Below are 56,202 nucleotides of genomic sequence, written 5' to 3' on the forward strand. Positions count from 1 at the left end.
GTGTTCAGGGAGCTGGTGAACGGCCCCTGGCAAAAGATTTCGCCAGAGGCCGCACGCTTCCTGCGGGGGGCGAATCCGGATATCTTTGCAGATCCGGAGACGCCCTCGCCGCCCAGATAGGATCAGGCGGCCACGGTTGTCTTGCTGGCGACGTATTCGATCCAGTTGATCAACTCGCGGGTCCGGTTGGGAAGCTCGAAATCGGCAAGTGAACAGCCCAGCCGTTGCGCGGTTTCAAGATCGGTTTCAACTTTCAGAAGGTCTTCGATGTCGATGCCGGTGTTCGAGAACAGGCTGCCATGCTCGCGGATCGCATTGGCAACGATCGAGGGCGAGATTTCGGGATGATACTGCAGGCCCCAGAAATCCACACCGCTCTGCTGCACGGACATCGCCTGCACGTCGCTATGCGCGTTATAGGCCAGGCGCTGGCCGCCGTCGGGCATGCGGATGACCTCGTCGCGATGGGCGCAGGCGACGCTGAATCCCTGCCGGCGGCCCTGCATCATCGGGTGGCGGGCGCCCTGCTCTGTCAGCTCGACTTTCAGTGCGAGACCGGTTTCCTTGCCCTTCGGGGAGGCGGCGATCTTCCCACCCAGGCAGACCGTGGCGATCTGTAGCCCGTAGCAGACTCCCAGCACGGGGCGGCCGGTCTCCAGCGCGAGGTCGCAGGCGGCCCGAATCGGGGTCGCCAGATCGTCATCGGCGGCCCAGTCGTCGCCCGCGCCCGTCATGACAACGCCATCAACACCATCAAAATCCGCACATGTCAGTTCTTTCAGATAGGGCTCCACCACACGGATCTTGATATCGGGGATGGCTGCGGCGAACACGCGCGAGAAATTTTGCGGCGCTGCACGCCCAAGTTCGCGACGGGCGCTGGCAATGCCAGGCGAACTGGATTCGACAATCAGGATTTCAGGCATTCTACTTCCTTTGCAATTCGTAGGGATATCAGGATATGTGTCCGCTCACTCTGCGGCGATTTTGATGACGGGGCCCATTCTGGCCAGCACCTCGTCGCTCAGGTGGCATTTCACCTGATGGCCGTCGCCCAGCTGGCGCACCGGTGGCACGTCCTTGTCGCACAGGCCGCCGGGCACTTCGGATTTCCAGCGGCAGCGGGTCTGGAACGGGCAGCCCGGCGGCGGGTTCATCGCCGAGGGGATGTCGCCTTCGAGCACGATATGTTCCTTGATCACCGAGGTGTCGGCGATCGGCACCGCGCTCAGCAGCGCCTCGGTATAGGGGTGGTAGGGCGGGCTGAACACCTGGTCGGTGGTGCCCAACTCGACCACATGGCCCAGGTACATCACCATCACCCGGTCGCTGAGATAGCGCACGATCGACAGGTCATGGCTGATGAACAGCAGCGTCGTCTTCTGCTCGCGCTGGATCTCCATCAGCAGGTCGGTCACCGCCGCCTGCACCGACACGTCCAGCGCCGAGACCGGCTCGTCCGCCACCACGATGCGGGCGCCGCCGGCAAAGGCGCGGGCGATGCCGACGCGCTGTTTCTGGCCGCCCGACAGCTGTCGCGGCATCCGCTCGGCAAAGGCGCGCGGCAGTTTCACCAGGTCGAGCAGTTCCAGCATCCGCTGCTGGCGCTCGCCATCGGTCTTGCCGATGCCGAAGATTTCCAGCGCGCGGATGATCTGGCGGCCCACGGTCATCGACGGGTTGAGCGTGTCGAACGGGTTCTGGAACACCATCTGCACATCCGAGACGGTCTTGGTGTCGCGCTCCTCGATCGGGATCTGCTCGATGCTGCGGTTGTCCAGCAGGATATGGCCGTCGGTGGCGGTTTCCAGCCCCATCAGCACCTTGGCGAATGTGGACTTGCCGCAGCCCGACTCGCCGACGATGGCCAGCGTCTCGGATTCGCGCGCCTCGAATGACAGGGTCTCGTTGGCCTTGACCACCTTCTTCTCGCCGCCGCCGAACAGGGCGTTGGCCGAGACCTCGTAGTATTTCTTGAGGTTGTCCATCTTCAGGACCACCTCGCCGATCTCGCCCTTTTCCTTTTGCGCCGCGAGCATGATCGGCGCGTTCCAGTCGATCTCGCGGAACTTCAGGCAGCGGGTGTGGTGGCGGTCATTGCCCGGCACCGCCTCCATCAGGATGTCCTGCGCATCGCAGCGCCCGGCCTCGAAATAGTCGCAGCGCGGCCCGAAGTTGCAGCCGGGCGGGCGCTCGTGCGGCAGGGGAAAGTTGCCGGGAATGGCCACCAGCGGGCGGCTGTTCTTGTCGGCGCCCGGCAGCGGGATCGAGCGGAACAGCGCCTGGGTATAGGGGTGCTGCATCTCGTCGAACACATCCTTGATCGAGCCGCGCTCGACCGCCTCGCCGGAATACATCACGCAAAGCCGGTCGCAGGTCTCCAGCACCAGGCCCAGGTTGTGGCTGATGAACAGCATCGAGGTGCCGTATTTCTTGCCCAGGTCCTTGACCAGCTCGACCACGGCGGCCTCGACCGTCACATCGAGCGCGGTGGTGGGCTCGTCCAGGATCAGCAGCGCCGGTTTCGACATCAGCGCCATGGCGATGACGATGCGCTGCTGCTGGCCGCCCGACAGCTGGTGGGGATAGCTGTTGAGCATCCGCTCGGGGTCGGGCAGGCGCACGTCGCTCACCACTTCCAGCGCGCGTTTGCGCGCCTCGTCGGCAGACACGCCTTCGTGGATCATCGGCACTTCCATCAGCTGCCTGCCGATCTTCATCGCCGGGTTGAGGCTGGCCATCGGCTCCTGATAGATCATCGCGATCTCGTTGCCGCGAATGTCGCGCAGCTCCTCGGCGCTCATCTGCGCCAGGTCGCGACCCTTGAACTTGATGGTGCCGCCCACGATGCGGCCGTTCTTGCCCAGGTCCTGCATCACCCCCAGCGCCACGGTGGACTTGCCGCAGCCGGATTCCCCGACCAGCCCCACCGCCTCGCCGGGCTGAACGGTGACCGAGAAATCCATCACCGCGGGGATCTCCCGCAGCCGGGTGAAAAAGGAAATCGACAGCTTGTCGATCTCCAGGATCGGCCCGTCATATTCCGCCAGTTTGGTCATATCCCGCTCCTTCAGTCTTTCAGGGATTCTTCACGCAGGGTGTCCCCCAGCAGGTTCAGGCCCAGAACGAGGCTCATGAGCGCCAGTGCAGGGGCCAGGGCGGGATGGGCATAAAGCGCCAGGAACTTGCGGCCTTCGTTGATGGTGGTGCCCCAATCCGGGCTTTCCGGGGTCAGGCCGAGACCGAAGAAACCCAAGGCGCCCAAAAGGATCGCGGTATAGCCGATGCGCAGGCAGAAATCGACGATCAGCGGTCCGCGCGCATTGGGCAGGATCTCCCACAGCATGATGTACCAGGAACGCTCGCCGCGGGTCTGGGCAGCCGCAACAAAATCACGCGTCTTGATGTCCAGAACCTGACCGCGCACGATGCGGAACTTGGCAGGCGCGCCAACCATCGCGATGATGGCGAAGATATTCTTCAGGCCAGGTTCAATCAGAAATATTCCGGTCGGGTCATAGTCGAAGGCCGTCCCGAGATAGGCCCAGACACCAACGCCCAGCGTGATGGCAATCAGCACATTGCGCAGCATCGGGCGGACATAGAAGCGCGATTGCCAGAACAGGCAGAAGAAGATCATCGGGAAGACAAAGATGATCGCCGCCAGAACATTGGGGACAGAAGCCTGCCAGACATGACCTGCGCCAAAGCTGATCGTGGGACCCCCGGCCCGGATTTCCGGGGTCACCAGCAAGTAGAACAGCAGGATGACCGGGAAGGCGATGATCAGGTTGGCGGTAAAGGTCAGGGCGGTGTCCATACGGCCGCCGTAGTATCCTGCGGGCAGTCCCAGAGTGATCCCCACCAGGAACGCAAAAACCGTCGCGACAGGAGAAACGGTCAGAACAATCCGGCTGCCGGACACCAGCCGCGAGAACACGTCGCGCGCCAGGTTGTCGCCGCCCAGAAGATACCAGGGAAAGGTATCTTCCTCCGCACCGGGGATGGCGCTGCCAGGGAAGGCGTTCTTCATGCCGGAGAACTGGCCATAGGGATCATGTGTGATGATCTGATTGGCAAATATCGCGGTCAAAACCCAGAACAGCACCAGGGAAAACCCTGCAATCCCGACCGGGCTGTCGAAGATCTGGCCGTAGAGGCCGGTTTTGCGGCGGGTTGTGATGGAGCCGGCCAGGATGACCGCCATACAAGCCCAGACGGGCAGAAAACGCAGCAGTAATTGCTGGATCAGTTCAAAGGTCGTGAGATCAGTCATGGTCCCGGATCCTTAGTTGACGCGGATGCGCGGGTTGAGGAAGACATAGCCGATGTCGGAGATGAGCTGGGTCAGCAACACGACGATCACGGCAACAACCGAGATTCCCATGAGCAGCTCTATGTCATTGTTGCCCGCGGCCTGAACCAGGGCCCAGCCGAAGCCCTTGTAGTTGAAGATCGTCTCGACAATCACAACACCGGTCAGCAGCCAGGGAATTTGCAGCATGATCACGGTGAACGGGGTGATCATCGCGTTCCGCAGCGCGTGTTTCAGAACGATGGCACGGAAGCTCGCGCCCTTGAGCCGGGCGGTGCGGATGTACTGCGCCGTCATCACCTCGGTCATCGAGGCGCGGGTCATCCGGGCGATGTAACCCATGCCGTAGAACGTCAGCGCCAGAACAGGCAGGGTGAAGTTGGCAAAGGTAATCCCCTTCATTGCCGTGGCGGCAGAGGCTTTGAACAGTGTGGGGCCCTCAATCATCCCCCATTCCACCAGCACCGGCGAGATCCCTGCATTCTTGGAAGCGAAGAAGGAGATCAGGAGAACGGCCGAGACGTATTCGGGGGTCGATGTCGTGATAATCGCGAAAGTGGACAACAGCCTGTCAGCAAGTGACCCTTCCCGCATCCCAGCCAGAACGCCGATAAGCAGAGACAAGGGCACCATGACGCAGAGCACCGCAAGCATCAGATATCCCGTGGTTCCCAGCCGTTTGGCGATAACGGTGCTCACTTCTTCCTTGAAGACCGTCGAAAAGCCGAACTCTCCCTGCAGCACACCGCAATAGTGCGGCGCGACCTCTGCCGTGCGCTCTGGCCGGGCGCAGCGTGTATACAACTCCCCGTCGCCGCCATTCACGCGGGACGAGGGCACCACCCCCAGCCATTCGCCGTATTTTGTAAAGATATCCTGCGTGTAGCCGCGCTCGGTCAGCCAGGACAGCACCTCCGCATCGCTCATTCTGGCGTTCGCCTCGGTCTTGGCGAGTTTTTCCAGGTTTGGCATCAGGTTGGTCAGGAAGAAGACCACAAAGGTCAGGCAGGCCGCAGTCAGAAGCATGACTGCGAGCCTTCGAAGGATGAAGTGTCGCATCGCAACTCCGAAAATGAGTGCAGGCCGCGGGGGAGACGGAGCCACGGCCTGCATAGCCTAAACGCTAGGGTTTAGGCCCAGCCCCACTTGTAAAGCTGGGGCAGGAACGAGATGTGCGGTTCGGCATTCAGGACGCCTTCGCGCGACTGCCGGAACAGCGAGCGCCAGTAGGGCTGAATGATCACGGCTTCGTCGATCATGATCTGTTCCATCTTTGCGGTGATCTCGCTGCGTTTTGCCGGATCGGCAACGGCAACCGCCTGATCGAGGAGCGCATCGAACTCGGCATTGGCGAAACCGGCTTCATTCCATTTCTGGCCGCTTCGGTAACAGATGCCGTAAAGCTGCACCCCCAACGGGCGGTGGTTCCAGTCGGTGATGCTGAACGGATACTTCGTCCAGTCGTTCCAGAAGGTGGAGCCGGGCATGATCGTCCGCTTCACCTTGATCCCGGCGTCGCGCAGTTGAATGGCAACGACATCAGCCGTGTCCTTGCGGAAGCCGCCGTCGATCGAGATCAGTTCGTGTTCGAAATCGGCCATGCCGGCCTCTTCGATCAGCGCCCTGGCTCCGGCGGGATCGTGCACCGGGTCGCCGATATCCGCGTATTCCGGATGCACCGGGGCAACATGATGGTTTTGCGCAACCTTGCCGTTGTTGTTGAAGGCCAGCTCCAGAACGACGTTGTTGTCGACGGCCATCTGCAGCGCCTTGCGGACACGGACGTCAGCATAAGGCTTCTGCCCGTTCACCTCGGCCTGCTGGTTGGCGCGGATCACCACAGTCGAACCGGTGGCGATTTCCGATGTGTGCCAGCCCAGGGCTTCGATCAGTTCCAGATACTCACCCGACGTGTTGTAGGTCACGTCAATCTCATCTGCCTCAACAGCGGACAGAACCGCGGAAGCATCCGTGCCGTAGTCGAGGAACTCGATCCGGTCGAGCCAGGCACCGGTACCTTCGCCCCACCAGGCATGTTCGGTGTTGCGTTCCACCGCTGCACGGACGCCCACCTCAAATTCCACCGGCTTGTAAGGGCCGGTCCCGACCGGGTTGGTCAGCATGGTTTCCGGCGTGTAGCTCTCATGCACGACCAGAGCAGGATAATCCGCCAGACCGGGAATGATGGTGATGTCCGATGAGCGGCATGTAAGCTTGACGGTTTCGTCGTCCACGACGGTGATTGCTCCGGCGGCCGCCTTCTTGGTTTCCGGATCGACCAGCGAGTTCATCCGCGACGCCATCGAGTTGCCCTCGACCTCGGCATCACACCAGCGCTCGATGTTGCGGGCGACGTCTTGTGCCGTGAACGCGTCGCCATTGTTCCAGGTCACGCCCTTGCGAACTTTCAGCGTGTATTCGGTGGCGTCAGCATTGACCTCCCAGCTGTCCAGCAACCGCGGCTTGAATGTCCCGTCGTTGTTGTATTCAACCAGATATTCCAGCCAGTTGGAGGCCACCATAGACATCGCCGCGAAGTCCATTGTGCGGGTGTCCTTCAGCGCATGCACCCCGACCTCAAGCCGCAAGGTTCCGCCGCGTCTGGGGGTCGCCGCCTGTGCCGGTGCCGCCATGCCCAGCATGCCGTAGGCGGTCGCCGCGGTTGCGCCGAACACACTGGCAAGCGCCAGAAACTCCCGCCGATCCATGGCGCTGCCACTGCGGGCGTGATCCGCTGCCGCCAAAACATGCCCCGGCAACGACCCGCCAGCCAGTTCATCAGTTCGCTTGTTGAAACTCATCTCATCCTCCCGTTGAGCAATCGCTGAAGAAAAGGAAAGTGCCCCAGTTGCCAGCCCTCTCAGCCCGGCTTCTCAACACCTGAGCCTCTGACATTTCTTCAGAACTGCCTAACTGTGGCGAGGTTGCGAATTCCAAGCCAGAGGCCAAAAATCTATTCAGAACTCAGATGAAAAGCATTGGCCGCATGAATACTGATGAATCCGTTTGGGCCCCTGTACGGGTCGAGGGGCGTCAAGGATTGAGAGTTTTGGTCAAAGGGTGGTTACCGATAGCCAGACAGCCGGCGCGCCTTTACACCAGCCTGATACGAGGCGATCACGATCACCTGGTCAGTGTTCCGCCTCACCGACATCACAGCCCTGATTCAACAGGTCCACCTTGTCTGGATTTCACGTTTGAGAGGCTGGCCTTGGAAAGCGGCGAGAGCGCGCCGGCACCAACCAGCGTGGCGGTCCATAGGCTCAATAGGCGTGCGCGCGCCCGTCCCAGGTTTCGAAACATCCCGTTGTCTGGGGCGACAGCGCGGCAAAGCGGTCGATCAGACCGGTCGCGGCCTCGGCCACGTCGATATCGCCGCCCTGCCCGCCCATGTCGGTGCGCACCCAGCCCGGATGATAGATCCCGACAGCGATCCCTTCGGGCGCCAGATCGGTGGCCAGGTTGCGGCCCAGGTTCAGCGCCGCCGCCTTGGATGCGCGATAGGCATAGCTGCCCCCCGGCGCACGGGTATGCGAGGCCATCTGCGACGAGATGATCGCGATCTTGCCGCTGGCCGCCCTGAGATTGGGCAGCAGCGCCTGCACGGTCAGGAAAACGCCGGTGACATTGGCGGCAAAGCTGTCGGCCCAGATCTGCGCCGTATAGGTGTCAAGCGTCAGGCCCTTGTCCAGATACACACCTGCATTGCAGATCAACAGATCGACTGGGCGCCCGGCGAGCTGCTCGGCCATGGCGCGATGCTGGGCCGGATCGGTCACATCGAGCGCGACATCGCAGCTGTCATCGCGCGCGGTGGCGGTAACGCCATGGCCCGCCGCGCGATAGCGCGCGGCCAGCTCCCGCCCGATCCCGCGGTTGCCGCCGGTGATCAGCACATGCATGTCAGTTCGCCTTTCGGTTGGGCAGGAAGGGCAGCGGCGCGACGGGGATACCGTCTTCGACGAGGGCCTTGGCCTCTTCCACCCTCGCCTCGCCATAGATCGCTCGCTCGGGCGTCTCACCCAGATGCATCCGGCGCGCCTCGGCCACGAAGTCGCGGCCCACGTAGTCCGAGTTCGCCTCGATCTTGCGCCGGATCTCGGCCAGCGCCTGTTCGGCAGGCGAGGCGGGCGCGGTCAGCGGGCGGTCATCCTTGTTGGACCGTGCCGAGGTGACACGGGGGCTCATGATCGCCTTCTCCACCTGGGTCACGCCACAGACCGAACAGGCGACCATGCCAGCCACCGCCAGCTTTTCATAGGCGGCAGCGGACTGGAACCAGCTGTCAAAGCTGTGTCCGGCGCTACATTTCAGGGAATACTGAATCATCTGGCCATTCCGTTGCGGTCCGCCCAGTAGATATCCACATATGCCGCAAGATCAAGTAGAGCGCGCCATCCCGGGCGGTTCGCACATGCCACGCAAAGCAACCGGATCAAGGCCGATCAGCAGCTGTTGCAGGCCCGGTTCGTCGACCAGCGCGGCGGCCTCAGCAGGCGTTACCCATTGGCGTCGCCGCTGGCCTGCCTCGGGATAGTCCTCGGCCAACGCCGTGACGCAAAGCGCAAACACCTCGACCTTGCAGGGGACTTCCCGCCGTTTGTCGAGCAGCTTGACGTAGCAATAGGTGCCCAGACTGTCGGGCGCGACCTGGCCTGTGGCCCCGGCCTCTTCCCAGGCCTCGCGCGCGGCGGTGGCGGCACCATCCAGCGCCGGAATTGGCCAGCCCTTTGGCAGAATCCATCGCCCGGTTCCGCGCGAGGTGATCAGCAGCACCTGTGGCAGATCCCCGTCAAAGCGACAGCAGAGCGCGCCATATTGCAGCCGGGGCAGTGCCTCGGCCGTTTGCAATATCGCTTTCCTGTCCAGTTTCGCGTTCATGGTCCCCTGCCGGTCTCGCGCCCGCCACCTGACGCCAGTTGACGGCAGGATTGTAAAACTGCGGTTACACCCGGGCGCTCAACGCCATCTTTTCCGTCAGGCGCGCAACCAGATCGGCATGGGGAATGTCGGCATCCACCGCCAGCCGCCTGAGACCGAAATGCACATGCGCGATCTGCTGGTAATAGCGGGTATAGACATAGTTCACCGACGCTCCGGCAACCGCGCCCAGCACCGGCACCGATTGTGCCGCCAGCTTCTGCCCCAGCGCGGTGGCCAGCCGGGGCGCCACGGCGGAGATCATCTTGTACAGCGCGCCGCCAGTCAGCGTGAGACGCAGCGAGACAAAGCCCAGATCGGCGCCGTCATCCGTGGCCAGCGGCCCGGCCGCGGCAAAGACCCGGATACAATCGAACTGGACATTCTCGGCCGCGGGGTCAAAACCATGTTCGGCGGCCACATCCTGGATCGCGCGCAGCAGCACCGTGGTGGTGGCCGGCAGCTCGACCAGCGCGGTGGGCAGGCCGCCCATGCCACCGGCAGCCCCCATCGCGGTGGTCCAGATCATGTTGTTGCGCGCGCTTTGCGCCGGAACCGCCACGCGCGAGCCCTGCGCCGCCCGCATCGCCAGCACCAGCGCCCTCTCGGTCGCATCGCTCAGCCCGGCACGCACCTGGTGCGGCAACCGGTCAAGCAGCCCTTCGGCCTGCCCGCCCAGCGCGTTGAGCAACCGGATCCCGGTGCCGCCCGCCGCGCGGTACCGCGCCGCCAGCGCCTCCAGCTCGGCCTCTGCATCGACCGGGGCAACGATCATGATATCCTGCATGGCGCACGCCTCCTCTGACTTTCAAAGATCGGCATCGCGCGGTGCGATTTCAACGGGTCCAGCGGGTGACCCGGCCCGAAACACCCGTCCAGGCGCCCGGAATCAGTTCCAGCCCCAGCACCCGGTCGGGGTTGGTCGGTGGCGGCATCTCGACCCCTTCCAGCCGGGCAAAGCCGAAGCGGCTGTAGTAGGGCGCATCGCCTACCAGCATCACCCGCGCCCAGCCTCCCTCGCGGCCCGCCTCCAGCCCCTCCTGGATCAGGAACCCACCCAGCCCTTCGCCCTGGTGGGTGGGGTGCACGGCAACGGGCCCCAGAAGCAGCGCGTCGAGATCGCCCACATGCACCGGCCAGAACCGGATCGCACCGGCCAGCGTGCCATCGCTGTCGCGCGCCACCAGCGACAGACCCGCAACCGGCGGCACATCGTCGCGCAGCCGGTACGAGGACAGCGCCGTGCGCCCCGGTGCAAAACACAGGTCGTAAAGCGCCTCGACCTCCCACCAATCGTCCGGTGTTTCCGGCTTGACCTCGATCACCTGTCTGCCTGCCTCTCCCTTCGGGTGGAAATCGCCCTATCACTTCGTTACCCCTAGGGCAAACGCTTGGAGATATCAGACACATGTTCTATCGACCCGAGGACGGGCACGGCCTGCCGCACAACCCGTTCAACGCCATCATCACGCCGCGCCCCATCGGCTGGATATCCACCCGCGCCGCCGATGGCACCAACAACCTCGCCCCCTACAGCTTCTTCAATGGAGCCGCCTATTTCCCGCCGCAGGTGATGTTTTCGACCACGGGCAGCAAGCCCGACCAGGACAACACCAAGGACACGGTCGCCAATATCGAGGCAACAGGTGTCTTCTGCGTCAACATCGTCGAATACGCGATGAGAGACGCGATGAACGCGACCTCTCAGACACTCCCGCGCGAGGTGGACGAATTCGCCCATGCCGGGCTGACACCGGTCGAATGCGAAACGATCGCCTGCGCCCGCATCGCCGGGGCGCCCGCCGCGCTGGAATGCAAGCTGACGCAGATCGTGACGCTGCCCGGCGAGTCCAATCGGGTGGTATTCGGCGAGGTGACCGGCATCCACATGCGCGATGAATGCCTAAAGGATGGGATATTCGACGTCACCACCTATCAGCCGCTGGCCCGGCTTGGCTATCGCGACTACTCGGTGGTGCGCGACCTCTTCACCCTTGCGCGCCCGGACGACTGATGCCCCTGCCCGACGCCAGCCGCCGCTACCCGATCACGTTACCCGACGGGACGGACCATGCCGGCACCGTGTTCCTGAACCGGGTGATAGACCATCCCCGGTTCCGCGCCGGGGATTACAGCTATGCCTCGGATTTCGACCCGCCGGCGGATTGGGCGGCGCGGCTGGCCCCCTATCTGTTTGCAACCTCTGCCGAGATGCTGACACTTGGCCGCTTCTGCCAGATCGCCCACGGGGTGCGCTTCATCACCGCCTCGGCCAATCACGCGATGGACGGGATCAGCTGCTTTCCCTTCCCGGTGTTCGACCCGGTGCAAATGGCCTCCTATCAGCCGGACCGCCGCGATACGGTGATCGGCCACGATGTCTGGATCGGCTATGGCGCGATGATCCTGCCCGGCGCCCGGATCGGCAACGGCGCCATCATCGGCGCGGGCGCTGTGGTGCGCGGCACGGTGCCCGCTTACGCGGTGGTCACCGGAAACCCGGGCCAAGTTATCCGCTTCCGCTTCGACCCCGACACCGTTGCCACGCTGCAAACTCTCGCCTGGTGGGACTGGCCAACGGACCGCATCGCCCGTGCCGAACCGGCACTGCTCTCGGGCGATATCGACCATCTTGCCCGCCTCAGCCCCTGACCTCGGCCTCTGGGGCTTCTTTCTGGTTCCAAATACTCCGGAGCGCGAGGCAGCGCCTCGCCCCCGCGCCGCAAGGCGCGGCAAGAAAGAGAGCGCGCGCCCTCAGGCGCGCACCGCTTCGTAACGGTTCAGTGGCCGCCCAGGATGCCGGTCCGCACCGAGTAATCCACCGCCAGCCCGTAATCGGGGTCGTCGTCGCTGTCGACCATAAGATGCCCGGCCTTGTTCAAGAGCTGGTGGCAATCGCGGCTCAGATGCCGCAGCATCACCTGCTTGCCTGCATCTTCGTATTTCAGCGCAACCGCCTCGATCGCCTGCAAAGCCGACTGGTCGACAACCCGGCTCTCCTTGAAATCGACGATCACGGTGTCCGGGTCCTTCTCAACCTCGAACAGCTCCACGAACCCGTCGGTCGAGCCAAAGAACAGCGGCCCCTGAATCTCATAGACCTTGGCGCCCTTGGCGGTATGGGACTCACGCGTGACCGCATGGATGCGCTTGGCGTTGTTCCAGGCATAGGCCAGGGCCGAGACGATGACGCCCACGACCACGGCAACCGCAAGGTCCTCCATCACCGTGACCACGGTGACCAGAACGGTGACGAATGCATCGGTCAGCGGCACCTTGCGCAGGATCATCAGCGAGTTCCAGGCAAAGGTTCCGATCACCACCATGAACATCACACCAACCAGCGCGGCCAGCGGGATCTGCTCGATCAGCGGCGCGCCGACCAGGATGAACACCAGCAGGAACAGCGCCGCCGCGATACCGGCCACCCGGGTCCGGCCGCCGGACTTCACGTTGATCATGGACTGGCCGATCATCGCGCAGCCGCCCATGCCACCAAAAAAGCCGGTCACCACATTGGCCGCGCCCTGGGCGATGCATTCCTGGCTGGCCCCGCCACGCTTGCCGGTAATGTCACCCACCAGGTTCAGGGTCAGCAGCGACTCGATCAACCCGATGGCGGCGAGGATGACGGAATAGGGCAGGATGATCTCCAGCGTCTCCCAGTTGAGCGGCACCATCGGGATATGGAATTGCGGCAACCCGCCCTCGATCGAGGCCATGTCACCCACCCGCGGCACCTCCAGCCCGGCGCCGATCACCAGCGCCGCGACCACGGCGATGCCCGCCAGCGGCGCAGGGATCGCCCGCGTCACCCGCGGCATGATCCAGATCACGACCATGGTCAGCGCCACCAGCGCCAGCATCAGCATCAGCGGACCGCCAGACAGCCATTGACCGCCACCCAGCCCGTGACCGGTGTTTTCCATGCTGCCGGGCACCTTGAACTGGCCCATCTGCGCCAGAAAGATCACGATGGCCAGACCGTTGACAAAGCCCAGCATGACCGGATGCGGCACCAGCCGGATGAACTTGCCCCATTGCATGACCCCGGCGACCAGTTGCAACAGGCCCATCAGCACCACGGTCGCAAACAGGTATTCCACCCCGTGCTGCGCCACCAGCGCCACCATCACCACCGCGAGCGCCCCGGTCGCGCCCGAGATCATGCCCGGCCGCCCACCGATCAGCGCGGTGATCAGCCCGACCAGAAAGGCCGCGTAAAGCCCCACCAGCGGGTGCACCCCGGCGACAAAGGCAAAGGCCACCGCCTCGGGCACCAGCGCCAGCGCCACGGTCAGCCCCGACAACAGCTCGATCCTGAGTCGCGAGGCGGTCAGCGGCTCGTCCGGCATCCAGCGCAGGTCGGGAATGGCGAGACGATTGGCAACACTTGCCAGGAAGGCACGGGGCATGGGTCAGGTCCTGATGGGGAGTTCGCGTTCCGGGCCTTGTAACGAATCGCCACCCCTACGGCCATGGCGCAGCACGGGTAGCGGCTATGCGTCGCATGCATGACTTTCGCTCGCGGCAACGTGACTTGCACCCGGCCCGCCCGCTGCTCACCTGTCTGGCATGCGTTCCCTGATCCCCTTGCTGCTCTCCGCCCTGATCGCCCTGCCCGCCCATGCCCAGGACATGCAGGGCAACGATACCGCCGGCAACTGGCGGGTCACCCATCACCGGCTGATCGGCATCTGGGATTCGATGTGCGACGAGCGGGTCGAGCAGGGGCAATTGGTGCAACGATGCTATCTGCGGCACGTGGACGTGTTCTCGCCACATCCCGAATTTGCCGCGCAATATCTCTTTGTCACCCCCGAGGATACGGGCTTTGCAGTCGAAATCGGCATCGAGCCGGGCACGCTGTTTGCGCCCGGCGGCATCCGGATCGAAAGGGCTGGGGAACGGCTTTGGCACAGCAACTGGCCCGGTTGCCTGACCGGGCTCGGCTGCGCCTTCTCCGAGGGCAGCGCCGAGACCCTGATCGAGGCGATGCGACAGGGCGAAAGCTTTCGCTTCACCTTTCGCGACCGCCATGGAAAGGCGCAGGATCGCACCTGGCCGCTGGGCCAGTTCGAAGCGGCCTGGCAGGATTTTCTCGATCAGTCCCGCCAGCGCGGCCTGACCGGCGCAGACGCCCGTCAGGGCGGATAAGCAGCGCTCTTGAAATGCGCGCCGGAATCCGCACAACTCGGACGCGAAACGCCCGCAACAGGAAAAGGCCAGAGACATGCGCAACACCAAGATCGCCGTGATCGGCGGCTCCGGCATCTATGACATCGACGGGCTGGACGCGGCGGAATGGGTCACCGTTGAAACCCCATGGGGCGCGCCCTCGGACCAGATCCTGACCGGGCGGCTCGGCGGCGTCGACATGGCCTTTCTGCCCCGCCACGGGCGCGGCCACGTGCATTCCCCGACCGAGGTCCCCTATCGCGCCAATATCGACGCGCTGAAACGGCTGGGCGTCACCGACGTGATCTCGGTCTCGGCCTGCGGGTCCTTCCGCGAGGCGATGGCGCCGGGGCATTTCGTAATCGTCGACCAGTTCATCGACCGCACCTTTGCGCGCGAAAAGAGCTTCTTTGGCACCGGCTGCGTCGCCCATGTCAGCGTTGCCCATCCCACCTGCCCGCGCCTGTCGGATGCCTGCGAGACCTCTGCCCGCGCCGCCGGCGTCACCGTGCATCGCGGTGGCACCTATCTGGCGATGGAGGGGCCGCAATTCTCGACGCTCGCGGAATCGAAGATGTACCGCGAGCACTGGGGCTCCGATGTGATCGGCATGACCAACATGCCCGAGGCGAAACTCGCCCGCGAGGCCGAGCTTTGTTATGCCTCCGTCGCGATGGTCACCGATTACGACAGCTGGCACCCCGATCATGGCGAGGTGGACGTGACCCGGATCATCGCCACCCTGATGGGCAATGCCGACAAGGGCCGCGCCATGGTCAAGGGCCTGCCCGCCCTCCTGGGCGCCGAGCGCGCACCCTGCCCGCACGGCTGCGACCGGGCGCTGGAGCATGCCATCCTGACCGCGCCCGAGGCGCGCGACCCGGCGCTGCTTTCCCGGCTTGATGCGGTTGCTGGCCGGGTGTTGTGAGCGAAGCGCCCACAGTTCTGCTTCTCGGGGCGGATGGGTTCATCGGCCGCCATATCGCCTTTTTTCTGCGCGCCGAGGGCTGGGCTGTTCTGGCATCGGCCCGACGTGTGCGGGCGCTGGATCAGATGGGGTTTCAAACCGTTGCCGCCGATCTGGCCCGGCCCGAAACCCATGACCCCGCCTTTTGGGCCCCGCATCTGAAGGGCTGCCAATATGTGGTGAACGCCGCCGGGCTGCTGACCGGCAGCGAACAGGCGTTTCAGGGGGTGCACCTGCTGGCGCCCGAGGCCGTCTATCAGGCGATGCCCGCAGGCTGCCGGGCGCTCCTGATCTCTGCCGTGGGACTTGAGGCCGATACCCCCTTCGCCCGCTATCGGCGGCAGGGAGAGGCCCTGGCCGAGCGGTACCAGGTCACCATCCTGCGGCCCGGTCTGGTGCTGGCCGATAGCGCCTATGGCGGGTCCGCTTTGGCGCGGGGGCTGGCGGCGCTGCCGCTGGTCACGCCGGTGGTGGGCTAAGGCGATCAGGTATTCAACCCGATCCACGCCAGCGATCTGGCACGCGTCATACAGACCTGCCTTGCCGTCAGCCCGGGCCCTAGCGCGCATGAAATCGGCGGGCCGGAGCGGGTGACGCAGGCCCAGATGCTGCAAGCCATGCGCCGCTGGCTGGGGTTGCGCCCGGTGCCTTTGCTGCACATGCCCCGATTTCTGGCGCGCGGATTGGCGCGGATGGGGGATGCGCTCAAGTTCGGACCGATCTCGACCACCGCTCTGGACCAGTTGGCGACAGGTGTCGAGGCGCGGGAGGCGCTGCTGCTGACCCATCTGCCAGAGGGCGCGCAGCCGCGCGGGTTTTCCAGGTTCATGGCCGCACGACCCGCAGGCACCGCCGATCTGTGGCACGCACGCCTTTACCTGATGAAACCGGCCCTGCGGCTTGTTCTGATCTTGCTCTGGCTCGTCTCCGGGTTTCTGGGCCTTTTCCTGCCGTCGCAAAGCTTTCTCCCGATGATCCCCGAAGGGGCGCTGTCGGACCCTGTCCTGATCGCGCTGGCCCGCGTGGGCGGGGTGGCGGATCTGGCCCTGGCCGCGCTGCTGGCGGCAGCATGGCGGTTGAGGTTGCTGGGCTGGCTGCAGCTGGGGCTGGTCACCGCCTATACGGCGACCTTCACGGTGATAGCCCCGGACCTGTGGCTGCTGCCGCTTGGCGGATTGTTGAAGAACCTGCCGATCCTGCTGCTGATCTGGCTGTTCCTGGTGCTGGAGGAAGAGCGCTGATGGACCCCTATCTGCTGGCCCGCTGGCTGCATATCCTGTCCTCGACCGTCCTGTTCGGCACCGGGATCGGCACCGCCTTTCAGATGGTCTGGGCGATGCGCACGGGCAAGGCGGAGACGGTGCATTCCGTCGCGTCCGGAGTGGCCTGGGCCGATTGGCTGTTCACCACGCCCGCCGGCATAGCGCAGCCGCTGACCGGGCTGTGGCTGATCCATCTGGCGGGCTATTCGCTGCTGGAATCCTGGTTGCTGCTGACCTATGGGCTGTACCTTCTGGCCTTTGCCTGCTGGGCCCCCGTGGTGCATCTGCAGATCCGCATCCGCGATCTGGCGGGCGCGGCCCAGGTCACGGGGGCAGCCTTGCCTGCCGAGGCCCATCGCCTTTACCGTATCTGGTTCGCGCTTGGCTGGCCTGCCTTTGTCGCGCTGATTGGAATATTCTGGCTCATGGTCTGGCGACCGGCGCTCTGGTAAACGCCCTTGACCTGACGACAAAGCCGGGGCTTGCTGCGGCGGTTAGGACAGGAGACCCCAATGCCCCTCGATCTCTGGCTTGCCTTTGTTGCCGCCTCGACCGCCCTTCTGCTGATCCCCGGCCCCACAGTGCTGCTCGTCTTGAGCTATGCCCTGTCCAAGGGACGCGGCGTGGCGGTCGCCTCGGCCACGGGGGTGGCTCTGGGAGATCTCATAGCCATGAGCGCCTCTCTCGCCGGGCTTGGCGCATTGGTGCTGGCCTCGGCCACGCTGTTTGCGGTCCTGAAATGGGTCGGTGCCGCCTATCTGCTGTGGCTGGGTTATCGCCTGTTTCGCAGTGCGGGCGGCGCCGGGCTGGCGCAGATGCGTGTCTCTCAGGATGTCAGCGCACGCTCCGTCTTGGCCCATACCGCCGCTGTCACCGCGCTGAACCCGAAATCGATCGCCTTCTTCATTGCATTTGTGCCGCAGTTCCTGCGGCCCGAAGCGCCGCTGCTGCCGCAATTCGCCATCCTGATCGCAACCTTTGTCGGGCTGGCCGCATTGAACGCACTTGCCTATGCGCTGCTGGCCGACCGGCTGCGCCGCTGGGTTGACCGGCCATCGGTGATTGCCGGACTGACGCGAACCGGCGGAGTGACCCTGATGGGCATGGGGCTTGCCACCGCCTTGCTGCGGCGCCCCGCCTAACTGTCCTGATGCGCCTTCATGAACTCGCGGATGAACCGGCGTATCTCGCGCGCGGCGCTGGTATCGAGCGCCTTGCAGGTCTCGACAAAGGCGTCCCGCTCTTTCTTGTCCAGCCGCAAAACAAGCTGCGCATCCTTGGTAGCGGCGTTTTTTCCGTCTTTCTTGCCCACGAATCCATCCGCGCGGTTGAAAATTTCGCATATGCATTGTATATACAAAGCATAGAACATGTCGGTGCATCCGCACCGTAACAACAAGACGGAGGCAATTGCAATGAACCTGCATACTGCACAATCGCTGCTGATCCAGGACCGCCGGGACTGGGTGAAACCGCATCTCTCCTGGTTGCCCGCGACGCTCTACCGCTCTTTCGCCAGCCTCAAGACCCGGCGCTGACCTCATCAGGCCCACCTCAGTTGGCGCGTCTGTTGGCACGGGGCCGTCCTCCCTCTTGCACCAGCGCGTTTCATGCGCCAAACCGCAGGAAACGCAGATCTTGCAGGGGGACCTCATGTCCAGAACGAAATCGGTTCAGGATTACATCCGCACCATCGTCGATTTCCCGCATGAGGGAATCCTGTTTCGGGACGTCACCACGCTGTTTGCCGATCCACGCGGCTTTCGCATCGCGATCGACCAGATGCTGCACCCCTATGCCGGAGAGCGCATCGACAAGGTGGTGGGGCTCGAGGCGCGCGGTTTCATTCTGGGCGGCGCCATCGCCCATCAGCTGAGCGTTGGTTTCGTGCCGATCCGCAAGAAGGGCAAGCTGCCCGGCACCACGATCAGCCAGGATTACAAGCTGGAATATGGCGAGGCGATTGTCGAAATCCATGATGACGCAATTCAGCCTGGAGAGAAGATCCTGCTGGTCGACGACCTATTGGCGACCGGCGGAACTGCGGCGGCCGGTATCAAGCTGGTCGAACGGCTGGGCGGCGAGATCGTCTCTTGTGCCTTCATCATCGACCTGCCCGACCTTGGCGGCCGCAAGGTGCTGGAATCCATGGGCATGGATGTGCACGCGCTTTGTGCCTTTGACGGTCTCTGATCGGCGCGCGACAAAATTCTGCGAATTTTGTTTACCAGAAAATTCGTAGAATTTTCTGGGCCCTGCCGTTTATGCGAGCACAGCACCCGGGTTCATGATGCCGGCCGGGTCGAGTGCGGTCTTGATCGCGCGCATAGCCGCCAGTTTCGCCGGATCGCCATAGCGCTGCAAGTCTCCGGTCTTGAACCGTCCGATCCCATGTTCGGCGCTGACAGAACCGCCGAAGTCATGCACCAAGTCATGCACCAGCCGTTTCAACTCGGTCGCCTGAACTGCATAGTCGGACCTGTCCCGCCCTTTTGGCGGGAACAGATTGTAGTGCAGATTGCCATCCCCCAGATGACCAAAGCAGTTGATCCGGAACGGTCCCATCGCCGAAACCGCCTCCTGCCCACGCTGGATGAACGCGGGTAGCTCCGACAGTGGCAGCGACACGTCATGGCTGGAAATCGAGCCGATCCGGCGATTGGCCTCGGGGATATGTTCGCGCAGGCTCCAGAGCGCGCCGCGCTGCGCCTCGCTTTGCGCCACGACGCCATCAATGACCAGTTCCGCCTCGACCGCCGCTTCGAACAGCGCCTCAAGCGCCGTGACCGCGTCCAGACCGCCCGACAGGCCCAGCTCCACCAGAACGCTCCATTCCGGTACCGGGTCCAGCGGCTGGCGCAGATGCGGCAGGGTTTCCGCCAGAAAATCGAAACTCTGGCGGTGGATCAGTTCAAAGGCGCTGACACCCTCGCCAACCTGCCCGCGCGCCAGCGCCAGCAGATCGAGCGCGGCCTGCGGATCGCGGACGGTCAGCAGGGCGGTCCCCTGCGAGCCGGGCTGTGGGAACAGCTTCAGCGCGGCGGCGGTGATGATGCCCAACGTGCCCTCGGATCCGATCAGCAGGTTACGCAGATCATAGCCGGTATTGTCCTTTCGCAGACGCGTCAGCCCGCTCCAGATCTCGCCATTGGGCAGCACCGCCTCCAGCCCCAGACACAGGTCGCGGGCATTGCCATAGCGCAGCACCCCGACCCCACCGGCATTGGTGGCCAGGTTGCCACCGATCCGGCAGGACCCTTCCGAGGCCAGCGAGAGCGGGAACAGGCGACCCGCATCACCAGCCGCAGACTGGACATCGGCCAGGATGCAGCCCGCTTCGGCCACAACCACATTCTCTTGCGGATAGATCCCGCGAATCCGGTTCATCCGTTCCAGAGAGATCAGCAGCGGGGCCGGCCCCTCGGGCATCACCTGCCCGCCCACCAGGCCGGTCCCGCCGCCGTAGGGCAGAACCGGAACGCGTTTGGTTCCCGCCGCACGGATCAGTCTCGCCACCTCCTCGGTCGAGCGTGGCAAGGCCAGCACCCCGGCCTGCCCGGTCCAGCGCCCGCGCGGCTCGCTCAGATAGCGCGGCTCGACCGGGCGCAACACTTCGGCGGGCAGCAGGCTGCGCAGATGATTGGCAAAGCTCTCGTCGGCGGGGTGCAGGGTCATGCCCTTTTCATGCCCACGGCGGGCGCATGCGGCAAGCCCTAATCGAGATCGACGAGGTAGCGCTGTTCAAGCACCACCACCGTGGGCCGGTCGGGCAGCGTGCGCAGCGATATGTCGATCTCGGACACGCCATCGCGACGAATGTCGAAATCGTTTCGAACGCCTGCAAGAAACCGGTCCAGCGAATGTCCCGAGAACCAATGCATCGGGATGATGACCGAGCTTTTCAGCCGCCGCAGCACCGCGATCATCTCGGGCAGCGGCATGGTGGTGCCGCCATCGACGGCAGCCATCACCACATCGAGCCGGCCAAGGGCGGCGAACTGGGCGTCGTCGGGAACGTGGTGCAGGTGCCCCAGATGCCCGATGCACATCCCCTCGACCTCGAACACGAAGATCGAATTGCCGCGTTCCTCGACCCCTCCATAGACCGACCGGATATCGGTCGAGACATTCCGGATCAGCATTTCGCCCAGATCGAGATGGTGTTCGATCCCTTTGCCAAACGGGCCCCAGCCTTGCAGAACATGCGGGATCGCCGGGTCCGGGAACTGCGTCCAGTGGGTCTCGTGCGCGTGGTTCATGGTCACGACATCGGGGATCAGATCGGCGCTGCCGATGAAGCCGGTGAAATCGGTCACCGCGTTCAGCCCGCCGGGCGTCTGGATCAGGAACGAGGCATGCGCGATATAGCTGATCCGTACCGAATAGTCCGGCACCGGATCCTGCCAGCCCGCCTTGTGCAGATACGCGATCCCCGGCGCGGCATCGGCAATGGCAATGCAATGGCTTGGCCGACGCTCTTGCGCCGACGCGCTCCCCGCAAGGACAGTCAATGCCAAAAGAAGCCGCCACATGACACCAATTGTAGCGCAAGCTGGCCGCAAGTCACGTATCGGTTCCTGAACCGCGCGACGTTCAGTTCGGGGTCCGGGTGACCCCCGATGACACCGCCAAGCGGCTGTCTAGCCTACATCCGTCTTGCCGCGCCGGTCCGAGCGCAGGCAGGCATAGAGCACATGGGTACGCCAGCGCCCGTTGATCTGAAGATAGGATTGCGCCACGCCTTCGTATTTGAAGCCCGAGCTTTCCAGCAACCCGCGCGAGGCCATGTTCTCGGGCAGGCAGGCGGCTTCGAGCCGACTGAGATCAAGCTGGGCAAAGGCATGATGCACCACCGCGCCAATCGCCTCGCGCATGTATCCCTGCCGGGCATGGTTTTGGCCGGTCCAATATCCCAGCGTTCCCGCCTGGGCGGGGCCGCGACGGATATTGTCGAGCGTGATCGCCCCCACCAGCACATCGTCGCTGCGCCGGAACAGGAACAGCGGCACCGCCGAGCCGCTGGCGACCGAACGCTGCGCCCAATAGACACGGTTGGTGAAACTCTTGCGGCTAAGATGATCGTGCGCCCAGCTGGGCTCCCACGGGACCAGATAGTCGCGCGAGGCCCGCCGCAGCGCCGCCCAGTCGGCATAGTCGGAATGCGCAGGCAGGCGCAGGCTGAGCCGTTCGGTTTCGAGTTTCAGCTTGCGGCGGCCCAGCAGCATCAGGCAGCGCGCCTCTCTTGCAGCTCCGCCAGGTTGGGTGCGGCCGAGACCGGGCCATAAAGCGCCAGCGCCGCCGGGGCCTCGACCGCCATCTGTTCGGCAAAGGCGCGCACATCGGCGGTGGTGACCGCGTCGATCCGGGCCACGGTATCCTCGAGCGAGGGCACCTTGCCCCAGATCTGCACCAGCCGCGCCAACCGCTCGGCCCGGTTCGACGGGCTTTCCAGCCCCATCAGCATCCCGGCCTTCATCTGGGCACGGGCGCGGGCCACCTCGGCCTCGCTCATGTCTTCGGCGGCGCGCTTCATCTCGTCGATGGTGATGCCCGCCAGTTCAGCCACCTGGCCCGCACTGGTCCCGGCATAGATGGTGGTGGTGCCGGTATCGGCATAGGCACCGGTTTGGGCGAAGATCGTGTAGCACAGGCCGCGCACTTCGCGCACTTCCTGGAACAGGCGCGAGGACATGCCGCCCCCCAGCGCCGAGGAATAGATCTGAGCGGTATAGATGGCATCGTCGCGATAGCCCGGCCCCTCGAGCGCCAGCGCGAAATGGGCCTGCTCCAAGGCCTTCTCACGCCGCGCCTCGCCGCCGGTAAACAGCGCGGGCACCGCCAGCGCGCCCTTGCGCGGGGTGAGATGGCCGAACATCTCTTCGGCCAGCCGGACCAGCAGATCGTGATCGACGGCGCCGGTGGCCGACAGAATCATCTGCTCGGGCCCGTAATTGTCGGCCACAAATGCGGAAAGATCGGCGCGGGAAAAGGCGCTGACCCGCTCGACCGGCCCCAGGATGGTGCGGCCCAAAGGCTGGTCGCGATAGCTTTCTTCCTGCAACCAGTCAAAGATCACGTCGTCGGGCGTGTCATGCGCCTGGCCGATTTCTTGCAGGATCACGCCGCGCTCGACCTCGATCTCGCGCGGGTCGAAGACCGGGTTGAGGACGATATCGCCGATCACGTCGAGCGCCAGCGCCACATCCTCTTTCAGAACGCGGGCATAATAGGCGGTCACCTCGCGCGAGGTGTAGGCGTTGATATATCCGCCCACATCCTCGATCGCCTCGGCGATCTGCAGGGCCGAGCGGCGCTCGGTCCCCTTGAACGCCATATGCTCCAGGAAATGGGCGATACCGTTCTGGTCGATCCGTTCGTGCCGCCCGCCTGCGGTCACCCAGATGCCGATTGCGGCCGATTGCAGGCCCGGCATGTTCTCGCTGACGATGCGAAAGCCGTTGGCCAGTTGGTCCTGTCTTACTGTCACGCAGGGATATGCCTTCTGATATGATCCTGGAGGGCGGCCAGATCGTTGGCGATCCGGGTCACCCGTTCCGGACGTTCATATAGATCCGACATGCGCGGGGGAAGGGGCGGAAACACGCCGCTGGCCTGTTCCACCGCGGCGGGGAATTTCGCCGGATGCGCGGTGGCCAGGGTGATCATCGGCGCCTCATCGGCCCTGCGGGCCTCTTCGGCGACCTTCACCCCCACCGCCGAATGCGGGCACAACAGCTCGCCGCTGGCGGCCAGCGTCGCCTTGATGGTGGCCAGCGTCTCCTCTTCCGAGGCGCGGCCCGAGGTGAAACTGTCGCGCAGGGCCTGCATCGCCCCCTGGCTGACATGGAACCCGCCCTGTTGCAGCTCGTCCATCAGCTGCGACACCGCCGCGCCGTCCTGGCCATAGGCGTAATAAAGCGCGCGTTCGAAGTTGGAGCTGACCTGGATATCCATCGACGGGCTGATCGAGGGGATGGTTTCCCCTTTGAAATAGCCCTCGCCCGACAGGCAGCGGTGCAGGATGTCGTTCTGGTTGGTGGCCACCACCAGCTGCTCGATCGGCAGCCCCATACGCTTGGCGATATAGCCCGCAAAGATGTCGCCGAAATTGCCCGTGGGCACGGTGAAGCTGACCTTGCGATGCGGCGCGCCCAGGCTGGTGGCCGCCGAGAAATAATAGACCACCTGCGCCAGCACGCGCGCAAAATTGATCGAGTTGACGCCAGCCAGCCGCACCCCGTCACGGAAGGCGAAGTCGTTGAACATGTCCTTGACCCGCGCCTGGCAGTCGTCGAAATCGCCATCCACCGCCAGCGCGTGCACGTTGCTGTCGGCGGGCGTGGTCATCTGGCGTCGCTGCACTTCGCTGACCCGGCCATGCGGGAACAGGATGAAGACATTGACCGCATCCAGCCCGCGGAACGCCTCGATCGCGGCCGAGCCGGTATCGCCCGAGGTGGCGCCGACGATGGTCACCGTCTCGCCGCGCCGCGCAAGCGCCGCCTGAAACAGCTGGCCGATCAGCTGCATCGCGAAATCCTTGAAGGCCAGCGTCGGCCCGTGGAACAGCTCCAGCAGGAAGTGGTTCTCGTTGAGCTGTTTCAGCGGCGCCCGGGCGGCATGGCCAAAGCCTTGGTAAGCGCGGGCGATGATGCCCCTGAACTCGTCCTCGCCAAAGGAGCCGCTTACATAGGGCCACATCACGCGAAAGGCGATCTCTTCATAGGGCAGGCCCGCCAGCGCGGCGATCTCGTCCTGGCCCATCACCGGGATCTCGGCGGGCAGGTAAAGGCCACCGTCGCGGGCCAGACCGGTCAGCATCGCCTCTTCGAAGGTAAGCTCGGGCGCCTGCCCGCGGGTCGAGATGTATTTCATCGCTGTCAGCCTTTCTTGCGGGCGCGGCCGCGCCACAAAAACAGGGAGGTCATCGCGGCCCAGACCAGGGCCAGACCAAACCAGGTGATTGCATATTGCAGGTGGGTATTGGGAATACCGGCGCTGTCGACAGGCAGCGGCGTGATACCGGGGCCGGTCGGCGCGCGGGCGATCAGCAGCACCGGTTCGGTGCCCAGTCGAGCCGCCATCGCAGGCACGTCACGGGCGAACCAGATATTGCCGTTGAGATCGGGCGACGGGGTATAGCCGTCAATCTCGTCGGGCCAGTGCAGGTTGCCCTCGACCCGCATCGGCCCGGTCTCGCGGCTGTCCTGTTTGGCGGTCGTAGGGATGAAGCCACGATCGACCAGGATACGCCGTCCCTCGTCGGTGACGAAAGGGGCGATGACGCGGTAGCCCGGCCCCACCATCTTGACCGAGACCAGAACGTGCAGTTCCTCGCCCTCTATCTCGCCACTGACCGCAACCGGCAGATAGCGGTCACGCTCGGGATCGGGGTGTTCGGGCAGCGCCTGCGGCGCGTCGGCAATGCGGCTGTCGATATCTGCCAGCAGCGCCTCTTTCCAGCTGAGCCGGCGCAACTGCCAGCTGCCCAGCGCGATCAGCACGGCAAGGCCCGCGAGGCCGATGAAGAGGAGGAATAGAACGCGGCGCATGGCGGCTCCGAACGGGGATCACAAGGCCCGGCGCGGGCCGGTGCCTTGGTATGGCGAGACGGGCGGGCTTTGCAACCGGACAATTGTATCGGGTGCAATTCTGGCCACGGGCCCCCGGCACCGGAATGAAAAAGCCGCCCCTTGGGGCGGCTTTGTCTGTCTTTCAGGCAGAAGGCCCGGGCCGATCAGAGCAGCGGCCACTGGCCCCAGATGTAGACGGCAAAGAAGAGGAACAGCCAGACCACATCGACGAAGTGCCAGTACCAGGCGGCGGCCTCGAAACCGATATGCTTCTCCGGGGTGAAGTCGCCCTTGAGCGCGCGCAGCAGGCACACCGCCAGGAAGATGGTGCCGATGATCACGTGCATGCCGTGGAAACCGGTTGCCATGAAGAAGTTCGAGTAGAATTGATCGCCGCCAAAGGTCCAGTCTTCGTGCAGCAGCAGCTCGGCATATTCATAGGCTTGCAGCAAGGTAAAGATCATGCCCAGGAAGATGCCGATCGACAGGCCCTGGATCAGCGCCTTGCGGTCGTTGTTATGCACCAGCGCATGGTGCGCCCAGGTCACGGCGCAGCCCGACAGCAGCAGAACCAGCGTGTTGATCAGCGGCAGGTGGAACGGATCGACCGCATGAATGCTCGGCGCCACATACTCGGTGCCCACATATTCCTGCATCGGGTACATGCGATGTTTGAAGAAGGACCAGAACCAAGCAAAGAAGAACATCACCTCGGAGGTGATGAACAGGATCATGCCATAGCGCAGGCCGATGCGGACAACGGGTGTGTGATCGCCGACGCGGCTCTCGGCCACGACCTCGGCCCACCAGGCGTACATGACATAGAGCACGGCGATGAAGCCGGCCCAGAACATGTAGGGGGTGATCCCGTGCATCCAGAGAACGGCGCCGAACAACATGACAAAGCCACCGATCGAGCCGATCAGCGGCCAGATCGACGGGGCCAGAATGTGATAATCGTGGTTCTTAGCGTGTGCCATAAGTGTCCCTCACCTTGCGGCGTTAGTTCGTGTTCGTTTTTTCACCTGCGTCGAGGGCGGCATAGCCCTCGGGCAGGTCGATTTCGTAGAATGTATACGACAGCGTGATCGTATGCACATATTTCGCGTCCCGGTCGTTAACGATCTCGGGGTCGACGAAGAAGGTAACCGGCATCTGCACCCGCTCGCCGGGTTGCAGGACCTGCTCTTCAAAGCAGAAACAGGCGATCTTGTCGAAGTAGCCGCCCGCCGAATAGGGCGCCACGTTATACGAGGCCTGCCCCGCCACCGGACGGTCGGTGGGGTTATAGGCCTCATAAAAGGCCAGCCCGGTCTCGCCGATGCGCAGTTCCATCTCGGTCTGCACCGGGCGGAATTCCCAAGGCATGCCACGCTCTTTCGAGGCGTCGAAGCGGACCTTTATGGTCTTGTCCAGAATGGTGTCCGATCCGGCCTCGGCCACGCCGGTGGCGCCGCCAAAGCCGGTGACCCGGCAGAACCAGTCATAGAACGGGACCGAGGCCCAGGCGAGGCCGCCCATCACCACGACCACGCTGACCAGTTGAACAACGGTTTTCTGAGGTCCGTTCAAAGCCATCAGCCTTGCCCTCCGACGCTGGCCTGGGGCGGTTCGAAATCGCCACGGGTCACCTTGACCACGGTCAGGCCGAAAACGATGAAGATAAAGGCCGCCAGGGTCAGCGCAACACCCAGGTTGCGACCGAAGCGGCGTTGATGCAGCTCATGTGTGCGGTTCAGGCTCATCCCCAGCCTCCCAGCCCATAGGGGCGCAGCAGCGCTTCGGCCAGGATGGCACCGAAATGCAGGAACAGATAGAGCAGCGACAATTTGAAGAACCCACGCTCGGTCTTGAAGTTGTCGGCCTCGCTGTCGGCCTCGTCCCGGCGCCAGATACGGATGGCCCCCAGCAGGAACAACGCGTTCAGCACCAGTGCGACGGCCAGATAGATCGGTCCGCCGATATTCGAGAATGCGGTGCCCAGCGCCAGCAGCGCCAGCAGGATCGTGTAGATCAGGATATGAACGCGGGTGGCGCGGCGGCCATGGGTCACGGTCAGCATCGGAACGCCTGCGTCGTCGTAGTCCGAGCGCATGAACAGCGCCAACGCCCAGAAATGCGGCGGCGTCCACATGAAGGTCAGCGCGAACATCAGCCAGGGTTCCACCGACATGTCGCCCGTGGCCGCGATCCAGCCGATCACCGGCGGGAAGGCCCCCGCCGCGCCGCCGATCACGATGTTCTGCGGCGTCGTCCGCTTCAGCCACATCGTATAGACGACCACATAGAAGAAGATGGTGAAGGCTAGAAACGCGCCCGCGAGCACATTGGTGGCCAGCGCCAGCATCATTACCGACAGGCCCGACAGGCCAAGGCCCAGCGCCAGCGCCTCGCCCGGCTCGACCTTGCCGGCGGGGATCGGGCGCTTTTTCGTGCGCTTCATCACCTGGTCGATATCGGCATCCCACCACATGTTCAGCGCGCCCGAAGCGCCGCCGCCGATGGCGATGAACAGGATGGCGCAAAACCCGATGAAAGGATGGACCGACACCGGTGCGGCCACCAGGCCGACCAGCGCGGTAAACACCACAAGCGACATCACCCGCGGTTTCAGCAGGGCGAAATAGTCGCCAAAACCGGCCTCGTCCGGGCGGTGCGCGGCCCGGGCAGTGCTGGCGTTGAAGCTTGCGTCGCTCATGCGGTGGTCCCTTGGGGCAAAAGCCGCGCGACATGCGCGCAGCCCGGGTCAGTCACGGTTGGCGGGGTCGGCCCCCGCCTGCGAGGTTCAGTTCGAGGCGACCTGATAGCTGGTCGGCAGACCGGCATATTCTTCCTTGGCGCTGGCCAGCCACTTGGCATATTCCGCCTCGCTGACCACCTTGACGGTGATCGGCATATAGGCGTGGTCCTTGCCGCAAAGCTCGGAGCACTGGCCGAAATAGATGCCTTCCTTTTCGGCCTTGAACCACAGCTGCGCCAGACGGCCCGGCACCGCGTCCTGCTTCACGCCAAAGGCGGGGATGGTCCAGGAATGGATCACGTCGGCCCCGGTCACGTTCATCACCACGACCTTGCCGACGGGCACGACAACGGCGGTATCGGTGGCCAACAGGTATTCATCCTGGCTATAGCCATGCTCTTCCAACGCGTCGCGGCCCAGCATGAAGCTTTCAAAGCCGAAGCCCTCGTCGGTATAGTCATAGCCCCAGTACCACTGGTAGCCGGTCACCTTGATGTTGATTTCGCCCTCGGGGATTTCCTGCTGGTCGAACAGCTCTTTCAGCGAGTAGGAGCCGATGAACAGCAGAATCACGATCGGCCCGACGGTCCAGAGGATTTCTACCGGCGTGTAATGCGAGAATTTCGCCGGGGTCGGATTGGCGCGGCTGTTGAACCGCACGATGCACCAGACCAGCAGCGCCGCGACCAGCAGGCAGATGGCGGTGATGATGACCAGAATCATGCCATCCAGCCATTGCAGGTCGCGCGCCAGTTCGGTTGCGGCGGGCTGAAAGCCCATCCCGCCGTCGACCGGTTTGCCGATGATCTCCAGCTCCTGCGCCGCCGCGGGCAGGCTCGAAAGTGCGGCGAGAAGCGCCGAAAGCGTCAAAGCGTTCTTCATGTTCTGTCCTGATCGTTTGATCTTGCGTCCCTGACCGGGGGGTCCGTGAATCGAAACACACCCCGCCCGTTGTCTTTGGTCGCGTTAAAAATCATATTCCCGGAGGCAGATAAAGCAAAATGCTTGCGTCAAACAGACGCTATTTTTGATCTGGATCAAACAACGAGGCCGCAAATCATGGCGCAAGACCCTTTTCGACCCTTTGAAACAGCCCTTCCGCAGGACGAGGCGCTGGCCGTTCTGCGGGCGGCCACCGACGGGGCCGAGGATGGCGAACTGTTCGTCGAGCGCCGCAAATCAGAAGCGCTGAGCTTTGACGACGGTCGGCTGCGCTCGGCCTCGTATGATGCATCCGAAGGGTTCGGCCTGCGCGCCGTCAAGGGCGAGGTGGCGGGATATGCCCATTCCACCGATGTCTCGATTCCCTCTTTGCGGCGCGCGGCCGAGACCGCGCGCCTGGCGGTGGGCGATGGCGGCGGCACCCTGGCCGGCGCCCCGGCCCGCACCAATCGCAAGCTATATACCGAGGACGATCCTATCGACTCGGCCGCATTCCCGGTCAAGGTCGAGACCCTGCGCGAGATCGACGCCTTTGCCCGCGATCTCGATTCGCGGGTGGTCCAGGTCTCGGCCTCGATCATGGCCTCGCTGCAAGAGGTCGAGATCCTGCGCCCTGACGGGGTGCATCTGCGAGATGTGCGGCCCATGACGCGGGTCAACGTCTCGGTCATCGTCGAGCGCGACGGACGGCGCGAGAGCGGCAGCGCCGGTGGCGGTGGCCGGGTCGGACTGGACGGGCTGATCGCCCCCGAGGCCTGGCAGGCGCAGGCGCGCGAGGCGCTGCGTATCGCGCTGGTGAACCTCGATGCCGAACCGGCGCCTGCCGGGGTGATGGAGGTGGCGCTTGGCCCCGGCTGGCCCGGCATCCTGCTGCACGAGGCGATCGGGCACGGGCTGGAGGGTGATTTCAACCGCAAGGGCACCTCGGCCTTTGCCGGGCTGATGGGGCAGCAGGTGGCCGCGCGCGGGGTCACCGTGGTCGATGACGGCACCCTGCCCGACCGGCGCGGCTCGATCACCGTCGATGACGAGGGCACGCCCTCGCGCCGGACGGTGCTGATCGAGGACGGCATCCTGACCGGATACATGCAGGATCGCCAGAACGCCCGCCTTATGGGAGTTGAGCCAACCGGTAACGGACGGCGCCAGAGCTATGCCCATAAACCGATGCCGCGCATGACCAATACGGTGATGCTGGGCGGCAATGCCGACCCCGCCGATCTGGTGGCCGAGATCAAGGACGGCATCTGGGCGGTGGGATTCGGCGGCGGTCAGGTCGACATCACCAATGGCAAGTTCGTGTTCTCGTGCACCGAGGCGTACCGGGTGCGCAACGGCCGCATCGGCGCGCCGGTCAAGGGGGCCACGCTGATCGGCGACGGGCCTTCGGCGTTGCAACGCATCCGGGGGCTGGGCAATGACATGGCGCTCGATCCCGGCATGGGCACCTGCGGCAAGGACGGCCAATGGGTACCGGTGGGCGTGGGCCAGCCCACGGTGCTGATGGATGGGCTGACAGTGGGCGGCTCGGCCGCGTGACCCGGGACGGCGGCAAGGTAAACGTTTTTGCCGCCGATTCTCCCTTACGGCTTGAGGCTGCGCATAAACTCGCTCTTGAGATACCGATTTAAAATTCGCAATTTCAGATAGTTACCTCGTTCCCACTACCTGGTTCGCAAAAAACTGCGAAGAATTTAGTTTGATTCACCGCCTGTTAACGAGCCGGGCTGTAAACCTGTTTCTGCAAACAGGCGGAGCGACGGATGACCGAGGAACAGTTTTCTTCCTATCACCCCCCACTCCCACCCACCACGGAAGAGGACCGGTTTTCCTGGCTCCGCCTTTTGCGCTCGCGCAGAGTTGGCCCGACAACGTTCCGCCGACTGATGCACGAGCATGGCACGGCGCAGAACGCGCTGGCCGCGCTGCCTGAAGTGGCACGTGCCGCCGGGGTCGAGGGCTATGAAATATGCCCGCCCGGTGTTGTCGAAGCAGAGCTCAAGGCCGCAAAAGCCGCGAAAGCGCGGCTTTTGTGCCTGGGCGATGCCGACTACCCCTCTCATCTGGCCGGGATCTCGGATGCGCCGCCGCTCTTGTGGCTGCTCGGCGACCCGGCCCTGTTGCGCCGCCCGATGATCGCGCTGGTGGGCGCGCGCAATGCCTCGTCGCTGGGCACCCGCATGGCGCGGGCTTTGGCGCAGGATCTGGGCACCGCCGGTTTTGTCGTGGTCTCGGGGCTGGCGCGCGGCATCGACACCGCCGCGCATCTTGCGGCGCTGCCCAGCGGCACCATCGCGGTCATGGCGGGTGGCGTCGACACTGTCTATCCCGCCGAGAACACCCATCTGGCCGCCGACATCGCGCAGCACGGGTTGCGCCTGTCGGAACAGCCGATGCGCCTGACCCCGCAGGCGCGCCATTTCCCGCGCCGCAACCGCATCATCTCGGGCCTGGCCCAGGCAGTGGTGGTGGTCGAGGCCGCCGCCAAATCCGGCAGCCTGATCACCGCGCGCGACGCGCTGGACCAGGGGCGCGAGGTGCTGGCGGTGCCCGGTCACCCGTTCGACGCCCGCGCCGCCGGCTGCAACATGCTGATCCGCGACGGCGCCCATTTGGTGCGCAATGCCGAGGATGTGATCACTGCCCTGCCTGCCCTGACAGCGCCGCAACCGCAACCCGACCTGTGCGACCTGATGCAACAGCCGGCACCGCCCGCCAAACGCAGCCTGCGCGAAACCGTGGCGCTGCACAGCCTGATCCTCGACCGGCTCGGGCCATCGCCAGTGGCCGAGGATCAGCTGATCCGCGATCTGGCCGCCAGCCCGGGCGAGGTCGCCCCGGTGTTGGTCGATCTTGAGCTGGAAGGGCGGATCAACCGTCAGGCCGGCGGGCTGCTGTCGCGCGTCAACTGACCCCGTCCCGCCCGCACCCAAGACTGCGACGGGCCGGTCCCACCTGCCTCTGACACTCGGAACAACTGCGCCCAAACAGCACCGATTGACAATCGGGGCTTGCACCCCACATGTTGCCCCGCCATAGAACGCGCCGTGTCCGATGAATGAGGTTCCTATCTAAATGCCTGTTGTTGTTGTAGAATCCCCTGCCAAGGCAAAAACGATCAACAAATATCTCGGCTCGGACTACACGGTTCTGGCATCTTATGGCCATGTGCGCGACCTGCCTGCCAAGGACGGATCGGTCGATCCCGAGCATGATTTCGACATGACCTGGGAGGTTGCCGCCGACAGTCGCAAGCACGTCAAGGCAATCGCTGACGCCCTGGCCGAGGACAACGAACTGATCCTCGCCACCGACCCCGATCGCGAGGGCGAGGCGATCAGCTGGCACCTGCAGGAAGCGCTGACCAAGCGCCGTTCGATCAAGAAGGGCACTGCCGTCAGTCGCGTCACTTTCAACGCCATCACCAAGGACGCGGTGACCAAGGCGATGCAGAACCCGCGCCAGGTCGATATGCCGCTGGTCGAGGCCTACCTGGCGCGCCGTGCGCTGGATTATCTGGTGGGCTTCAACCTGTCCCCGGTACTGTGGCGCAAGCTGCCCGGCGCGCGCAGCGCGGGCCGGGTGCAATCGGTCTGCCTGCGCCTGATCGTCGAGCGCGAGATGGAGATCGAGGCCTTCAAGCCGGTGGAATACTGGTCGGTCAAGGCCTTGCTGGAAACCCCGCGCGGCCAGGTCTACGAGGCGCGTCTGGTCACGCTGGCGGGCAACAAGCTCGACAAGATGGACATTTCCAACGCCACCCAGGCCGAACTGGCCGTGCAGGCGATCACCAGCCGCGCGCTGAGCATCCAGTCGGTCGAGGCGAAACCGGCGGCGCGCAACCCCTCGGCGCCCTTCATGACTTCAACCCTGCAACAAGAGGCCAGCCGCAAGTTCGGCATGGGCGCGCGCCACTGCATGAGCGCGGCGCAGCGCCTATATGAGGCCGGGCACATCACCTATATGCGGACCGACGGCATCGACATGGCGCCCGAGGCGGTCATGGCCACCCGCGACGCCATTGCCGACCGGTTCGGGGCCGAATACGTGCCCGACAGCCCGCGCATGTACAAGAACAAGGCCAAGAACGCGCAAGAGGCGCATGAATGCATCCGCCCCACCGACATGCGCAAGGACGCCGCCGCGCTGAAGCTGAAGGACGAGGATCAGCGCCGTCTTTACGACCTGATCTGGAAACGCACCATCGCCTGCCAGATGGCCGCCGCCCGGCTGGAGCGGACCACGGTCGAGATCGGCAGTGCCGATGGCCAGGTCGGCCTGCGCGCCACCGGCCAGGTGGTGCTGTTCGACGGGTTCCTGCGGGTCTACGAAGAGGGGCGCGACGATGTCGAGAATGACGAGGACAAGCGCCTGCCCCAGATCTCGATGGGGGAAAAGGCGGTTTTTGCCAAGACTTCGCTGGCCGATCAATTCGCCAGGGCGACCGGAGATACCCCGCTGACCGAGGGCGCCAAGATCGCCAAGGAAGCGATCCTGTCCGAGAACGAGGCGGTGCTGGCGCTGCAACACCACACCCAGCCGCCGCCGCGCTATACCGAGGCGACGCTGGTCAAGCGGATGGAAGAGCTGGGCATCGGCCGCCCCTCAACCTATGCCTCGGTCATCACCACGATCCAGGACCGGGAATATGTCCGCAAGGACAAGAACCGCCTGATCCCCGAGGAAAAAGGCCGCATCGTCACCATCTTCCTGCTGAACTTCTTTCGCCAATATGTGGGCTACGAGTTCACCGCCAATCTGGAAGAGCAGCTGGATGACGTCAGCGCAGGCTCGCGCGATTACAAGGACCTGCTGGGCCGGTTCTGGCGCGATTTCTCGGCGGCGATCAGCGAAACATCCGAGCTGCGCATCTCCGAAGTGCTCGACAAGCTGGACGAGGCGCTGGCACCCCAGCTCTATCCGCCGCGCGAGGATGGGTCCGACCCGCGGATCTGCCCCAAATGCGGCACCGGCCAGCTGCATCTGAAGACCTCGCGCACCGGCGGGTTCGTCGGCTGCGGCAACTATCCCGAATGCCGCTATACCCGCCCGATCAGCGGCGACGCGGACGACAGCGCCGAGCGGCTGCTGGGCGAGGATGGGGGCGACGAGATCTGGCTCAAGGCGGGCCGGTTCGGCCCCTATGTCCAGCGCGGCGAGATCAGCGAAGAAAACAAGAAACCCCCGCGCGCCAGCCTGCCGCGTGGCTGGTCGGCCGAAGACCTGGATCTCGAAAAGGCGCTGGTGCTGCTCAGCCTGCCGCGTCAGATCGGCCAACATCCCGAAGGCGGCATGATCAGCTCGAATTTCGGGCGTTTCGGCCCCTATCTGATGCATCAGCTGCCGGATGAGGCCAAACCGATCTATGCCAATCTCAAGGACCCGAGCGACGTGTTCGAGATCGGCATGAACCGCGCGGTCGAACTGCTGGCCGAAAAGCGCGCCAATCCGCGCGGTCGGGGCCGGGCAGCGGCCAAACCGCTCAAGGAGCTGGGCGAACATCCCGAACACGGCGGCGCGGTCAACGTGCTGGATGGCCGTTACGGCGCCTATATCAAATGGGACAAGGTCAATGCGACCCTGCCCAAGGATGTGGAAGCGGCGGATGTGACGATGGAAATGGCGGTCGCGCTGATCGCCGAGAAATCGACCAAGAAGGGCACCAAGAAAAAAGCTGCCCCGCGCAAGAAGACCACCAAGAAAGCCGCCGAGGAGTGATCTGCGGCCCGGGCGTGGGCGTCAGCGCTCGCCCAGCCCCGCCACCAGCCGTGCCATCGCCTGTTCGAAAGGCGCGGGTTCGGCTCCTTGCGCAATCGCAAGCGCGGCGCGATCGAATGCGGCAGACACCACCTCGGTCAATGCCTGCATCTCAGCTTCGCCGACACCGCTGACCACCAGATCGAGCCCCGCCCGCAGCGAGGCGCGCCCGCCGCCCGCGTCGATCCGGCTCATCTCGTCCGGTCCCAGCACCGCTGGCCCGTCGATCAGCAACAGCCGCGCCCGGCCCGGCTCGGCCATGGCGCGGAAAAAGGCAGCGCTGCCCGCTTCCATCCCCCCTGCCCCGGCGTCAACCGCCTCGGCGTCGATCCGGCTCACCAGCGCCTCGGCCTCCGCCTCGACCACGGCGCGAAACAGATCGGCCTTGTCGGCGAAATGGTGATAAAGCGCGCCGCGCGTCACCTCGGCGGCGCGCACGATCTCTGGTGTCGAGGTCTCGGCATATCCCTTGTCCACGAACAGCGCCCGCGCGGCGGCGATCAGGCGTGCCCGCATCGCAGCGCGGCGGTCGGCATTGGGGACGGGTGCATTTTTCTCTTGCATACATACAGCCTGTATGTTTAATTCCAACTCACATACAGACTGTATGCATGTTGAGGAGAAAGGCAATATGAAAACGACTCAGTATTACCCCGTCATCCAGACCGGCGACGTGCAGGGCACCGCCGATTTCTATCGCAGCCATTTCGGGTTCCACACCGCGTTCGAGGCCGATTGGTACGTGCATCTGCAATCAAGCGCCGACCCTTCGGTCAATCTGGCCATCCTGGACGGGCAGCACGAAACCATCCCGGCCCAGGCCCGTGGCCCGGTGCGCGGCGTTATCCTGAACTTCGAGGTGGCCGACGCGGCAGCCGAATACGACCGGTTGACGGCGGCGGGTCTGCCGATGCTGAAACCGCTCAAGGACGAGGCGTTCGGGCAGCGCCACTTCATCACCGCCGACCCCAATGGCGTGCTGATCGATGTCATCACCCCGATCCCGCCCAGCGCCGAATTCGCCGCGCAATACAGCGCCGAGGCCCTGCCCCAGTGACCCGGCCGGGGCGGTCCCGCCGCCCCGGCCCGCGCCATTCCGTAGAAATACCATCCCCCGGAACCCGTCATTGACTCCGCGCTGACGCGGCGGCAAAACCGGCGCAATCACCAAGTCATTGGGGGAGTTTCCATGAAAAAAGTCTATGCCAACGCCACCGAGGCGCTCGACGGTCTGCTGCAGGACGGCATGCTGATCGCGGCGGGCGGTTTCGGCCTGTGCGGCATTCCCGAGCTGCTGTTGCAAGCGATCAAGGAGTCGGGTGCCAAGGATCTGACCTTTGCCTCAAACAATGCGGGCGTCGACGATTTCGGCATCGGCATCCTGCTGCAGACCAAGCAGGTGAAGAAGATGATCAGCTCGTATGTGGGTGAAAACGCCGAGTTCATGCGGCAATACCTGAGCGGCGAGCTGGAGCTGGAATTCAATCCCCAGGGCACCCTGGCAGAGCGCATGCGCGCCGGTGGTGCGGGCATCCCCGGCTTCTATACCAAGACCGGCGTCGGCACCGTCATCGCCGATGGCAAGGAGCACAAGGAGTTCAACGGCGAGACCTATATCCTCGAAGAGGGTATCTTTGCCGACCTGTCGATCATCAAGGCCTGGAAGGCCGATGACACCGGCAACCTGGTGTTCCGCAAGACCGCGCGCAATTTCAACGTGCCCGCGGCCACCTGCGGCAAGATCTGTATCGCCGAGGTCGAGGAAATCGTTCCGCGCGGCGAACTGGACCCCGATTGCATCCACCTGCCCGGCATCTATGTGCATCGCATCATTCAGGGCGAGCATGAAAAGCGCATCGAACAGCGCACCACCCGCAAACGTGAGGAGGCTTGAGCCATGCCCTGGGACCGCAATCAGATGGCCGCGCGCGCGGCAGAAGAGCTTGAAGACGGCATGTATGTGAACCTCGGCATCGGGATCCCGACGCTGGTGGCCAACTATGTGGGCGACAAGGACATCACCCTGCAATCGGAAAACGGCATGCTGGGCATGGGCCCCTTCCCCTATGAGGGCGACGAGGACCCGGACCTGATCAATGCCGGCAAGCAGACCATCACCGAACTGGCCCGCACCGCTTATTTCGACAGCGCGACCTCGTTTGCGATGATCCGGGGCGGCAAGATCGCCGCCGCGATCCTGGGCGCGATGGAAGTGGACGAAAAGGGCGATCTGGCCAACTGGATGATCCCCGGCAAGCTGGTCAAGGGCATGGGCGGCGCCATGGACCTGGTGGCGGGCGTCGGTCGCGTGGTGGTTGTGATGGACCACACCAACAAGCACGGCGAATCAAAAGTGCTCAAGGAATGCACCCTGCCGCTGACCGGCAAGGGCGTGGTCGACCGCATCATCACCAATCTTGGCGTACTCGACGTGGTCGAGGGCGGGTTGAAGATCGTGGAGCTGGCCGATGGCGTGAGCGAGGCCGAGATGCGCGCCGCGACCGAGGCAACGCTGGTCAACTGAGCCGAACCTCGATTGAAACGACGAACCCGCCCCCAACAACCGGGGCGGGTTTTCTATTGCATCGCGGTGAATACGCATCCGTCTGTGATCAGTTCGGGCGGCGTGGTGCAGAGCCCGCGCGCCACCTGATAGGCGGCCAGCACCTTGGGCACGTAATCGCGGGTCTCGGCATAGGGCGGCACGCCCTCGTGTTTGCGCACCGCACCCTCGCCCGCATTGTATCCGGCAAGCACCAGGACGGGGTCGCGCCCGAACTCTTCCATCAGCCAGTTCAGATAGCGCACGCCGCCCGCGATATTCTCATCCGGTGACAGGCTGTCGGCCACGCCGAAGCGCGCCGCCGTGGCGGGCATCAGCTGCATCAGCCCCTGCGCGCCCGCTCCGCTCACCGCATCGGCGCGGCCCGCCGATTCCACCGCGATCACCGCAAGCACCAGCGCTGGCGAAACCTCGGTTCCCACGGTCGAGCGCAGAATCGAGATGCCCTGTGCCCGCGCGATATCCTGCAAGGCCTGAAGGCGCGGCGCATCCACGCCGCCGGCGGACAGCGCGCTCAGCATGTCCTCCAACTGGCGGGGCCGGTCGGGCCCAAGCGCGGGAGAGATCTTGTCCCAGAACCAGGCATAGCGCCCGGTGGGCGCCGCCGCATCGGGCAGCGGCGCGGCGGCGGCGGTGACGACCTCCTCCGCCTCGATGGGCTTCTGCCGCCCGGCCACTGGCGCGCGCGCGTGTTCCTCGGCCGAGATCTGCACATCCACCCGCGGGCGGGCGCCGGGCACGGGCGCACGCACCCGCTTGAACTTGACCTCGGGCAGCGGTGCGGGACTTTCCGCACGCGACTCGGCCACGGCCGCAAAAACGGCCGCGCTTGCAATCAGGGTGATGTATCTGAGGACCATCTGCTCGCCTCTAGATATGTTTTTTCCCGACTCTACTGTGCAAAAGCCTCCTTCAACACTGAAAAACCAACCGAAATGCGGCGATTTCGCCATATTTGGTGCGGTTTTGCATCGCCTCCGAAAGGGGTAGCTAAAATTTTTACCCTTTTTATCCTTCCAAAACAGAGGCTTAAGATATTTTTCTCCAAAAAATTAAAATCAGGCAAAGAATTCCGAGTTTTGGCCCAAATCCTGCCATGGCTGACCGGCAAATATACACCCATACCGCGACGGACATGAGCCAACGAGAGAGAGCAGGTTCAGACGGACGGCGAGGTTAAGAAACACTCTTGTGATCCTTAGGAGGGACTAACCATGATCAAGTTCATCAAAAACTTCCGTAAAGACGAAGATGGCGCAGTGACCGTTGACTGGGTCGTGCTGACCGCAGCAGTCGTTGCCCTGGCCGCAGTTGCCTACAACGGCATCTCGACCGGTACCGGCACACTGTCGACCGCCATCAACACCGAGCTGGGCACCGTGACGCCGGATACCGGCCTGTAATAGCCGAGCTGCTTACAGCAAATCGGGGCCGCGTCTTTACCCAAGGCGTGGCCCTTTTTCCTGAATCCGATGCGACGGAGGCACTGCCATGCTGTATAGCTGGATGCTCTTTGCAAGAGAGGAAGACGGCGCCGTCACGGTGGACTGGGTGGTTCTGACCGCTGCGGTAGTTTCCTTGGCCGGTATCGCCTATGCGGCGATCAATGGTCCTACCGGAGACGTTTCGACAGCTGTCTCGACAACGATAGGAACGGTCAACGTAGATGCCGGGTTCTGACCTAGCGGCGACTACCACTTCGAGACAAATGCGAAGAAAAACAGACTTCAATTGTCAGTCAAAGACGCTGTAGGGGCGTCCTTTGACCCTTAGAATGACACATTTGAAGCGTAGAATTTGTTTCGGACCGCCCGTGCTTGGCCAGAATGGCCGATGCCGGGCAACCGGAACGGAAGAGAGGTGACAAGATGCGAGCAGTATTCGGATTGGTCCTGATCGTGGGGATCGCACTTGCAGGTGGCGCGGTCATGATGGCGCGCAATTACATTTCCGCCTATCAGAACGAATTGGCGCGCGAGCGTCAGGCGCGGGCCCAGATCGTTCCAACCAAGACAGTTTATGTGGCCTCGCGCCCGCTGCGTTATGGCGAACGCCTGACCAAGGAAGATGTGCGCGCGGTCAATTGGCCGGAAAACGCCATTCCCGAAGGCACCTTCCTGGATGCCGCCATGCTGTTCCCCGAGCGTCAGGAAGAAAACCGCTATGTCCTGCGTGCGATGGAAAAGGACGAGGCGATCATGGCGATCAAGGTCACCAAACCGGGTGAGGACGCCGGCCTGACCTCGCAGCTGGCGCGCGGCATGCGGGCCTTTGCCATCAAGGTCGACGTGACCAGCGGCGTGTCGGGCTTTCTGCGCCCCGGCGACCGGGTCGATGTCTACTGGACCGGCGGCCTGTCCGGTGCGACCGGCCCGCTCGAAGGCATGCAGGGCGAGATCACCCGCCTGATCCAGACCAATATCCAGATTGTCGCGATCGACCAGATCTCGGGCGGCGACGTGACCGGCGCCAATATCGCCCGCACCGTGACTGTTGCGGCCCTGCCCCAACAGGTGGCTTCGCTGGCCCAGGCCCAGACCACCGGCCGGCTGACCCTGGCCCTGGTCGGCGCCGATGACGACACCATCGCCGCCGCGGTTGAAGTCGATCAGCGCATGCTGCTGGGTCTTGGCGCGCTTGAGGCGGCGCCAGAGAAGGCCGAGGAAAAGGTCTGCACCATCCGCACCCGCCGTGGCGCCGAGGTGGTCGACATCCCGATCCCCTGCACGAATTGATGGCGCAGACAGCACCGTTTTCAAGACCAAGGACCGCACCGCAAGGGGCGGTCCTCTTGCTTTGTTGCGCAATACACACATTAGGCATGCGCCAAAAGTCATTGATTCTTGCAATAAAGCGCCAGTTCGCGCACAGTAGCTCAAACATCGGGCGCAAAGACCCGGCTCAGAGGCGTGATCGGAAAGGCAGGTCACATGAAAATTGATGGTTTGATCAAAGCGGCCCTAACAGGGCTCGCCCTTGCGTGCAGCCCGATGACAGGGCTGGCGCAGGCCCAGGATTTGCGTGTGGTCAAACAGGGGGCCGCCGAGACGCTTGACGTGCCCATGAACCGGGCCATCGTGGTCGAAAGCGAGACACCCTTTGCCGAGCTTTCGATCGCCAATGCCGGGATCGCCGATATCTCGTCTCTGTCGGACCGCACGATCTATGTGTTGGGCAAGTCACCGGGTCTGACCACGCTGAGCCTGTTCGACGCAGGCGGGCGGCTGATCACCAATGTGAACGTGCGCGTCTCGTTCGATGTGGCCGAGTTCAAGGAACGTCTGAAACAGATCCTGCCCAACGAAAAGATCGAGGTCCGCACCGCCAACGACGGCATCGTGCTGTCGGGCACCGCCTCGAGCACGGCGCGCCTGCAACGGGCGCTGGATCTGGCCGAACGCTATGCGCCCGAGCGGGTATCGAACCTGATGAGCGTCGCCGGTGTACAGCAGGTCATGCTCAAGGTGCGCTTTGCGGAAATGCAGCGCTCGGTCTCGAAATCGCTCAGCGCATCGCTGGGCGTGAGCGGCGGCAATATCGTCGGCGGCCTGAACACATTGAACAGCTCGGGAAGCCTGACCAACGCGATCGGCGGCAGTATCCCGGCGCTCAACGACAATGCGGGCGCGATCCTGTTCGGATTCAGCGCGGGCTCGACCCAGGTGCGGCTGCTGCTCGAGGCGCTGGAGCGCAAGGGCGTGGTGCGCACCCTGGCCGAACCCAACCTGTCGGCCCTGTCGGGACAAGAGGCCAAGTTCCTGGCCGGTGGCGAATACCCGATCCCGGTCGCCCAGCGCGACGGCCTGTTCACGGTCGAATACAAACCCTTTGGCGTCGAGATGGCCTTTATCCCCCGCGTGGTCGATGGCGATCTGATCAATCTGGAGCTTCTGGCCGCGGTTTCGTCGCTCGATCCCAACAACTCGGTCACGGTCAACGGCTTCGACATCGCGGCCTTTCAGCGGCGCGAGACCTCGACAACGGTCGAGCTGAAGGATGGCGAGAGCTTTGCGATTGCCGGTCTGATCGAAGACGAGTTCCTCGACAACAACCAGCAACTACCCTGGCTTGGCGACGTTCCCGTGCTGGGCGCCCTGTTCCGCAGCGCCAATTACCAGCGCTCGCAGACCGAACTGGTGATCATCATCACCGCGCATCTGGTCTCGCCGACCCGTGGCGAGGCGCTGGCACTGCCGACCGACCGGGTCAAACCCCCGTCCGAGGCCGATCTGTTCCTGCGTGGCAAGACCGCCCGGACCGAACGGGCCCGCGGTGGTGCCGCCTCCGAGGTCGCGCGGCAAGATTTCAGCGGCTCTTATGGCTATGTCTTGGAGTGATCAGGGGATGGGACCGATGCGGAACTGGATGATGTGCCTGGGACTGGCTGGAACGCTTTCCGCTTGTGGCATCGAAGCGGGCTATCAGGTGGATTCGGGCACGTTCGGCAATGCGACGCTGAACAATACCCAGATGATGAACGGCGAGCGCAGCTATACGCAGGTCCTGGCGGACCGTTTCGCCCGCGAAATTCCGACCCAGATCAACTTTGCCTTTGACAGTGCCGAGCTGGACGCAACCGCCCAGCAGGTGCTGACATTGCAGGCCGACTGGATCCGGCAATTCCCCGAGGTGCGCTTCCGGGTCTATGGCCATACCGACGCGGTCGGATCATCGGGCTATAACAAGAGCTTGGGCATGCGGCGCGCGCGCGCGGTCGTGTCCTTCTTTGCCAGCCGCGGCATCAGCCGCTCACGGCTCGAGGCGGTTGTCTCTTACGGTGAAACCCAGCCGCTGGTGCCCACCGGCGAGCGCGAGCGCCGCAACCGGCGTACCGTCACCCAGGTGTCGGGTTTTGTCGATGGCAACCAGAACCTGCTGGACGGCAAATATGCCCAGGTGGTCTATCGCGAATACATCAAGAGTGCCGAGCCCAAGACCACGGTCGAGATCGACACCTCTTCCAGCGCCTTCGAACAATAAGTGGAATCGGGCGGCATCGTCGCCCCATTCCCTACAATTGGTTCTTTTCGGCCCAAATCTCGCCCAACTTACCCGCGACATTGCTTCCAATAGGTGACGTGCGACCAGATTCCCGGTCGCATGCGGGTGAAGGCAGAACGGACACCGTTTCGTTGCCCCACCCCCGTAAAGAGGAAAAAGGCAATGAGCAGCGCAATGCCACAACCCGAAACGACGCCGATCCTGGCCTGTACCGTCAGCCGGGACGTGCAGAACTTTGATCTGCTGATCGAGGACATGGAGGCCGCGATGGGGGAAAGCTGGGGCGACCTCGGCTTTGCCGAAGCGCTGGCTTTCTTCGGTCAACCCGAATCCGAATCCCTTGAATTCATCGCCCTGGCCATCGACACCGAGGACGAGGACAACCTGGTGCTGATGGGTGAGATCATCACCCAGGCCAAGAGCCGCGGCATCAAGGTGATCCTGATCGCCGAGGACGTCACCCCGGCCTCGTTGCACCAGCTGTTGCGCAAGGGGGCGGACGAATTCGTGCCCTACCCCCTGCCCGAGCGCGAGTTGCAATCGGCCATCGACCGGATGAGCAAGCCGGAACCCGAACAGGCCCAGACCCATCACAACACGGCCCATCTGAACAAGGGCGCCGCGCGCGAGGGCGCGCTGATCGTGGTGCATGGCCTCGCCGGCGGGACCGGCTCGACCACGATGGCGGTGAACCTGGCCTGGGAGCTGGCCAATATCGGCGGCGAGGACGCGCCCAGCGTCTGCCTGATGGATCTCGACCTGCAACATGGCTCGGTCTCGACCTATCTGGACCTGCCGCGCCGCGAGGCGGTGTTCGAAATGCTGTCGGAAACCCAAAGCATGGACGAAGAGGTGTTCGGCCAGGCCCTGCTCAGCTTCGAGGACAAGTTGCAGGTGCTCACCGCACCCTCGGACATGGTGCCGCTCGACATTCTCTCGCCCGAGGACATCCAGCGGGTGATCGAAATGGCCCGCGCGCATTTTGACTATGTCATCGTCGACATGCCCAAGACGCTGGTCCAATGGTCCGAAACGATCCTGCAGGCCGCACATGTCTATTTCGCGATGATCGAGCTGGACATGCGCTCGGCCCAGAACGCGCTGCGGATGAAGCGCGCGCTGCAATCCGAGGACCTGCCCTTCAACAAGCTGCGCTTTGCCCTGAACAAGGCGCCGAAATTCACCGATCTCAGCGGCAAGAGCCGGGTCAAGCGGATGGGGGAATCCCTTGGCATCTCGATCGACCTGCAACTGCCCGACGGCGGCAAGCAGGTCACCCAGGGCGCCGATCATGGTCTGCCCCTGGCAACCTCGGCACCCAAGAACCCGTTGCGCCGCGAGATCGCGAAACTGGCACAATCGCTGCATGAATTGGGGCGCAGCGACGCCAAGGCAGCCTGAACACCATAGACGAGGGGGTCGACCGTGTTTTCGAGATATAAAAAGACCGACAAGGCCATGCCGGTCGCCGCCATGGCCGCCAAGAAAGCCGAAACGCCCGCCGCGGCGGTTGAACCCGTCGCCTCGGCCAGCCTGCGCAGGCCGGCCCAGAAGCAAGCCGCCGAGGTGGTGCCGCAGGACCGCGACCGCAAGCGCAAGGAGCGGTTGAGCGAGCTCAAGATCGAGCTGCACCGCGACCTGCTGGAAAACCTCAACCTTTCGGCGCTGGAACATGCCGCCGAGGCAGAGCTGCGCGCCGAGATCACCGCGATCACCAGCGAAGTTCTGGAAACCAAGGGTGTGGTGCTGAACCGCGAGGACCGCATGCAGCTCAACAAGGAGCTGTATGACGAGGTCACCGGTCTGGGACCGCTGGAAACCCTGCTTCAGGACGATACGGTCAACGATATCCTGGTGAACGGGCCGCAGCAGATCTTTGTCGAACGCGCCGGCAAGCTGCAACTGACCGACATCACCTTCAAGGACGAGCGCCACCTGCTGCGGATCATCGACAAGATCGTCAGCGCGGTCGGCCGGCGTGTCGATGAATCGAACCCCTATGTCGACGCCCGCCTCGCCGATGGCTCGCGTTTCAACGCGATGGTGCCGCCGATCGCGGTGGACGGCTCGCTGGTGTCGATCCGGAAATTCAAAAAGGACAAGCTGGGTATCGACGACCTGGTGAAATTCGGCGCGTTTACCGAGGAGATGGCCGCCTATCTTCAGGCCGCCGTCGCCACCCGGCTGAACGTGATCGTCTCTGGCGGTACCGGCTCGGGCAAGACCACAACGCTGAACGCGCTGTCGAGTTTCATCGACAATGCCGAACGCATCCTGACGATCGAGGATACGGCGGAACTCCAGCTGCAACAGGTCCATGTGGGACGGATGGAAAGCCGCCCGCCCAACGTCGAGGGCAAGGGCGAGGTTTCCCCCCGCGACTGTCTGAAGAACGCGCTGCGGATGCGCCCCGACCGCATCATCGTCGGCGAGACGCGCGGCGAGGAAGTCATCGACATGCTGCAGGCCATGAATACCGGCCATGACGGGTCGATGACCACGATCCACGCCAACTCTGCCCGCGACGGGGTCAGCCGCCTGGAAAACATGATCGCCATGGCCGGGATCGAGATGCCGATCAAGGCCGTGCGCAGCCAGATCGCCAGCGCCGTCAACCTGATCGTGCAGGCCAGCCGTCTTCAGGACGGCAGCCGCCGCATGACCTCGATCACCGAGATCACGGGGATGGAGGGCGACGTCATCTCGATGCAGGAAATCTTCCGCTATCAGCGGGTGGGCCTGACCCCCGACAACAAGATCATCGGCCATTTCACCGCCACCGGCGTGCGCAGCCATTTCTCGGAACGGTTCCGCATGTGGGGCTATGACCTGCCGCCGTCGATCTATGAACCGACCACGATGTAAGGATCAAAACCATGCAACTCAGCGCCGAACCAATCATCTACGGCCTGATCTTCGTCGGGGTCCTGGTCCTGGTCGAGGGTCTCTATCTGGTCGCCTTCGGCAAATCCATCAGCCTCAACAGCCGGGTCAACCGCCGGCTGGAAATGCTGGACAAGGGCACCGGGCGCGAACAGGTGCTGGAGCAGCTCCGCAAGGAGATGCAGCAGCACATGAAGTCGAAGTCGATCCCGCTTTATTCGCTGCTGGCGGAAAAGGCGCAAAAGGCGGCCATCGCCTTTACGCCCCGGCAGCTGATCATGATCATGTTTCTGCTGGCGGGCATTGCCTTTGTGGGTCTCAGCATCGGCACCCAGACCGAAGTGAAACTGCGCGCCGCCATCTCGGTGGCGATCGGTATCGCCGCCGTCTATCTGTGGGTGAACCAGAAGGCCAAGAAACGCCTGAGTCTGATCGAAGAGCAGCTGCCTGACTCGGTCGAGCTGATGGTGCGTTCGCTCAGGGTCGGGCATCCGCTGGTCTCGGCCATCCAGATCGTGGCCAAGGAATCCGAGGATCCGATCGCCACCGAATTCGGCATCATCGCCGACGAGGCCGCCTATGGCCGCGAGGTGGGTGAGGCGCTCAAGGAAATGGCCGAGCGGCTGGATATGCAGGATTTGCGCTTTCTCTCGGTGGCGGTGACCATTCAGCAGCAATCGGGCGGTAATCTGGCCGAGGTCCTTGCCGGTCTGGCCAAGGTGATCCGCGCCCGGTTCCGCCTGTTCCGCCGGGTCAAGGCGATCACCGCCGAGGCGCAGTGGTCGGGCAAGTTCCTGTCCGCCTTCCCCCTTGGGGCGCTGCTCTTCATCCTGGTCAAGGACCCCAACTATTATGATGGTGTGATGGACCACGAGCTGTTCATCCCCGCCTGTTTCGTCGTCGGGGTCATGCTGACGATGAACCTGTTCGTCATGCGCATGCTGACCAACATCAAGGTCTGAGGAGGGCATCATGGAATTTCTGAACCAGATCAACGACTTTCTGACCGGGCATCTGGGCGAGTTCGGCCCGCTGATCGCGGTCGGCGTGCTGGGCCTGTTCATGGTCCTGCTGGCCGTCCCTCTGCTGATGAGCCAGCCAGAGGACCCGCTGAAAAAGCTCAAGCGGGAAATGAACCCCAATACGCTCGCCAAGCCAAAGAAGGAACAGTTGCGCCAGAGCGGACGCAACGAACAGCTGCAACGCTTTGCGAATTTCCTGGAACCCCAGGATGCCGACGAACTGTCGGCGATGCAGCTCAAACTGCGCCAAGCCGGGTATCAGTCCAAGGATGCGGTGCGCTTCTTCCACTTTGCGCAGATGGCGCTGGGCCTGGTCGGGCTTGTGCTGGGCGTGCTCTATGTCTTCGTCATCGAAGCGGACAAGGATCTGGATGGTCAGGCCATGCTGATCCGGGTGCTGGGCCCGGGGGGCGCGGCCTACTTCCTGCCCCGCTACTGGATCACCCGCAGGGTCGATACCCGCAAGGAAAACATCACCCGTGCCTTTCCCGACGCGCTGGACATGCTGCTGGTCTGCGTCGAGGCGGGCCAGTCGCTGGACCAGTCCATCGTGCGCGTTTCCAAGGAATTGCGCGCCTCTTACCCCGATCTGGCCGATGAATTCGAGATGGTCGCCTATGAGATGAAGGCGGGCAAGGAAAAGGACAAGGTTCTGCGCGACATGGGGACCCGCTGCGGTGTGGTCGATGTATCCTCCTTTGTCACCGTGATGATCCAGTCCTCGCAGTTTGGTACCTCGATCGCCGAGGCCCTGCGTGTCTATGCTGGCGAGATGCGCGACAAGCGCGTGATGCGCGCCGAGGAGGCCGCAAACAAGTTGCCAACCAAGATGACCCTTGCCACAATGATGCTGACGGTTCCGCCGCTGCTGATCATCCTTGTGGGCCCCTCGGCAAAAGGCATCATGGACCTTGGAAACATGAGCAATTGACGACATGACATCATCGGCTGCGCCGGTCCGCCGGCCAAGTCTTGTGCTCGCATGGGCCACTGTCACCGCGGTGACGGTGGCCTCTTGCACGAAAAGCGACGATATCGCCCTGCCCGACAATCCGTTTCCTCCCGGCGTGGATCACCGCAAACAGGCGGTCAGCGGCGTCGAGGTGGGTCAACGTCTGATGTCGGCGGGCGAATACGAACTGGCGCTCGACGCCTTTACCCGCGCCGCTCTGGACGAGGGCATGACCACCGAAATCCTGACCGGCCTTGGCACCGCCAATCTGGGCCTGGGACGGCTGGGGCAGTCGGAAACCATGCTGCGCCGCGCGGTGGAAGAGGCACCCGACTGGCCCGAAGCCTGGAACAATCTGGGTGTTCTTCTGATGGAAAAGGACGAGATCGCCGAGGCGACAGCCGTCTTTCGCAAGGCCTATGCACTGGACAATGGCGAAAGTGACTCAATCCGGAACAATCTACGGATTGCACTCGCAAAATCGGAAAATCCTGTTATTAATACTGTACAAAAAGAAGAATTCAAATTGGTGCAGCGGGGACAAGGCGATTTCCTGATCCGCAAGACACCATAGAGGGCAAGAGCAGCAAGAAGGACGCAAAAATGCGCCACTTTATCCTGATTCCGGTCATGCTGGCAGGTGGCCTGACCTTATCGGCCTGTTCCGACAAAGCGGATGAGACGGTCGAACGCGCATTCCAGGACGTGAATGTTGTCGACGAAACCAACCTCAACGACGTGATGCTGACGGTGGCCGACCCCAACGAGGCGGTCGATTACTTCCAGCGGGCCTCAAAGGACAATCCCGAACGGGTCGACCTGCAGCGCGGTCTGGCCAAGTCGCTGACCCGGGCCCATCGCAACACCGAGGCGGTCTCGGCCTGGAACCGCGTAATCGGGATGAAGGGTGCCACCGCCGACGACTCTGTCGATCTGGCCGATGCACTGATCCGCAACAACGACTGGGAGCGGGCCGAACAGGTGCTGGATTCGGTGCCCCCCACCCACGAGTCCTTCAAACGCTATCGGCTCGAGGCGATGGTGGCGGATTCCAACAAGGAATGGAAAAACGCCGATACCTTCTATGAGATCGCCGTTGGCCTGACGACCCGGCCCGCTGGCGTGATGAACAACTGGGGCTATTCCAAGTTGACCCGCGGCGATTACGCCGAGGCCGAGCGCCTGTTCGGCGACGCGATCCGTCAGGATGGCAACCTGTTCACCGCCAAGAACAACCTGGTTCTGGCCCGCAGCGCGCAGCGCAACTATACGCTGCCCGTGGTGCCGATGACCCAGATCGAACGCGCCCAGCTGTTGCACACCATGGCGCTGTCGGCGGTCAAACAGGGCGACGTCACCACCGGCAAGGCGCTGTTGCGCGAAGCGATCGACACCCACCCGCAGCATTTCGAAGACGCGGTCCGCTCGCTCCGGGCACTGGAAACCGGCTGATCCCATGGCCCTCCCCGCTTATGCGGCATTGTGGTTCTTGCCCTTCGCACTGCCGATCTGCCTCTATGTCGCTTATACCGACCTCGCCGAACTGAAGATCCGCAACCACGCCGTCATGGCGCTGGCCGGGGTCTTCTTGGCGGTGGGGCTGATCGCCTATCCGCCGTTTACCGGCGAATGGGCATCGGGCCGGATCGGGCCGGTCCCGATGGCCCTGCCCACCTATGTCTGGCAATTGCTGCATCTGCCGCTGATCCTGCTGGTCGGGATCGTTCTGAACGCCGCCGGTGCCATGGGCGCGGGCGATGCCAAGTTCCTGGCGGCTGCCGCCCCCTTTGTCTGGACCGCCGATCTGATCCTGGCCATGGCGATCCTCGCCGCCAGCCTGCTGGGCGCCTTTACCACCCACCGCATCGCCAAACACAGCGGGCTAAGGCGCTTTGCCCCGAACTGGAAAAGCTGGGACAGTGGCAAGAAATTCCCCATGGGGCTGGCACTGGGCCTGTGGCTGGTCACCTATCTGGCACTTGGTGCGGCACGGGGCAGCTGAGCGCCGCTGACCCATCAATCACCGCCCCGGCGCCCTTGTGATGCCACATTGTAGCATCACCATCAGGGCCAAGCGGGACACCCGCAGACATGTCACAAGAACCACCGCAGGCACTCCGATGAATATGCAACCCACCGCCGTGATCGCCCCTCCCGCGCCCAAGGGGATCGCCGAGATGCAGCTGCCCGTCGTCATGATGCGGGACATTCTACTGAAAACCGTGTTTCGCAAGAATGTGGAAACCGCCCGCGAAGTTGCCGAAGCAATCTGCCTGCCCCTGTCGGTGACGCAGGAACTGATCGACATGGCGCGTACCCAGAAACTGCTCGAGGCGACCGGGACACTGAATGCCAACAGCGGCACCGAAATGGGCTATCAGCTGACCGATGCGGGCAAGTCACGCGCGCTCGACGCGCTGAGCCAGTCAGAATATTTCGGCGCCATGCCGGTCCCGCTCGAGGTGTACCGAGAGCAGGTCAAACGCCAGTCGATCCGCAACATCCAGGTCACCCGTGATCAGTTGGTCAAGGCGATGGGCCATCTGGTGCTGCCCGACAGCCTGCTGGGCCATCTCGGCCCCGCCGTCAGCGCCGGCCGCTCGATCCTGATGTATGGCCCGCCCGGCAACGGCAAATCCTCGATCTCGAACGGCATCCGCGACGCGCTGGGTGACAATGTCTATGTGCCCCGCGCCATCGAATATTCCGGTCAGGTGATCACCGTCTTTGATCCGATCGTGCACACCGCAGTCGAACAGGAACCCGACGACCCGACCCAGCTGCGCCGCCGTGCCCGGTTCGACAGCCGCTATGTGATGTGCGAGCGCCCCACCGTGATCACCGGGGGCGAGCTGTCGCTGTCGATGCTCGACCTGGTCTATAACCCCACCGCGCGCACCTATCAGGCGCCCTTGCAGCTGAAATCCACCGGCGGCATCTTCATCATCGACGACCTTGGCCGCCAGGCCGAGCCGCCGCAGGCGATCATCAACCGCTGGATCGTGCCGCTGGAAGAGGGCAAGGACATCCTGGGCCTGCAATCGGGCGAGAAATTCGAGGTCCCCTTTGACACGCTGGTGATCTTCTCGACCAACTTTCACCCCAACGAGATCTTCGACCAGGCGGCGCTGCGCCGGATCTTCTTCAAGATTAAGATCGACGGCCCGAACCAGGAAAACTTCCTGAAGATCTTCGCCATGGTCGCCCGCAAGAAGGGCGTGCCGCTGGACGAAAAGGCGCTGGTGCATCTGCTCAAGGTCAAATACCCGACCATCGACAACATCTATGCCAATTATCAGCCGGTCTTCCTGATCGACCAGATGATCGCCATCTGCGAGTTCGAGGGCATCCCCTATCAGATGAGCCCCGACCTGATCGACCGCGCCTGGGCCAACATGTTCGTCAGGGACGAGAAGATCGTCAAATGATCGGGGTCGCGGGCTGTGGTCGCATGGGCGCGCCGATGCTGGCCGCCCTGCGACGCGCCGGGTTCCAGGCGCAGGGCTTTGATATCCGCCCCTCCAGCGATTTTCCCGGTACAGACCACGGAATTACCGATGGCGTAGCAGTTTTTTCGCAAAACCTGTGCACTCTCATCACCGTCGTCCGGGACATCTCGCAAACTGAGCAGGTATTATTCACGGACCAGAAACTCATCCACGCAAAACACCTCGATTGTGTCATCATCTGCTCCACCCTGTCACCCCGCTATGTGCGTGACCTGCGGGCGCGGGTGCCGGATCATATCGCCCTGATCGACGCGCCCATGTCCGGCGCCCAGATCGCGGCTCAGGAGGCGCGGCTGTCTTTCATGCTGGGTGGCGAACCTGCCGATCTCGACGCCGCCCAACCTCTCTTCGCGGCCATGGGCAGCCATTTCCACCGCATGGGCCCCTATGGGTCTGGCATGCAGGCCAAGGTACTCAACAATCTGCTCGCCGCGGCCAATACGGCCATGACACGGCTGGTGCTGGACTGGGCCGATGCCGCAGGCCTCGACGAGGTCGCGCTGCTCCGGCTCATCCACACCAGCTCGGGCCAGAACTGGTTCGCAAGCAACTTCGACCAGATCGAATTCGCCCGCGACGGGCTGAGCGAGGACAACACCATTGGCATCCTGGTCAAGGATGTCGAAAGCGCGCTCGATGCCGCGCCACCGGGCACCGACACCACCCTGCCCCGCAGCGTGCAGGCTGCGATCAGATCCCTGCGCCCCCGACCTTCTTCTGTTTGAAAATACCTCGGGGGAGTCGCCCGAAGGGCGATGGGGGCAGCGCCCCCTTCCCTTGCCCAAGGCTGGTGATAAGGTCACTCCATGCCGCAACTCCCCGCGCTCCTCACCGACTGGTTCACCGCCAAGGGCTGGTCCGTTCATCCCCATCAGCAGGCGATGTTTGATCGAGCCGACCGCCCCGCGACCCTGCTGATCGCGCCAACCGGTGGCGGCAAGACCATGGCCGGGTTTCTACCCACGCTGGCCGAGCTGGCAGAGGGACAGCATCAGGGCCTGCACACGCTCTATGTCTCCCCGCTCAAGGCGCTGGCCGCCGATATCAAGCGCAACCTGCGCACCCCGGTTGACGAGATCGGCCTGGCCGTCCGGATCGAGGATCGCACCGGCGATACCTCGGCCACGCAAAAGAAACGCCAACGCGCCGACCCGCCCCATATCCTGCTGACCACTCCGGAAAGCCTGGCGCTCCTGACCTCTTACGAGGATGCGCCGCGCATGTTCGCCGGGTTGCGCCGCGTGGTGGTCGACGAGATCCATGCGCTGGCCGAAAGCAAGCGCGGCGATCAGCTGATGCTGGCGCTGGCGCGGCTGCAAACGCTCTGCCCCGACCTGCGCCGGGTGGGCCTGTCGGCCACGGTCGAGGACCCGCAGGCCATCGCCCGCTTCCTCGCCCGTCACCCCGACCCTTGCGAGATCCTGCTGGCAGATCCCGGCCCCGATCCCGATATCGCCATGCTTGAGACCGAAGAGATGCCGCCCTGGTCGGGTGGTGGTGCCGCCTATGCCATCCCCGCCGTGCTGGAGCAGATCCGGCGGCACAAGACGACGCTGATCTTTCACAACACCCGCGCCCAGGCCGAGATCTTCTTTCACAACCTCTGGCTTGCCAACGACGAAGGGCTGCCCATCGGCATCCATCACGGCAGCCTCGACCGGGCTCAGCGCGAACGGGTCGAGGCGGCGATGGTGCGGGGCGAGCTGCGCGCCATCGTCTGCACCGGCAGTCTCGATCTGGGCATCGACTGGGGCGATGTCGATCTGGTGATCCAGATCGGTGCGCCAAAAAACGTCAAGCGGCTGGTGCAGCGGATCGGGCGGGCCAATCACCGCTATAACGCGCCCTCCAAGGCGCTGCTGGTTCCCGCCAACCGGTTCGAGGTGGTCGAATGCATCGCCGCTCTGGAAGCGGTGCGCGCCCATGCACTGGACGGCGATCCGCGCGGCCCCGGCCCGCGCGACGTGCTCTGCCAGCATATCCTGATCGCCGCCTGTTCCGGCCCGTTCGACGCCGATGCACTCTTTGCCGAGATGACCTCGGCGGGGCCTTATGCCGATCTTGCCCGATCCGAATTCGACGCTTGTCTCGATTTCTGTGCCACCGGCGGCTATGCGCTGCGCGCCTATGACCGCTGGCAGCGCCTGCAACAACGCCCGGACGGGCAATGGCAATTGCGCGACCCGCGCAGCGCCCAGCGGATCCGCCAGAATATCGGCACCATCCAGGACACCGACACGCTCAAGGTACGGCTTAGGCGCAATCGCGGCGGCAAGCCGTTGGGCGAGGTCGAGGAAGGGTTCGCCGCCTCGCTCACCCCCGGCGACACCTTTCTGATCGGCGGCCAGATCGTGCGCTACGAGGGCCTGCGCGAGATGGTGGTCGAGGTCAGCCGCCGCGCCGACAAGAAGCCCAAGATCGCCACCTTCATGGGCACCAAATTCGCCACCTCGACCCAGCTCAGCGCCCGCATCCTCGACCTGTTCGCGCAAGACCACTGGCCGCAGCTGCCGCGCCACACCGCCGAGTGGCTGGCCCTGCAACGCCAGGTCTCGCGCCTGCCCGAACGCGGGCGGCTGCTGGTCGAAAGCTTTCCCCAGGACGGGCGCGAGCATCTTTGCGTCTATGGTTTCGCCGGGCGCAACGCGATGCAGACGCTGGGCCTGTTGCTGACCAAACGGATGGAGGAAACGGGCCTGAACCCGCTGGGCTTTGTCGCCACCGATTATGCGGTCTTGATCTGGGGGCTTGAGGCAACGACCGATCCGGTGCCGCTGTTCGAAATCGACAGCCTGCGCGCCGGGCTGGACCAGTGGCTGGCCGGAAACGCGGTGATGAAACGCACCTTTCGCGCCTCGGCCACCATCGCCGGGCTGATCGAGCGCAATCTGGGCGGCCAGCGCAAGACCGGGCGGCAGGCGACCTTCAGCTCGGACATCCTCTATGACACCTTGCTGAAATACGACCCCGACCACCTGATGATGCAGATCACCCGGGCCGAGGCGATGCGCGGGCTGGTCGACTTCGGCCGCATCGAAGAAATGATCGCCAGGGTCGGTACCCGCATCGACCTGATCCGGCTGGACCGGGTGACGCCGCTGGCCGCGCCCTTGTTCCTGGAGGTCGGTCGGGTGCCGGTGCAGGGCGCCGCCGAGGAACGGCTGTTGGCCGAGGAAAGCGCCCGCCTGCTGGCCGACGCCGGGCTGACCGCCTGAAAAAGCTTGCGCATCCCGGCGCCACAGGCAAAGAACACATCATGAACGGATATGATTTCACCTTTGCCGGGGCGCGGCTGACGGCGCTGGGGTCAGGGGCGCTCTGGTGGCGCGAACGGCGGCTCTTGTGTGTGTCGGACCTGCATCTGGGCAAATCCGAGCGCATCGCCCGGCGTGGCGGCACCCCGCTGCCGCCTTACGAGGTGGCCGACACGCTGGACCGGCTTTCCGCCGATCTGGAGCGCACCGCGCCCGAGACGGTGATCTGTCTGGGCGACAGTTTCGACGATGCCGAGGCCGCACGCGCCCTGCCCGAGCCCGCGCGCCTGCGCATCGCCACGCTTCAGGCCGGGTTGCGCTGGGTCTGGATCGAAGGCAACCACGATCCCGGCCCGGTGAACATTGGCGGCACGCATCTGCGCGAACTGACACTTGGGCCGCTGCTGTTTCGCCATATCGCGCAAGACGGAGCAGAGGGAGAGATCTCGGGCCACTACCACCCAAAGGCGGCGCTGCGCCTGCGCGGGCGCAGCCTGTCGCGCCCCGCGTTTCTACTTGATCAGGACCGGATCGTGATGCCCGCCTATGGCACCTATACCGGTGGCCTGCGCAGCGATGCGCCGGTACTGGCCCGGCTGATGCGCCCCGGGGCGCTGGCCATCGTCACCGGCCCCAGCCCAGTCGCGGTGCCGATGCCGCGCTAGACGATTCCCGCCTCTTCCAGTGCCGGGCGGTACTTGCGGCTGACCGGGATCAGATCGCCATTGGACAGGCGCAGGTGAATCTTGCCCCCGCTGCGCTCGACGCTCTCTATCGCCGTATCGGTCACCCAATGGGAGCGGTGGGTGCAATGGCCGCTGATCGGCACCATTTCGTCAATGGCATCCCCGAAGCGCGACCGGATCGTGTGAACCCCCTTGTCGGTCACCACATCGACACTGTGATCGCGCACGGTAAGACGCAGGATCTGCTCGGAAAATCCTTCGGGCAGACGTTTGTAGATCCTCGGTTGCAGCGACTCCTCTTCCGGCACTGACTGTCCGAAGACCCCCCGCCGCAAGACGATCAGCCCCGAGGCAAAGATGGTCCCGTATCGCGCCATGCTCCACATATCGGGGGCAGTGCCGGTCGAAGGGGCGGCAAACAGGAAGATCAGCACCCACAGCGAAGGTGTAAAAGAAAGCGTCACCAGCAGAACGATCAACAGATCCTTCCCCAACAGCGGCGCCCCGGACAGATGCCGCTCAACCATCCGATGGCTCAAGAAGGCAATGCCCCCCGCAACCCCCAGAACCAGCACCCAGAACAGGAAGCGCCGCAAGAAGGTCATGCCATAACCGCCGAACGGATCCGAGATACTGGCCAGAAGCGACAGAAACAAAAATGCCGGCCCGACCAGTCCCCGTTTATCGGCACTCAGATATGATCTCAGTGTGGCAATCATGAATTACTTACTTGAACTGACCTGACGCGGAATACCGTCATACCGCAAATGCAACCGTGTCACAAATACCGCGTTGGTCGCACCAGGATGAAAAACGGCGTTCTGGCGTCACGAGGTTCAAGGAAGCAACACCCCCTGATTGCTTGATAATTTCTGCATTTCCTTAAAGCTGTATATTGCCGCCTCAAATCGACGTCAATTGGCGTCAGCATCACCCCACACATCCGCGTGGGGCGATCTGGTTGCGCGATCAGAGTCCGCTCACGGGGTTAGTCCGTCTGGTTCTGTGAGTTTGTTTGCGCGGGTGCAGGCGGTGAGGGTGTTGGCGAGCAGGCAGGCGATGGTCATGGGGCCGACGCCGCCGGGGACCGGGGTGATGGCGCCCGCCACCTGGGCGCAGCTGTCGTAATGGACATCGCCCACCAGCCTGGTCTTGCCGTCGCGCTCGATCCGGTTGATGCCCACGTCGATCACGGTGGCGCCGGGCTTGATCCAGTCGCCGGGCACCATTTCGGGCCGGCCCACCGCGGCCACCACGATATCGGCGCGGCGCACCACATCGGCCAGGTCCTTTGTGCGGCTATGGGCGATGGTCACCGTGCAGCTGTCGCCCAGCAAGAGCTGCGCCATCGGCTTGCCCACGATGTTGGAGCGCCCGATCACCACCGCGTCCATCCCCGAAAGCGAGCCGTGATGGTCGCGCAGCATCATCAGGCAGCCCAGCGGCGTGCAGGGCACCATGCTCTTTTGCCCGGTACCCAGAAGACCCACGTTCGAGATATGGAACCCGTCCACATCCTTGGCCGGATCGATGGCGTTGATCACCAGGTCCTCGTCCAGATGGCCGGGCAGCGGCAGCTGCACCAGGATGCCATGCACGTCCGGGTCACCATTCAGCCGGTCGATCAGCGCCAGCAGATCCGCCTCGGAGGTGTCGGCGTCCAGCTTGTGCTCATACG

At 63.8% G+C, this 56,202-nt stretch carries 60 protein-coding genes (2 of these 60 cut by a window edge); 33 read left to right on the plus strand and 27 right to left on the minus strand.

What is annotated here, in order from left to right; translation table 11 throughout:
• Nucleotides 1–120, plus strand: partial view of a LysR family transcriptional regulator gene (locus tag SPO_RS15430; protein ID WP_011048738.1) — the 3' end only. Its footprint begins 885 nt before the window's first position; the window shows 120 of its 1,005 coding nt (coding positions 886–1,005); the start codon falls outside the window, past its left edge; it ends in the stop codon at nt 118–120.
• 2 nt (nt 121–122) lie between these two features.
• Here the strand turns inward: SPO_RS15430 and SPO_RS22305 are convergent, their stop codons facing one another.
• From SPO_RS22305 to SPO_RS15480, 10 genes are all read right to left on the minus strand, one after another.
• The gene (locus tag SPO_RS22305) at nt 123–926 is read right to left on the minus strand and encodes a type 1 glutamine amidotransferase (protein WP_011048739.1); all 804 of its coding nucleotides are present in this window, start codon (nt 924–926) and stop codon (nt 123–125) included.
• A gap of 45 nt (nt 927–971) precedes the next feature.
• Complete coding sequence (locus SPO_RS15440) at nt 972–3,059, minus strand: dipeptide ABC transporter ATP-binding protein (RefSeq protein WP_011048740.1); 2,088 nt, start codon at nt 3,057–3,059, stop codon at nt 972–974.
• Between the two features lie 11 nt (nt 3,060–3,070).
• The gene (locus tag SPO_RS15445; protein ID WP_011048741.1) at nt 3,071–4,276 is read right to left on the minus strand and encodes an ABC transporter permease; all 1,206 of its coding nucleotides are present in this window, start codon (nt 4,274–4,276) and stop codon (nt 3,071–3,073) included.
• A gap of 12 nt (nt 4,277–4,288) precedes the next feature.
• The gene (locus tag SPO_RS15450; protein ID WP_044028645.1) at nt 4,289–5,374 is read right to left on the minus strand and encodes an ABC transporter permease; all 1,086 of its coding nucleotides are present in this window, start codon (nt 5,372–5,374) and stop codon (nt 4,289–4,291) included.
• A gap of 71 nt (nt 5,375–5,445) precedes the next feature.
• A complete protein-coding gene (locus tag SPO_RS15455) occupies nt 5,446–7,116 on the minus strand; it encodes an ABC transporter substrate-binding protein (RefSeq protein ID WP_011048743.1) in 1,671 nt (556 codons plus the stop codon).
• A 462-nt stretch (nt 7,117–7,578) separates the two neighbouring features.
• Complete coding sequence (locus SPO_RS15460; protein ID WP_011048745.1) at nt 7,579–8,217, minus strand: SDR family NAD(P)-dependent oxidoreductase; 639 nt, start codon at nt 8,215–8,217, stop codon at nt 7,579–7,581.
• Nucleotide 8,218: 1 nt separating this feature from the next.
• Nucleotides 8,219–8,644 carry a DUF1178 family protein gene (locus SPO_RS15465; protein WP_011048746.1) on the minus strand — a complete coding sequence of 142 codons (426 nt, stop codon included), beginning with the start codon at nt 8,642–8,644 and terminating at the stop codon, nt 8,219–8,221.
• A gap of 51 nt (nt 8,645–8,695) precedes the next feature.
• Nucleotides 8,696–9,196 (minus strand): NUDIX hydrolase, encoded by a 501-nt coding sequence (locus tag SPO_RS15470; protein WP_011048747.1) that lies wholly within the window; start codon nt 9,194–9,196, stop codon nt 8,696–8,698.
• A gap of 64 nt (nt 9,197–9,260) precedes the next feature.
• Nucleotides 9,261–10,022 carry an EcsC family protein gene (locus tag SPO_RS15475; protein WP_011048748.1) on the minus strand — a complete coding sequence of 254 codons (762 nt, stop codon included), beginning with the start codon at nt 10,020–10,022 and terminating at the stop codon, nt 9,261–9,263.
• A 49-nt stretch (nt 10,023–10,071) separates the two neighbouring features.
• Complete coding sequence (locus SPO_RS15480; protein WP_011048749.1) at nt 10,072–10,560, minus strand: GNAT family N-acetyltransferase; 489 nt, start codon at nt 10,558–10,560, stop codon at nt 10,072–10,074.
• An 83-nt stretch (nt 10,561–10,643) separates the two neighbouring features.
• Between SPO_RS15480 and SPO_RS15485 the strand changes: the two genes are divergently transcribed.
• Nucleotides 10,644–11,249 (plus strand): flavin reductase family protein, encoded by a 606-nt coding sequence (locus SPO_RS15485; protein WP_011048750.1) that lies wholly within the window; start codon nt 10,644–10,646, stop codon nt 11,247–11,249.
• Nucleotides 11,249–11,887, plus strand: a complete 639-nt coding sequence (locus tag SPO_RS15490; protein WP_011048751.1) for a CatB-related O-acetyltransferase — start codon at nt 11,249–11,251, stop codon at nt 11,885–11,887. The genes SPO_RS15485 and SPO_RS15490 overlap by 1 nt, the downstream gene beginning before the upstream one ends.
• A gap of 128 nt (nt 11,888–12,015) precedes the next feature.
• Here SPO_RS15490 and SPO_RS15495 read toward each other — a convergent pair whose 3' ends face one another.
• Nucleotides 12,016–13,650, minus strand: coding sequence for a SulP family inorganic anion transporter (locus SPO_RS15495; protein ID WP_011048752.1), 1,635 nt, complete (start codon nt 13,648–13,650; stop codon nt 12,016–12,018).
• Between the two features lie 160 nt (nt 13,651–13,810).
• Here SPO_RS15495 and SPO_RS15500 point away from each other — a divergent pair, with 160 nt between their 5' ends.
• The 6 genes from SPO_RS15500 (at nt 13,811) to SPO_RS15525 (ending at nt 17,784) form a co-directional block, all read left to right on the plus strand.
• The gene (locus SPO_RS15500; RefSeq protein WP_011048753.1) at nt 13,811–14,392 is read left to right on the plus strand and encodes a hypothetical protein; all 582 of its coding nucleotides are present in this window, start codon (nt 13,811–13,813) and stop codon (nt 14,390–14,392) included.
• A gap of 76 nt (nt 14,393–14,468) precedes the next feature.
• Entirely contained in the window at nt 14,469–15,341 is an 873-nt protein-coding gene (locus SPO_RS15505; protein WP_011048754.1) for an S-methyl-5'-thioadenosine phosphorylase, read from the plus strand.
• Nucleotides 15,338–15,859: an NAD-dependent epimerase/dehydratase family protein gene (locus tag SPO_RS15510; protein ID WP_044028647.1), complete on the plus strand. Its 522-nt coding sequence runs from the start codon at nt 15,338–15,340 to the stop codon at nt 15,857–15,859. The genes SPO_RS15505 and SPO_RS15510 overlap by 4 nt, the downstream gene beginning before the upstream one ends.
• A gap of 126 nt (nt 15,860–15,985) precedes the next feature.
• Nucleotides 15,986–16,621 carry a DoxX-like family protein gene (locus SPO_RS15515; RefSeq protein WP_044028648.1) on the plus strand — a complete coding sequence of 212 codons (636 nt, stop codon included), beginning with the start codon at nt 15,986–15,988 and terminating at the stop codon, nt 16,619–16,621.
• Nucleotides 16,621–17,094 (plus strand): DUF2269 family protein, encoded by a 474-nt coding sequence (locus SPO_RS15520; RefSeq protein WP_011048755.1) that lies wholly within the window; start codon nt 16,621–16,623, stop codon nt 17,092–17,094. Before SPO_RS15515 ends, SPO_RS15520 begins: the two co-directional genes overlap by 1 nt.
• 60 nt (nt 17,095–17,154) lie before the next feature.
• Nucleotides 17,155–17,784, plus strand: coding sequence for a LysE family translocator (locus SPO_RS15525; RefSeq protein WP_044028649.1), 630 nt, complete (start codon nt 17,155–17,157; stop codon nt 17,782–17,784).
• Here SPO_RS15525 and SPO_RS23220 read toward each other — a convergent pair.
• Complete coding sequence (locus SPO_RS23220) at nt 17,781–17,954, minus strand: hypothetical protein (protein ID WP_193385766.1); 174 nt, start codon at nt 17,952–17,954, stop codon at nt 17,781–17,783. The two genes, SPO_RS15525 and SPO_RS23220, sit on opposite strands and share 4 nt — an antisense overlap.
• A 103-nt stretch (nt 17,955–18,057) precedes the next feature.
• Between SPO_RS23220 and SPO_RS23440 the strand changes: the two genes are divergently transcribed.
• A complete protein-coding gene (locus tag SPO_RS23440; protein WP_268957410.1) occupies nt 18,058–18,180 on the plus strand; it encodes a hypothetical protein in 123 nt (40 codons plus the stop codon).
• Between the two features lie 115 nt (nt 18,181–18,295).
• Entirely contained in the window at nt 18,296–18,835 is a 540-nt protein-coding gene (locus SPO_RS15535; protein WP_011048759.1) for an adenine phosphoribosyltransferase, read from the plus strand.
• Between the two features lie 69 nt (nt 18,836–18,904).
• Here the strand turns inward: SPO_RS15535 and SPO_RS15540 are convergent, their stop codons facing one another.
• From SPO_RS15540 to coxB, 11 genes are all read right to left on the minus strand, one after another.
• On the minus strand, nt 18,905–20,317 hold the full coding sequence (locus SPO_RS15540) for an FAD-binding oxidoreductase (RefSeq protein ID WP_011048760.1): 1,413 nt from the start codon (nt 20,315–20,317) through the stop codon (nt 18,905–18,907).
• 38 nt (nt 20,318–20,355) lie between these two features.
• Nucleotides 20,356–21,174, minus strand: coding sequence for an MBL fold metallo-hydrolase (locus SPO_RS15545; protein WP_044028650.1), 819 nt, complete (start codon nt 21,172–21,174; stop codon nt 20,356–20,358).
• Between the two features lie 108 nt (nt 21,175–21,282).
• On the minus strand, nt 21,283–21,867 hold the full coding sequence (locus SPO_RS15550; protein WP_011048762.1) for a GNAT family N-acetyltransferase: 585 nt from the start codon (nt 21,865–21,867) through the stop codon (nt 21,283–21,285).
• On the minus strand, nt 21,867–23,129 hold the full coding sequence (locus tag SPO_RS15555; RefSeq protein WP_011048763.1) for a M16 family metallopeptidase: 1,263 nt from the start codon (nt 23,127–23,129) through the stop codon (nt 21,867–21,869). The genes SPO_RS15550 and SPO_RS15555 overlap by 1 nt, the downstream gene beginning before the upstream one ends.
• On the minus strand, nt 23,126–24,517 hold the full coding sequence (thrC, locus tag SPO_RS15560) for a threonine synthase (protein ID WP_011048764.1): 1,392 nt from the start codon (nt 24,515–24,517) through the stop codon (nt 23,126–23,128). Before thrC ends, SPO_RS15555 begins: the two co-directional genes overlap by 4 nt.
• A 5-nt stretch (nt 24,518–24,522) precedes the next feature.
• On the minus strand, nt 24,523–25,194 hold the full coding sequence (locus SPO_RS15565) for an SURF1 family protein (RefSeq protein WP_011048765.1): 672 nt from the start codon (nt 25,192–25,194) through the stop codon (nt 24,523–24,525).
• Between the two features lie 185 nt (nt 25,195–25,379).
• The gene (locus SPO_RS15570; protein WP_011048766.1) at nt 25,380–26,195 is read right to left on the minus strand and encodes a cytochrome c oxidase subunit 3; all 816 of its coding nucleotides are present in this window, start codon (nt 26,193–26,195) and stop codon (nt 25,380–25,382) included.
• Nucleotides 26,196–26,217: 22 nt separating this feature from the next.
• Nucleotides 26,218–26,793, minus strand: coding sequence for a cytochrome c oxidase assembly protein (locus tag SPO_RS15575; protein WP_011048767.1), 576 nt, complete (start codon nt 26,791–26,793; stop codon nt 26,218–26,220).
• A complete protein-coding gene (locus SPO_RS23225) occupies nt 26,793–26,960 on the minus strand; it encodes a hypothetical protein (protein WP_193385767.1) in 168 nt (55 codons plus the stop codon). Before SPO_RS23225 ends, SPO_RS15575 begins: the two co-directional genes overlap by 1 nt.
• Nucleotides 26,957–27,913, minus strand: coding sequence for a heme o synthase (gene cyoE / locus SPO_RS15580; RefSeq protein WP_011048768.1), 957 nt, complete (start codon nt 27,911–27,913; stop codon nt 26,957–26,959). The genes SPO_RS23225 and cyoE overlap by 4 nt, the downstream gene beginning before the upstream one ends.
• 87 nt (nt 27,914–28,000) lie before the next feature.
• Nucleotides 28,001–28,837, minus strand: a complete 837-nt coding sequence (gene coxB / locus SPO_RS15585; protein ID WP_011048769.1) for a cytochrome c oxidase subunit II — start codon at nt 28,835–28,837, stop codon at nt 28,001–28,003.
• Between the two features lie 177 nt (nt 28,838–29,014).
• Between coxB and tldD the strand changes: the two genes are divergently transcribed.
• From tldD to topA, 3 genes are all read left to right on the plus strand, one after another.
• Nucleotides 29,015–30,436 carry a metalloprotease TldD gene (tldD, locus tag SPO_RS15590; RefSeq protein WP_011048770.1) on the plus strand — a complete coding sequence of 474 codons (1,422 nt, stop codon included), beginning with the start codon at nt 29,015–29,017 and terminating at the stop codon, nt 30,434–30,436.
• Between the two features lie 224 nt (nt 30,437–30,660).
• Nucleotides 30,661–31,809, plus strand: coding sequence for a DNA-processing protein DprA (dprA, locus tag SPO_RS15595; protein WP_011048771.1), 1,149 nt, complete (start codon nt 30,661–30,663; stop codon nt 31,807–31,809).
• Nucleotides 31,810–31,972: 163 nt separating this feature from the next.
• Nucleotides 31,973–34,615: a type I DNA topoisomerase gene (topA, locus tag SPO_RS15600; protein ID WP_011048772.1), complete on the plus strand. Its 2,643-nt coding sequence runs from the start codon at nt 31,973–31,975 to the stop codon at nt 34,613–34,615.
• Nucleotides 34,616–34,636: 21 nt separating this feature from the next.
• On the opposite strand, the gene SPO_RS15605 is transcribed toward topA, so the two are convergent.
• Nucleotides 34,637–35,218, minus strand: coding sequence for a TetR/AcrR family transcriptional regulator (locus SPO_RS15605; protein ID WP_011048773.1), 582 nt, complete (start codon nt 35,216–35,218; stop codon nt 34,637–34,639).
• Nucleotides 35,219–35,285: 67 nt separating this feature from the next.
• Between SPO_RS15605 and SPO_RS15610 the strand changes: the two genes are divergently transcribed.
• The 3 genes from SPO_RS15610 (at nt 35,286) to SPO_RS15620 (ending at nt 37,178) form a co-directional block, all read left to right on the plus strand.
• The gene (locus tag SPO_RS15610) at nt 35,286–35,711 is read left to right on the plus strand and encodes a VOC family protein (RefSeq protein ID WP_011048774.1); all 426 of its coding nucleotides are present in this window, start codon (nt 35,286–35,288) and stop codon (nt 35,709–35,711) included.
• Nucleotides 35,712–35,843: 132 nt separating this feature from the next.
• Nucleotides 35,844–36,548, plus strand: a complete 705-nt coding sequence (locus tag SPO_RS15615) for a CoA transferase subunit A (protein WP_011048775.1) — start codon at nt 35,844–35,846, stop codon at nt 36,546–36,548.
• Between the two features lie 3 nt (nt 36,549–36,551).
• Entirely contained in the window at nt 36,552–37,178 is a 627-nt protein-coding gene (locus SPO_RS15620; protein WP_011048776.1) for a 3-oxoacid CoA-transferase subunit B, read from the plus strand.
• A gap of 53 nt (nt 37,179–37,231) precedes the next feature.
• On the opposite strand, the gene SPO_RS15625 is transcribed toward SPO_RS15620, so the two are convergent.
• Entirely contained in the window at nt 37,232–38,077 is an 846-nt protein-coding gene (locus SPO_RS15625; RefSeq protein ID WP_044028651.1) for a lytic transglycosylase domain-containing protein, read from the minus strand.
• Nucleotides 38,078–38,431: 354 nt separating this feature from the next.
• Between SPO_RS15625 and SPO_RS15630 the strand changes: the two genes are divergently transcribed.
• From SPO_RS15630 to pdeM, 16 genes are all read left to right on the plus strand, one after another.
• Nucleotides 38,432–38,620 carry a hypothetical protein gene (locus SPO_RS15630; RefSeq protein WP_011048778.1) on the plus strand — a complete coding sequence of 63 codons (189 nt, stop codon included), beginning with the start codon at nt 38,432–38,434 and terminating at the stop codon, nt 38,618–38,620.
• Between the two features lie 88 nt (nt 38,621–38,708).
• A complete protein-coding gene (locus SPO_RS15635) occupies nt 38,709–38,897 on the plus strand; it encodes a hypothetical protein (RefSeq protein WP_044028652.1) in 189 nt (62 codons plus the stop codon).
• 188 nt (nt 38,898–39,085) lie between these two features.
• Nucleotides 39,086–39,952 carry a Flp pilus assembly protein CpaB gene (cpaB, locus tag SPO_RS15640; RefSeq protein ID WP_044029339.1) on the plus strand — a complete coding sequence of 289 codons (867 nt, stop codon included), beginning with the start codon at nt 39,086–39,088 and terminating at the stop codon, nt 39,950–39,952.
• A gap of 195 nt (nt 39,953–40,147) precedes the next feature.
• The gene (locus tag SPO_RS15645; RefSeq protein WP_044028653.1) at nt 40,148–41,554 is read left to right on the plus strand and encodes a type II and III secretion system protein family protein; all 1,407 of its coding nucleotides are present in this window, start codon (nt 40,148–40,150) and stop codon (nt 41,552–41,554) included.
• A 16-nt stretch (nt 41,555–41,570) separates the two neighbouring features.
• Nucleotides 41,571–42,197: an OmpA family protein gene (locus SPO_RS15650; RefSeq protein ID WP_044028654.1), complete on the plus strand. Its 627-nt coding sequence runs from the start codon at nt 41,571–41,573 to the stop codon at nt 42,195–42,197.
• 183 nt (nt 42,198–42,380) lie between these two features.
• Complete coding sequence (locus SPO_RS15655) at nt 42,381–43,619, plus strand: AAA family ATPase (RefSeq protein WP_030003250.1); 1,239 nt, start codon at nt 42,381–42,383, stop codon at nt 43,617–43,619.
• A gap of 24 nt (nt 43,620–43,643) precedes the next feature.
• Complete coding sequence (locus SPO_RS15660) at nt 43,644–45,083, plus strand: CpaF family protein (protein ID WP_011048783.1); 1,440 nt, start codon at nt 43,644–43,646, stop codon at nt 45,081–45,083.
• 11 nt (nt 45,084–45,094) lie between these two features.
• Nucleotides 45,095–46,063, plus strand: a complete 969-nt coding sequence (locus tag SPO_RS15665; RefSeq protein WP_011048784.1) for a type II secretion system F family protein — start codon at nt 45,095–45,097, stop codon at nt 46,061–46,063.
• Between the two features lie 10 nt (nt 46,064–46,073).
• Nucleotides 46,074–47,054 carry a type II secretion system F family protein gene (locus tag SPO_RS15670; RefSeq protein ID WP_011048785.1) on the plus strand — a complete coding sequence of 327 codons (981 nt, stop codon included), beginning with the start codon at nt 46,074–46,076 and terminating at the stop codon, nt 47,052–47,054.
• A 4-nt stretch (nt 47,055–47,058) separates the two neighbouring features.
• A complete protein-coding gene (locus SPO_RS15675) occupies nt 47,059–47,649 on the plus strand; it encodes a tetratricopeptide repeat protein (RefSeq protein ID WP_011048786.1) in 591 nt (196 codons plus the stop codon).
• 29 nt (nt 47,650–47,678) lie between these two features.
• On the plus strand, nt 47,679–48,527 hold the full coding sequence (locus SPO_RS15680; RefSeq protein WP_011048787.1) for a tetratricopeptide repeat protein: 849 nt from the start codon (nt 47,679–47,681) through the stop codon (nt 48,525–48,527).
• 4 nt (nt 48,528–48,531) lie between these two features.
• On the plus strand, nt 48,532–49,077 hold the full coding sequence (locus SPO_RS15685; RefSeq protein WP_011048788.1) for a prepilin peptidase: 546 nt from the start codon (nt 48,532–48,534) through the stop codon (nt 49,075–49,077).
• A 118-nt stretch (nt 49,078–49,195) separates the two neighbouring features.
• Nucleotides 49,196–50,503: an ATPase gene (locus SPO_RS15690; RefSeq protein WP_044028656.1), complete on the plus strand. Its 1,308-nt coding sequence runs from the start codon at nt 49,196–49,198 to the stop codon at nt 50,501–50,503.
• Nucleotides 50,500–51,309 (plus strand): NAD(P)-dependent oxidoreductase, encoded by an 810-nt coding sequence (locus SPO_RS15695; protein ID WP_011048790.1) that lies wholly within the window; start codon nt 50,500–50,502, stop codon nt 51,307–51,309. Before SPO_RS15690 ends, SPO_RS15695 begins: the two co-directional genes overlap by 4 nt.
• A gap of 81 nt (nt 51,310–51,390) precedes the next feature.
• Entirely contained in the window at nt 51,391–53,799 is a 2,409-nt protein-coding gene (locus SPO_RS15700) for a ligase-associated DNA damage response DEXH box helicase (protein ID WP_011048791.1), read from the plus strand.
• 41 nt (nt 53,800–53,840) lie between these two features.
• Nucleotides 53,841–54,503, plus strand: coding sequence for a ligase-associated DNA damage response endonuclease PdeM (pdeM, locus tag SPO_RS15705; protein ID WP_011048792.1), 663 nt, complete (start codon nt 53,841–53,843; stop codon nt 54,501–54,503).
• Here pdeM and SPO_RS15710 read toward each other — a convergent pair.
• Nucleotides 54,500–55,180: a LytTR family DNA-binding domain-containing protein gene (locus SPO_RS15710; RefSeq protein ID WP_158454184.1), complete on the minus strand. Its 681-nt coding sequence runs from the start codon at nt 55,178–55,180 to the stop codon at nt 54,500–54,502. The two genes, pdeM and SPO_RS15710, sit on opposite strands and share 4 nt — an antisense overlap.
• A 324-nt stretch (nt 55,181–55,504) precedes the next feature.
• A protein-coding gene (gene folD / locus SPO_RS15715) for a bifunctional methylenetetrahydrofolate dehydrogenase/methenyltetrahydrofolate cyclohydrolase FolD (protein ID WP_011047296.1) crosses the window boundary here: on the minus strand, nt 55,505–56,202 show its 3' portion. Its footprint extends 193 nt past the window's final position; the window shows 698 of its 891 coding nt (coding positions 194–891); its start codon lies off the right edge, out of view — the gene reads right to left on this strand; it ends in the stop codon at nt 55,505–55,507.

It is taken from the genome of Ruegeria pomeroyi DSS-3 (assembly GCF_000011965.2).
In the GTDB taxonomy this organism is placed as follows: domain Bacteria; phylum Pseudomonadota; class Alphaproteobacteria; order Rhodobacterales; family Rhodobacteraceae; genus Ruegeria_B; species Ruegeria_B pomeroyi.

Coding starts and splice junctions, on each gene's coding strand:
- SPO_RS22305 (WP_011048739.1), bottom strand. CDS start 926: ATGCCTGAAATCCTGATTGTCGAATCCAGTTCGCCTGGCATTGCCAGC.
- SPO_RS15440 (WP_011048740.1), bottom strand. CDS start 3,059: ATGACCAAACTGGCGGAATATGACGGGCCGATCCTGGAGATCGACAAG.
- SPO_RS15445 (WP_011048741.1), bottom strand. CDS start 4,276: ATGACTGATCTCACGACCTTTGAACTGATCCAGCAATTACTGCTGCGT.
- SPO_RS15450 (WP_044028645.1), bottom strand. CDS start 5,374: ATGCGACACTTCATCCTTCGAAGGCTCGCAGTCATGCTTCTGACTGCG.
- SPO_RS15455 (WP_011048743.1), bottom strand. CDS start 7,116: ATGAGTTTCAACAAGCGAACTGATGAACTGGCTGGCGGGTCGTTGCCG.
- SPO_RS15460 (WP_011048745.1), bottom strand. CDS start 8,217: ATGCATGTGCTGATCACCGGCGGCAACCGCGGGATCGGGCGGGAGCTG.
- SPO_RS15465 (WP_011048746.1), bottom strand. CDS start 8,644: ATGATTCAGTATTCCCTGAAATGTAGCGCCGGACACAGCTTTGACAGC.
- SPO_RS15470 (WP_011048747.1), bottom strand. CDS start 9,196: ATGAACGCGAAACTGGACAGGAAAGCGATATTGCAAACGGCCGAGGCA.
- SPO_RS15475 (WP_011048748.1), bottom strand. CDS start 10,022: ATGCAGGATATCATGATCGTTGCCCCGGTCGATGCAGAGGCCGAGCTG.
- SPO_RS15485 (WP_011048750.1), top strand. CDS start 10,644: ATGTTCTATCGACCCGAGGACGGGCACGGCCTGCCGCACAACCCGTTC.
- SPO_RS15490 (WP_011048751.1), top strand. CDS start 11,249: ATGCCCCTGCCCGACGCCAGCCGCCGCTACCCGATCACGTTACCCGAC.
- SPO_RS15495 (WP_011048752.1), bottom strand. CDS start 13,650: ATGCCCCGTGCCTTCCTGGCAAGTGTTGCCAATCGTCTCGCCATTCCC.
- SPO_RS15500 (WP_011048753.1), top strand. CDS start 13,811: ATGCGTTCCCTGATCCCCTTGCTGCTCTCCGCCCTGATCGCCCTGCCC.
- SPO_RS15505 (WP_011048754.1), top strand. CDS start 14,469: ATGCGCAACACCAAGATCGCCGTGATCGGCGGCTCCGGCATCTATGAC.
- SPO_RS15515 (WP_044028648.1), top strand. CDS start 15,986: ATGCTGCAAGCCATGCGCCGCTGGCTGGGGTTGCGCCCGGTGCCTTTG.
- SPO_RS15520 (WP_011048755.1), top strand. CDS start 16,621: ATGGACCCCTATCTGCTGGCCCGCTGGCTGCATATCCTGTCCTCGACC.
- SPO_RS15525 (WP_044028649.1), top strand. CDS start 17,155: ATGCCCCTCGATCTCTGGCTTGCCTTTGTTGCCGCCTCGACCGCCCTT.
- SPO_RS23440 (WP_268957410.1), top strand. CDS start 18,058: ATGAACCTGCATACTGCACAATCGCTGCTGATCCAGGACCGCCGGGAC.
- SPO_RS15535 (WP_011048759.1), top strand. CDS start 18,296: ATGTCCAGAACGAAATCGGTTCAGGATTACATCCGCACCATCGTCGAT.
- SPO_RS15540 (WP_011048760.1), bottom strand. CDS start 20,317: ATGACCCTGCACCCCGCCGACGAGAGCTTTGCCAATCATCTGCGCAGC.
- SPO_RS15545 (WP_044028650.1), bottom strand. CDS start 21,174: ATGTGGCGGCTTCTTTTGGCATTGACTGTCCTTGCGGGGAGCGCGTCG.
- SPO_RS15550 (WP_011048762.1), bottom strand. CDS start 21,867: ATGCTGCTGGGCCGCCGCAAGCTGAAACTCGAAACCGAACGGCTCAGC.
- thrC (WP_011048764.1), bottom strand. CDS start 24,517: ATGAAATACATCTCGACCCGCGGGCAGGCGCCCGAGCTTACCTTCGAA.
- SPO_RS15565 (WP_011048765.1), bottom strand. CDS start 25,194: ATGCGCCGCGTTCTATTCCTCCTCTTCATCGGCCTCGCGGGCCTTGCC.
- SPO_RS15570 (WP_011048766.1), bottom strand. CDS start 26,195: ATGGCACACGCTAAGAACCACGATTATCACATTCTGGCCCCGTCGATC.
- SPO_RS15575 (WP_011048767.1), bottom strand. CDS start 26,793: ATGGCTTTGAACGGACCTCAGAAAACCGTTGTTCAACTGGTCAGCGTG.
- SPO_RS23225 (WP_193385767.1), bottom strand. CDS start 26,960: ATGAGCCTGAACCGCACACATGAGCTGCATCAACGCCGCTTCGGTCGC.
- cyoE (WP_011048768.1), bottom strand. CDS start 27,913: ATGAGCGACGCAAGCTTCAACGCCAGCACTGCCCGGGCCGCGCACCGC.
- coxB (WP_011048769.1), bottom strand. CDS start 28,837: ATGAAGAACGCTTTGACGCTTTCGGCGCTTCTCGCCGCACTTTCGAGC.
- tldD (WP_011048770.1), top strand. CDS start 29,015: ATGGCGCAAGACCCTTTTCGACCCTTTGAAACAGCCCTTCCGCAGGAC.
- dprA (WP_011048771.1), top strand. CDS start 30,661: ATGACCGAGGAACAGTTTTCTTCCTATCACCCCCCACTCCCACCCACC.
- topA (WP_011048772.1), top strand. CDS start 31,973: ATGCCTGTTGTTGTTGTAGAATCCCCTGCCAAGGCAAAAACGATCAAC.
- SPO_RS15605 (WP_011048773.1), bottom strand. CDS start 35,218: ATGCAAGAGAAAAATGCACCCGTCCCCAATGCCGACCGCCGCGCTGCG.
- SPO_RS15610 (WP_011048774.1), top strand. CDS start 35,286: ATGAAAACGACTCAGTATTACCCCGTCATCCAGACCGGCGACGTGCAG.
- SPO_RS15615 (WP_011048775.1), top strand. CDS start 35,844: ATGAAAAAAGTCTATGCCAACGCCACCGAGGCGCTCGACGGTCTGCTG.
- SPO_RS15620 (WP_011048776.1), top strand. CDS start 36,552: ATGCCCTGGGACCGCAATCAGATGGCCGCGCGCGCGGCAGAAGAGCTT.
- SPO_RS15625 (WP_044028651.1), bottom strand. CDS start 38,077: ATGGTCCTCAGATACATCACCCTGATTGCAAGCGCGGCCGTTTTTGCG.
- SPO_RS15630 (WP_011048778.1), top strand. CDS start 38,432: ATGATCAAGTTCATCAAAAACTTCCGTAAAGACGAAGATGGCGCAGTG.
- SPO_RS15635 (WP_044028652.1), top strand. CDS start 38,709: ATGCTGTATAGCTGGATGCTCTTTGCAAGAGAGGAAGACGGCGCCGTC.
- cpaB (WP_044029339.1), top strand. CDS start 39,086: ATGCGAGCAGTATTCGGATTGGTCCTGATCGTGGGGATCGCACTTGCA.
- SPO_RS15645 (WP_044028653.1), top strand. CDS start 40,148: ATGAAAATTGATGGTTTGATCAAAGCGGCCCTAACAGGGCTCGCCCTT.
- SPO_RS15650 (WP_044028654.1), top strand. CDS start 41,571: ATGCGGAACTGGATGATGTGCCTGGGACTGGCTGGAACGCTTTCCGCT.
- SPO_RS15655 (WP_030003250.1), top strand. CDS start 42,381: ATGAGCAGCGCAATGCCACAACCCGAAACGACGCCGATCCTGGCCTGT.
- SPO_RS15665 (WP_011048784.1), top strand. CDS start 45,095: ATGCAACTCAGCGCCGAACCAATCATCTACGGCCTGATCTTCGTCGGG.
- SPO_RS15670 (WP_011048785.1), top strand. CDS start 46,074: ATGGAATTTCTGAACCAGATCAACGACTTTCTGACCGGGCATCTGGGC.
- SPO_RS15675 (WP_011048786.1), top strand. CDS start 47,059: ATGACATCATCGGCTGCGCCGGTCCGCCGGCCAAGTCTTGTGCTCGCA.
- SPO_RS15680 (WP_011048787.1), top strand. CDS start 47,679: ATGCGCCACTTTATCCTGATTCCGGTCATGCTGGCAGGTGGCCTGACC.
- SPO_RS15685 (WP_011048788.1), top strand. CDS start 48,532: ATGGCCCTCCCCGCTTATGCGGCATTGTGGTTCTTGCCCTTCGCACTG.
- SPO_RS15690 (WP_044028656.1), top strand. CDS start 49,196: ATGAATATGCAACCCACCGCCGTGATCGCCCCTCCCGCGCCCAAGGGG.
- SPO_RS15695 (WP_011048790.1), top strand. CDS start 50,500: ATGATCGGGGTCGCGGGCTGTGGTCGCATGGGCGCGCCGATGCTGGCC.
- SPO_RS15700 (WP_011048791.1), top strand. CDS start 51,391: ATGCCGCAACTCCCCGCGCTCCTCACCGACTGGTTCACCGCCAAGGGC.
- pdeM (WP_011048792.1), top strand. CDS start 53,841: ATGAACGGATATGATTTCACCTTTGCCGGGGCGCGGCTGACGGCGCTG.